Source organism: Cystobacter fuscus, assembly GCF_002305875.1.
GTDB lineage: Bacteria > Myxococcota > Myxococcia > Myxococcales > Myxococcaceae > Cystobacter > Cystobacter fuscus_A.
In genome coordinates this window covers 6,481,534-6,537,601 of record NZ_CP022098.1, presented here as the reverse complement: position 1 = coordinate 6,537,601, position 56,068 = coordinate 6,481,534, and the positions used below count along the sequence as shown (strand labels likewise).

Genomic DNA, 56,068 nt, shown 5'->3' with positions numbered 1-56,068 from the left:
CGAGACGCCCATGCAAATCCGCAACGCCCTCTCCACCGCCGCCACCGCCCGTACGGCCGCCGCCACGACCGTGACCGCGCCGCCCGCCGGCCTGGAGCTCGGCAACCGGGGCCCCCAGGTGAAGCAGTTGCAGGACGCGCTGGTGAAGCTCGGCTACATGACGAAGGCCCAGGTGGCCACCGGCCCCGGCATCTTCGGCGAGAAGACGAAGGCCGCGGTGACGAAGTTCCAGGCGGACCACAAGCTGCCCACCACCGGCTACTACGGGGACCTGACCCACGCGGCGCTCAAGAAGGCGCTCGGCTCGGACTCCAAGCCCCCCAAGCCCGGCACCTTCACCAAGCCGCCCGTCGTCAACGCGCCCTCGCCCAACTCCAACTCGCGCGGCGGGGCGGACATCGACACCATCGTCCTGCATCACACGGGCTCCAACAACGGGGCGGGGGACCTCGCCTGGATGCGCAATCCCCAGAGCCAGGTGTCCGCCCACTACATGCTCGACCGCGACGGGAAGATCTACCAACTGGTGGGCGACGAGAAGCGCGCCTGGCACGCGGGCAAGGGCGAGCTGCACGGGGTGCCCACCGACGTGAACGGCCGCTCCATCGGTATCGAGATCGTCAACGACGGCTCGGGCAAGACGCCCTTCACCGACGCCCAGTACAAGTCCCTCACCCAGCTCGTGGGCTACCTCAAGCAGGAGTACAAGGTGCCCGCCAACAACATCCTCGGGCACAAGGACGTGGCCGTGCCCAAGGGCCGCAAGAGCGATCCCGCCGAGAACTTCGACTGGAACCGCCTGCGCGCGGGCCTCTGACGCCCCGCTCAGCCCTCGGTCGACACGACGATGCGCCCGCGCACCTGACCGTCCATCAGGCGCCGGGCCGCGTCGATTACTCCGGACAGGGGCACCTCGAGCGCGCCGATCGCCTGGATCGTCTCCGGGCGCAGGTCGCGCGCCAGGCGCTCCCAGGCCTGTTGCCGCAGGGCGAGCGGCGCCATGACGCTGTCGATACCCAGCAGCGACACCCCCCGCAGGATGAAGGGCATCACCGTGGCGGGCAGGTCCGCCCCCTGCGCGAGCCCACAGGCCGCCACGGCGCCGCCATAACGCGTCTGCGCACAGGCATTGGCGAGCGTGTGGCTGCCGACGGAATCCACCACCGCGGCCCAGCGCTCCTTCTGCAGCGGCTTGCCGGGGGAGGACAGCTCGGCGCGGTCGATGATGCGGCTGGCGCCCAGCGCCTGGAGATAATCCCCCTCGGAGGCCTTGCCCGTGGCGGCCGTCACCTGGTGGCCGAGCTTCGAGAGCAGCGCGACCGCGACCGAGCCCACGCCCCCCGTCGCTCCCGTCACGAGCACCTCGCCGGCACCGGGCTTCAGGCCGTGGCGTTCGAGCGCGAGCACGCACAACATCGCGGTGTAGCCCGCCGTCCCGATGGCCATGGCCTGACGGGTGTCGAAGGCCTCGGGCAGGCGCACCAGCCACTCGCCCTTGAGCCGGGCACGCTGCGCGAGGCAACCCTTGTGCGTCTCGCCCACGCCGAAGCCGTTGAGTACGACCCGGTCGCCCACCTTCCACGCGGGATGGCGGCTCTCGGTCACCGTGCCCGCGCCGTCGATGCCCGCCACCATCGGCCAGGAGCGCACCACGGGCGAGCGGTTCGTGATGGCCAGTCCATCCTTGTAGTTGAGCGTCGAGTGGCGGATGGCGACGGTGACATCACCCTCGGGCAGGAAGTCCTCGTCCACCTCGCGGACGTGGGCGGTGAAGTCAGGGTTCTTCTCGAGCACCAGGGCCTTGAACATGGGGTTCTCCTCGGGGGTGGATGAGGTGGCGGAAGTCATCGATGGCGACGGTCAGGGGGAGGGGCGAGCGCGCGAGCCGGGCGCGCAGCACCGCGCCCTCCCAGGTGGACCAGAAGCCGCGCGCGAGCCGGTCCGCGTCCAGCGAGGGCTCGATCTCCCCACGCGCCCGTGCACGGCGCAGGGCGGCGGCGAGGATTGACTCCCAGGCGGCCAGCGAGGCGTCGAGCCGCACGCGGAAGTCCTCGTGCAGTCCCCCCAGCTCCTGTCCGAGCGCACCGATGAGGCAGCCGCGCCGCCAGTCGAAGCGGCGCATGCCCTCGGTGGACTCCTCGAGGAAGCTGGAGAGCTGGGCGGCGAAGGTCGCGTCCGAGGCCGCGCCGAAGCAGCGCTCGAGCCGCTTGAGGAAGAAGGCCTGGTAGCTGTCGAGCAGGGCGAAGCCGAAGGCGTCCTTACTGGAGAAGTAGTGGTAGAAGGAGCCCTTGGGCACCCCCACCGAGCGCAACACCGCGTCGATGCCGGTCGCCGCCCAGCCCTGTTCCAGCACCAGTCCCAGGCCCTCACGCACCAGACGCTCGCGTGTGTCCTCGCGCTGCCCACGCCGCTCGGTTCGCGAGCGGCTCTCGGGAGGTTTCGCCATGGGAAATGAATAGACCGGTCGTCTAGAGAATTCAAGACAACGTGCGCACCCCACCCGAGCGGTCGGGTGCGGGTCTTCGCTCAGGGAGGGGGAGGGCGGTTGCGGGCCGGGTGGGTGACGCCTCGCGCGTCAGGGGGACACAACCCGTGCCGGACGCGAGCGCCCCGGAGCGCCATGGCGGCGCATCCGGGGAGCCCGCGAGGGGGGTGCTCAGGGGATGAGGGGCGCGAGCGCGGGGGCGATGTACGTCTGCTTCGCCTGCTGCACCGTCGTCCAGTCGTCCTGGAGCAGGCCACCGGTGTCATCGGAGTTGGGATTGAGCGACCAGAAGGCGAAGCTCATTCCGTTGCCCGAGAGGTAGGCCGTGAGCGTCTGGATCCACTGACGATCCGAGTCGATGAGCAGCTTGGTGCCGAACTCGCCGAGCCACACCGGGGCGCGGTTCTCCTTCACGAGGAAGCCCCAGGTGGCGTCCCACACGCCCGGCAGGTTGGCCGGGTAGCCGGTGGAGCCCTTGTTCTGGAACCACGGCTGGCCGTAGACGCTCTCCGGGTAGTCGTGCGCCGAGTACACCACGCGCCCCGGCACGTTGAGCCGCACCGGGTAGTCGCGCGCGCCGCGCAGGTTGCCGCCCCACCAGTACCAGTTGTTCTGATAGATCTCGATGCCCTCCACGATGATGAGCAGATCCGGGTTCACGCCGAGGATGGCGTTGCCCGCGCGCTCGGCGGCGAGCCGCCAGTCGGTGTCGAGGTTGCCATCGCCCCAGGTGGCGCGGCCGTGCGGCTCGTTGTGCAGGTCCACGCCCACCACGGTGGGATTGCCCTTGTAGCGCTGGGCGAGCATCTTCCAGTCATCGATCCACGCCTGCTCCTCGGTGGCGCGGTTGGAGCGGTACCAGAGCTCCGACTGGCTGCTGGAGTCCGGGCGGTGCCGGTCGAGCACGATGCGCAACCCGCGCGCCCCGGCCGCCGCGATGATGCGATCCATCACCTGCAGGGACGTGAGCCCGGCGAGCTCCGGATTGAGCGCGTTGTTCATGCTGAGCGGATCCGGGGACACCCCGTCGCGCAGCATGGTGTTGCTGTAGGGCAGGCGCAGCGAGTTGTAGCCGAGCGACTTCACCTGATCGAGCAGGCTGCCCAGCGCGCGGCGATCCAGCCCGTAGGGCACGCGCGAGGGGCCCTCGAAGCCAAACCAGTTCACGCTGGTGAGGCGCACCACCTGACCCGTGGACGAGAGGATCTTCGCCCCCTCGGTGTGCAGGTAGCCCGCGGCGCCCGGCGGCGGCGTTCCGGCGTCCGTCCCCGCATCGGTTCCGGCATCGGTGCCCGCGTCGGTCCCGGCGTCCGAGCCCGCATCCGAACCGGCATCGGTGCCCGCATCGGTGCCGGCGTCGGTGCCCGGGGTCGTCCCGTACACGCCGTCCGAGGCGCACAGGGACAGCGTGGCCCCCGGCTGGAAGAGGGCCGAGCACGAGGTGGCCGTGCCCCCGGCGTTCACGGCGCGCAGGCGCACCTGCGTCCCCGCGAAGGACTGGCTGCCGGTCCAGACGTTGGCGTCCCAGGCGGCCTGGCTCAACGCCGTCCACGAGCCCCCGTTCACCGACACCTCCACCCGCGCCGGGGCGGGGGAGGCCGTGATCCGGGCCTCCATCCACCAGTCATTGCTCGACGTCTGGAGGAAGAAGGACACGGGGGCGGCGAGCCGCTGCTCCCACCCCGTGAGCGCCGACTCCTCCTCCGCGACGCCGCCTCCACACGCGGTGGTGAACAGCACCGCGCTCAGCAACATCCCCATTCTTTTCATTACATGACCTCCGGGTGTACGCGCTCGACGGCTTCCTGGGTGAGTCGGAAAGAAAAATGCCATCCAGGAAAAACACGAAAAGTCCCAGAACGTCAATGCGTATTCAAAACACCGAATGCCAGTCGCAAAATCCAAGAATCCGTCACAACCCGTCGGGCCCCCAAAGAGACTCCGTGACGAGTGTGTGACAATGGAGGATGATGGGCGAGTAGTTCATGAAGACAGGCCGCGATCGTTATTTGCCCGCTGCGAAGAAGCGTCGGCAGGCAATGGTTCGACGTCGAAGACATCCAACCCCGCCCCTGCGATTGTTCCTGCTCGGAGGGCGGCGAGGAGCGCGGCTTCATCAACGATGGGCCCGCGCGACGTGTTGATCAGGTAAGACTCACGCTTCATCGAAGCGAGTTCATTCGCTCCGACGAGACCTCGTGTTTCCTCGTGAAGGGTTAGGCGGATGTTGCGATCTTCTTCCGCGATATGGCGAACGGTTGCCATCATCAGCCCCCAGGCCAGCTCAGGAGTCGAGTTCATCATCACCGCCAGGCCGGAGGCAGGGGGCTGGATATTGGTTGAAATGACAGCGATGCCTGTCTCGCTTGCCGCGATCCTGTCCAGATTGGCGTAATCGTCCAGAACTGCGACTTCAAGCATGTTTGTCTCTCATTGGCAGGCTGCGTTCGTCGGACGCAGCCTTGGGTTGGAATTCAACTCTGTTGGGTCAGATGGATAAGAGACCGTCGGTTCCTTATTATTCGCTCCCATGGTTGCCAGTGTGAAAGCGAAGCGCCAGCGCAGGGAGCATGGAACGTCCCGCGAGGCGCCCCTGGGGAGGGCTGGAGGGCGGCGCGGCGCGCCAGCGGAGGCCGAGTTCCTGCGCGCGCGCAGCGAGGAGCAGCGGGAGGTCCGGCGCCGTGCCATCCTCGATACCGCGGCTGCGATGCTCGAGCAGATGCCGGTGGCCGAGGTGGGCCTCAACGAGCTCGCCCGGCGCGTGGGGCTCGCGAAGTCCAACGTGCTACTTCGAGTCGCGCGAGGCCGTGCTCCTCGAGCTGCTCGACCAGGCCTGGAAGGACTGGCTCGCGGCGCTGCCTGCCGGAGCTCGGCGAGCGGGCGCAGGAGGTGTGCAACCATGCCCTCCTGGCCACCACCGCCATCTGGACCCACTCCCGCGCGTCCAGGAGCGTGCTCGCCGCCTACGAGGTGGACCGGTCTCTGGAGGCGTTCCGCATCCAGTTCGCGCCGACGCTCCAGGCAATGCTGGTCACGCTCGTCACGGGCACGCTGGCCCGTGCGGCCCCGGCGTCAGGGGCGAGGAAGGTCTGAGGCCTCCAGCAAGATGGGAGCGAGCGATGGGGTGCAACTGATTGGAGCTCAGGGCTGCTTGTTCCCCAACAGCTCCTTGGCACGCGTGATGGCCGACATGGCGTTGGGCCAGCCGACGTAGAAGGCCAGGTGGGTGATGAGCTCGACGAACTCCTCCTGCGTCACGCCGTTCTCGAGGGCGCGCGGGAAGTGGAAGTTCATCTGCTCCGTCTTTCCGGTCGCCACGAGCGCCGCGCAGGTAATCAGGCTGCGGTCGCGCTTGGACAACTGCGGCCGCTCCCAGACGTCCCCGAACAGTACATCGTCGGTCAGCTCGACCAGCTTCGGTGCGAAGTCGCCGATGGCCTTCTGTGCGGCGGTGGTGGGCTTGGGGGTGCTCATGGTTCGTTCTCCTTTCAGGGCTGCGTTCCGTACTGCGCGTCGGTGACCTTCTCCATCCACTCGACCACCTTGCCGTCGAGCCCCTCCTGGATGGCTAGGTGGGTCATGGCGGTGGTCGGGGATGCGCCGTGCCAGTGCTTCTGACCGGGCGGAATCCTCACCACGTCGCCCGGACGAATCTCCTCGACGGCGCCGCCCCAGAGCTGCACGCGACCGGCGCCGGACGTCACGATGAGCGTCTGCCCGAGCGGGTGGGTGTGCCACGCCGTGCGGGCGCCAGGCTCGAACGTGACGGAGGCGCCCGAGGTGCGCGCGGGGGCGTTCGCCGTGAAGAGCGGGTCGACGCGCACGGTGCCCGTGAAGTTCTCGGCGGGACCCTTGGTGGAGGGTTGCGAGCCACTGCGCGTGATGCTCAGCGCCGGAGTCCCTCCGCGCGAGGCGACCGGGGAAACGCCCGCGTCGGGAGGTGCGCTTTTCGGGCTGGCCTGGGCAATGGCCATACCGAGCAGCGGGAGCGAGAAGAGTGTCGCGGCGAGGAGTTTCATTCCATTCTCCGGTGGGGTGATGGGTGGCTCACTGTTGAGGTACGCCCCGGTCCCGCCGAGGACTAGGCGCCATGGAGCAAACAGGCCTTGAAGCAGTGCTTCATAGTGAGGCGTCAGCTCCACCCCTCGAGGAACTCCCGCCACTGCCGGCCCGCGGCGCAGGTCACTTTCACAGGCGCCCGCCACGAAGCCGAGCGAGAGTTCGCCTCCATGGGCCACCACCAGGTTCAAGATGGAGGGGATACTCTTGCCGCGAAGCGCCTCCCGCAGATCGCTCCCGAGCTGCGGAAGCGCGCCGGCCAAGGCCCCCAGGATGGAACGGCGGGAGTGCGGCATGACGGTGAACCTCTCGTGAGGAGCTTCCATGGAAGTACGCCCCAGATCCTCGGATGACTATGTGCCAGGGAACCAATAGGCTCTTAAGCAGTGCTTCACAGTGAGCTTGAACTCCTGGGTATCACGAGGCGGAAACCCACAGGTGCTCCCGCGATGAATACGGCTCCCTTCCCGCAACTCCAAGTGTTCCTCGCCGTGGCGCGCCTGCGCAGCTTCAGCGGCGCGGCACGCGAGCTCGGCGTCTCCACCCCCGCGGTGAGCCAGTCGGTACGGCAGCTCGAGGAGCAGCTGCGCGTGGTGCTGCTCACCCGCACGACGCGCAGCGTGTCGCTCACGGAGGCGGGCAGGCGGCTCGTGGAGGGCGCGGGCCCCGCCCTGGGACAGGCGCTCGCCGCCCTCACCGAGGTCTCCGCTCGACCCGGAGAGACGGTGGGCCGGGTGCGACTGTCGGTGCCGCGGGCGGCGGTGCCCTACGTCATCACGCCGGTGGTCCCCACCTTCCGCGCGCGCCACCCGCGGGTGGAGGTGGAGGTCGTCATCGAGGACCGCTTCGTGGACATCGTGGCGGAGGGCTACGACGCGGGGGTGCGGCTGAGCGAGGCCATCGAGCGCGACATGGTGCAGGTGCGGCTCACCGACGCCTTCCGTTTCGTGGTGGTGGGAGCCCCGAGCTACCTCGAGCGCCACGGGACGCCCCAGCGCCCCGAGGATCTCCTGCGCCACGAGTGCCTCACCTTCCGCATGCGGACCACCGGCGCGCTCTATGCCTGGGAGCTGGAGCGGGGCCGCAGGAACTGGCGCGTGCCGGTGCGCGGGGGCGTCGTCACCAACGACAGCCAGCTGGCGGTGACCCTGGCGGAGCAGGGCCTGGGGCTGGCGTACGCCTCCGAGCCCGCGGTGAAGGAGCAGCTACGCGAGGGCCGGTTGCGGCGGGTACTCGAGTCCTATGCGCCCACGGTGCCCGGCTTCTTCCTCTATTTTCCCAGCCGTGCGCAGCGCTCCCCGGCACTGCGCCTCTTCGTGGACGCCGCCCGGGAGCTGGCCAGGCACGTGCTGTGAATCACATGCGCTCAAAGACGTGCATGCGTCCTGTTCAACTCCACCGCTCGAACCGGTACGCCAGTTCCGGGCTTCCTTCTCCCGTGTACGCGAGCTGAGCGACGAGCACCGCGAACGGCTCGGAGTAACGGGCCATCCGCAAGGGGCCCGCGTCCATGGGCTCGAACCCCACGTCGCGAATCAGCTCGGCGGCAATCCCTTTACTGCTCGAATCATCCCCGCAGTACACGAGGCTGGGTCTGGTGGTTCGTTGTCGGACCTCGAAGACACCAAAAAGCACTTCGCTCGGCACGTTGTTGAACGCCAGGACGACCCGGGCCCTGGGAACCTTCTTCGCGAGCTCCTCCGCACCCGAAGAGGTGTGGGCGACGACGAGGTCGGTGTTGCTCGCGTTCAATGGAAGCGAGCAGCTCACGATCACCTTGCCCGACAGGTCGCCTGCCCGGGCCAATACATCGTCCACCTGGGACCAGTGCACGGCCAGAAGGAGCGCGTCCGCGTCCCGCGCGGCCTCACGCGGTGTTCCTGCTCGCGCGTTCCCGCGGGCATCCCGCACGAGCGCTTTCAGCTTCTCCTGGCTGCGTGAGTAGCTGAACACGACCTCGTGGCCGGCACGCGCGAAGAGCGTCCCCAGCTTGCCCCCCATCAATCCCGAACCGAGAATGCCAACGCGCATGCGACGCTCCCTTGCCTGAGTCTCCGCGGCTCCGTCCCATCTGGCTCAGAGACCGGTCCTCTTCTCCAGGTGTTCGGGATAGCGAGCCCCATGCACGGTGATCTTCGAGGCGGCGCTCTCGATCTCACGGAGATCGTCAGGCGTCAGTTCCACGTGGGCGGCTCCGATGTTCTCCTCGAGGCGGTGCTGCTTCGTGGTGCCCGGAATGGGAACGATCCACGGCTTCTGGGCGAGGAGCCATGCCAGGGCAATCCGGGCAGGGGTCGCCTTCTTCCGTTCCGCGACCTTGCCGAGCAGCTCGACGAGGGACTGATTCGCCTTGAGCGCCTCCGGCGTGAAGCGGGGAAGGCTGTTGCGGAAGTCGCTCTTGTCGAAGCTGGTCTGCTCGTTCATCTTGCCCGTCAGGTAGCCCTTGCCCAGGGGGCTGAAGGGAACGAAGCCGATGCCGAGCTCCTCGAGGGTCGGCAGCACTTCCGCTTCGGGGCCTCTCGTCCACAGGGAGTATTCGCTCTGGAGCGCGGTGACCGGCTGGACCGCGTGCGCGCGACGGATCGTCTTTACTCCCGCTTCGGAAAGACCGAAGTGCTTCACCTTGCCTGCCTGGATCAGCTCCTTCACCGCGCCCGCGACCTCCTCGATCGGCACGTTCGGGTCGACGCGGTGCTGATAGAAGAGATCGATCCGGTCGGTCTTGAGCCGCTTGAGCGCCGCCTCGGCGACTTGCTTGATGTGCTCCGGCCGGCTGTTCATGCCGCTCTGCCCGCCATTGGCATCGAATTCGAAGCCGAACTTGGTGGCGATCACCACCTGGTCCCGGAAGGGGGCAAGGGCTTCGCCCACGAGCTCTTCGTTCTTGTAGGGGCCGTAGGCCTCGGCGGTGTCGAAGAAGGTGACGCCGCGCTCGAAGGCCGACCGGATCAGCTTGATGGCCTCCCGCGTGTCCGTTGCCGGGCCATAGCCAAAGCTCAGTCCCATGCAGCCGAGGCCGATGGCCGAAACCTCCAGGCCGCTGTTTCCAAGTCTGCGTTTCTGCATTGTGTTTTCTCCTTTCGAGTACCTTTTTGGGAAGAACGGGGCCGCGGCTATTTCAGGGTCGCGGCGTCGATCACGAACCGGTACCGGACGTCGGAGGCGAGCACGCGCTCGTAGGCCTCGTTGATCTTGCTGGCCGGGATGACCTCGATGTCGGCGCCGATGCGGTGCCTGGCGCAGAAGTTCAGCATCTCCTGGGTCTGGCGGATGCTGCCGTAGGTGAGGGTGCTCCCCTTGAGACAGAGCTGCTCCTCCCCCTTGCGGCAGTTCGCGCAGTCGCCGCAGGAGTCGACCAGACAGCCGACACCGACGCGGTCGCCGACGGCATGCCGGGTGACCTTGGAGCCGACCTGGGCGACGACTCCGGCGATCTCGTGGCCGGGGACGACGGGGTAGGTCGCCGCGCCCCACTCACTGCGAGCATGGTGGATGTCGGAGTGGCAGATGCCACAGAACTTGATCTCGATGAGGACGTCGTGCGGGCCGAGGTCACGACGCTGGATGGTGGTCGGACCGAGGGGCCTGGTCGCGGCCGTGGCCGCGTAGGCATTGACGGTGCGCATGTTTCTCCAGATGGATGTGGGGGAGGAGCCGTTGCGCCCCGTTGATGAAAAGAAGTACGCCCCAGAGCCTCGGATGACTACGCGTCAGGGAACCAATAGGCTCTTAAGCGGTGCTTAACAGTGGGGCCCGTACTCCTCTACAACCCCAGCCGAGCGCAGCGCTCCCCTGCGCGGACAGCCCTCCTCACCGCGTACATCCTGGACACAGCCTGGTAGCCGTCGTAAGTAAACAGGCGTTTACATGTCTGGGCCGAGAGCGTCGGCAGGAGGAGTGCAAATGCTCGAAACGAAGGCGCGCGCGGGCAAGCTGCGCGTGGGGATCATCAGCGCGAACTGGGGCGCCAGGACCCATCTGCCCGCCTGGCGGATGTTGAGCGACGACGTGGAGGTCACGGCGATCTGCACCTCGCGCCAGGAGACGGCCGAGGCGGCGGCCAGGGAACACGGCATCGCCCGGCCGTTCTGGAGCTACGAGGCGATGTGCGCCGATCCGGACATCGACGTGATCGACGCCGGCACCAGCCCCGTCCTGCGGGAGAAGCTGGTGACGGCGGCGTTGAACGGCGGCAAGCATGTCTTCAACCAGTTGCCGTTCGCACCGTCGCGGGAGGCCGCCGAGCGTCTGGTGAAGCTTCAGCGCGACAAGGGCGTCACCGGCGCCGTGGCGGCCAGCGTGGTGGGCCTGCCGCACCTGACGCTGATGAAGGAGATGATCGACGAGGGCTACCTCGGCGAGGTCTTTCAAGTGCACTGCCACTGGCAGATGAGCTACTTCCTGCCGGTCATCCCTTTCTTCCCCTATGTCTGGTTCGGCAAGGCTGGCCACGGGGTCAGCGTCACCCGCAATCACGGCTCGCACATGCTGCACGCCCTGTGGCACGTGTTCGGCCGGATCGAATCGGTGGTCGGCCGGATCGAGACCCAGCTGAAGACGTGGGAGCTCTCGCCGGGCGAGACCATGACGGTGGAGACCGACGACACGTGTCACGCACTCCTGCGCTTCGCCAACGGCGCGATGGGCACGATGGCCACGTCGTGGACGGCGGCGGACAGCCCGGGCTTCTGGATCGAGGCCTTCGGCAGCAAGGGGCGGCTGCGTCTGGAGGCGCTGCGCTATCCGAGCGTGGCGACGGCCAGGCTGTATGCCGCGAAGGCGGCCTTGGGCACGATGGCTCCCCAGGGCCAGGAGGTGCCGGTACCCGAGCGCCTGTTCACCGTTCGGGGCAAGGTGCTCGACCCGAGCGTGGGGAGCGACCCCTCGACGGGCGGGCAACTGCTGTCGATGGTGCGTCTGTTCGACGCTTTCGCGACGACGGTCCGCAACGGCGGTGAACCGCTCGCCAGCTTCAATCGGGCCCTCGAGGTGGAGCGGGTGATCGGCGCGCTCTACGAGTCGAACGTGCGCAAGGCGTGGGTCGAGCCCGCCGCAGGCTGAAGCCGCGGAGCGCCACTCAACCGGGGCGGGCTCGGTTCCGGGATTGCCCGTCGCCGACAGCCCCCCCCGAGTCGGCACTGGGAGCGAGCTGCTGCAAGTCCAGCTCCTCCAGGTCGAGTTCCTGCTCGACTCGCTGGAAGGCCGCATCGCCGATGGTGCCGTCCGCCCGCAGCGCGAGGAGCCGATGTCGCTCGGCCGAGGTGGCCCTGCGCGCGATGGCCGCCGCGTCGACGAACGCGCGGCCATCATTTTCGGCCGCCCCGTGAGGCTCGTTGCCATTGCCGGCCAACTCCGCTTCGGCGCGCCGGAGCATGAGCTCGTAGCGGCGACGCAGCAGCCCCGACAGCTCCTCGCCGGGCAGCTCGGCCGTGGTGGCCGAGAGCGCGGCGCGCAACGTCTCGACACGGGCGAGTCGCACCTCTCGCTCCACCGAGCCGTCGTCCTCGAGCTGGAGCATGTTGAGGAGTGGGCGCAGCGTCATGCCCTGGACGACGAGCGTTCCGAGCACGACAGAGAAGGCGGTGAACAGGACCAGGTCGCGGTAGGGAAACCCGGGCCCGTCGGACCCGCCGGTTGGAAGGGCAAGCGCCGCGGCAAGCGTCACGATCCCTCGCATGCCGCACCACCCGACGACCGCCGCGGCGCGCTTCGACAGGGCCACCGTGTCGTGAGGCCCCGCCGTGCCGTCCGGCGCTGGACGACACCGCCAGCGACTGAAGGCCGCGGCGCCCGACACCCAGGCGATGCGCGCGAGGATCGTCGCGACGCACACCGCGCCCGCGACGCCCGCGTACTCCACGAGCGTGCTCGAGTCGAGCCGGCCGAGGATCGCCTTGAGCTGGAACCCGACGAGGATGAAGGCGAGCACGTTCAACACGAACACGGCGAACTCCCAGACCGCGTACGAGGGGATCCGGAGGCGTGCCGGGGTGATGTCCGCGGCGCGGCGGGCGGTCGCCATCGCGAAGACGACCACGGTGAGGATGCCGGAGAGATGGAGCCGCTCGGCGAGCATCCAGACCGCGAACGTCCCACAGAACTGCACGACGACCGCGAGGGCGACGTCGTGTATCCGCGGGGTCACCAGGAGGATGACCCGCGACAGCACGAACCCGAGCACCACGCTGCCCACGGTGACGACGAGGAGCAAGGGAATGACGCCTGTCCCCGACAGCGTGCCCGCGAGCGTCGCGCTGACGGCGAGACGGTAGATCAAGAGCGCGCTCGCGTCGTTGAAGAGGCTCTCGCCCTCGAGGATGACGAGGAGTCGATGCGGCGGACGGAGCTGCTTGAGGACGGCGGTGGCGGCCGCCGCGTCAGGGGGCGCGACGATTGCGCCGAGCGCGACCGCGACGGCCCAGGGCATGCCGGGCACGAGCAGGCGGGCCACCCCCGCGACGACGACGATGGTGAGTGCGACGGCGCCAAGGGCGAGGCCGGCAACGGTCCGCCAGTTCGCCCGGAGGTCGCGCGGGGACGCATCGAAGGCGGCGTCCAGCAGCACCGGCGCGACGAAGAGCGTGAGCGCGAGTTCGGGATCCAGGACCAGTGTCGGCGTGCCGGGCACGAGCGCCAGGGCGGCGCCGGCGAGCGCCACCATCGCCGGGTAGGGAGTCCCGATGCGTTGGGACAGCGCGGTGAGGCCCGCACCGGCGAGCAACAACGCGATGATGATCTCGAAGACGTGCATGCATCCTGTTTAACCCAACCGCTGCGAGCTGGGGATACTTACCCGTGAGGACATGTTCTTCATCTTGACTCGAAAGGTCAAATCCAGTCTGCTGGGCGTCGGGCTGGGAGGGAGTCACGTGGCGGACGAGACGAGCGGGAAGGGTGGAGGGAGGGGGCCCTTCGAGCGGGGCGGTGCCTACGACGAAGTGGGTCCCGAGCTGGGCCGCCTTCACGACGCCTGGGATGTGGAGACGGGCAAGGCGGTGCTGCAACTGCTGCCCACCGAGCGCGTGGAGTGGCGGCCCGAGGGGCCCTGGCGGGTGAGCCTCTTGTGTGAGCCAGAGCCGGTCACGGTGACCGTGCGGGTGGAGGAAGCGCCCGCATCGATGCCCGTGGTGGAACTGGCGGACCTGCTCGTGCTCACGAGTGCCGCGGTAACCCGCGTGCAGGACAGTGACCGGCTCCGGGCCCACCTCGCCTCGGGCCAGCTCTCCTCACACCCCGCCGGAGGCCAACGCACGGGGCACGCTGTCGCGAGTTGGAAGGGGCTCATGCTCGGCCTGGGCGTGTGGCTGCTGGCGAGTCTTTCCGCGAGCCCGGCGCCCCATGGTCGGGAGTCGGCCACGGGGACCGCCTCACGCGAGGAGACTCCGTCCCCCGTCGACCTCGCGGCGGTGGAGCCGACGGTTCCCGCCTATCCCATGCCCAAGGAGCCCTTTCTCAATCAGGTGGTGGCTCCCTGCCCGCGCAAGAAGGTTGTCGTGGAGATCAACGGGGGGTGCTGGGTGGAGACCGCTCAAAAGCCTCCGTGCGACGACACGAATGAGGCCGAGTACCAGGGCAAGTGCTACATGCCGGTCTCCAAACCCAGGAGGCTGCCACAATCCGTCGAGCCGTGAACGAGGCCCCGGGCCATCCCCAAGACTCGAGCTAGACATCCTCGTCAGGCAGCAGCATGCGCAGCAACTCGTCGTCGGGCCCGAGCGGGCGCCAACCTGGCGGTGGTGGCGTGGCGAGAAGGGCCGCCATGACCTGCCTGGCACGCTCCTCATGGGTGACTGGAGTGAAGGCACTCCACGACCCCAGGGTAATGGCGACCTCTAAACGAGCTTCTTCGTCCAGCACGGCTGGCCAGCCGTTGGGGAGACCCTCCCAAAGCTCTCGCACGAGTTGCCCCCGTACCAGGCGGGTGAGTCGGTTGCTCCGCTCCGCTTCGGCGACCAACCCGCTGAAGACCTGCACTGCGTTGATGTCGTCTCCGCCAAGCTCCTGGGCCAGCTCTACCAGCGGGAGGGTAGGGCGCGCCTCGGCGAAGGCGGTGAGTGAATCGTAGCCGCGCTCGCGGACCCGCTCATACAGGCGGACCCTCCAGTTGCCCTCCCAGGAATGTCCCTCTTTCATCGCCCTCTCCAAGGAGTGAAGTTCACCGGAATATTATGGCGCCTCATCTCCCGAGCGACGAGCTTCAGGATCGCGTTCGGCGTCAGCATCCGGCCAGCGACGGTCTCGGCATCGCGCAGCGCCTTCATGATCATCTGGTTCCATTCACCGGGCCATGTGCGGCCGAGGCGCCAGTTCCCACCGCCGTGTATTGCTTGGTGGTGTGCCTGCTCCAGCTCAACGCAGAACTGGTTGATGTCCATTTCGCCGGTGAAGCCGCGCTGCTCGAACCAATCGCGGAACTCTTTCGGTAGGACATGGTGCTGCGGTGACTCGGCCATGCCAGCTCCGCCTTTGCCCGTCACCCGCATGCTCCGCACCTCGGGCCCGTCCCCGAGAGCCTCGCGCACGCCGCGCGGCAAATCGTCTTGCGCCTGTGCCATATCGCTTGGCCAGCGTGAATACGGACAGCGGCGCTGACGGCGGGAAGAGAGAGGACGCCCGCCTGCACGAGTCGGCGCATCATCTCCACCCACTCGGCGGAGACGACCATCCGCGTGCCCATCATTACACCGTCGCCTCCCATCACCAAGCCCACTCCAAGCGTAGCGGGAGTGGACGGCGGCAGTGAGGGCAACGATATTTTCATCGCTGATAACATCGTGACCATCTCAACGATCTGAGCCAATAAAATCACCTGCTCCCTGCGCCTCATCGCTGCGCGAAGAGTCTCCGTGGTCGAATTGAACTCGCCGGAGAGATGACCTATGAGCGCGGGGAGGTCTTTTGCTGCGGCCTGCACCTGCCCTGGCTCCAGGGAGGAGAGCGCCGTCATGGTGGGATCGAGCATCTTTTGTAAACGATCCATGTCCACGAACAGCGTCTCCACGCTGATGATGCCCTGCGCGAGCACCACGTCGACGAGATTGAGGAAGTCGAGCCATGCCGCGAGCAGGAGCGAACTCATCATGGTGGCTTCGATCCGTGGGCCGGCAAGGCGCAAGAGGGCGAGCTGCATGTCCGGGTCATCCACCTCGGAAGCAGCGTTGGCCAGCCGGGTGGCGGCAGCGAGTTCGACGTCAATCCACCGCAGTTGGCGTTCGCCATACTCGACGTAGCGGATGAACACGCCAGCGGCTCTGCCGGCGATGCCCCGCTCGCTGGCCTTGAGTCTGGATAACTCTCCGGAGATTCGTCGACTGGCGCCCGAGACGTCGAGAACGGCACCGCGAAATGCCAGATGGGTCGCGAGAGCGCCGCCGTCTCGGCCTGCCGCCGTCTTGGACTCCGGTGGGGCCCGGCGTTGATGGAGCCGCCGGGGTGTCTCGGGCTCAGGCGGAGAGGGGAGGGCCCGCGGAGGCCCAGCGCCTGGCTCTTGTGCGGACGCGACAGCCTCGCGTGGCGTGTAGCGCAGGTTCATCCCTTGGCCGGGCGGTGGTGTGAGCGACACACAGCCGGTGGACAGCAGGGCCAGTGCGAGAAGCAGGCCCGCCCACCGTGTCCATGGAGAGTCAGCACGCATTGTCTACCCCCAGACTCGCGGAAGCGAATGGAGCCTGCTTAGCTTAGTGGCTCTCCCGCACTTCACCTCTTGTCGGATTCGTCTTCAGTCGAGGAAGCGACGCCACCAGCGACGGGCCATGTCTGGAGGACAGTCGCGCCAGGAGACGTGCTCGGGGTGGGGGAAGAGCCAGGGCTTGAGCACGTGCGCCAGTTCGCGGTAGGCGGGCAACGTGTCGCCCCGGAGCAGGTCTCCCGCCTCGGGCTCCACGCCGAGCGCCACCACGGCCCGATTGCCCCCGAGTGGTTGCACGGAGGTGGAAGGGGAGTGCAGCCGGGAGCGGAGCGCCTCGGCCCCTCCCACCTGGGTCAGCACCTCCGGACCGAGGAAGTTGAGCCAGTGCACGCCGTCCACGCGCGAGCCCAGGTCGCGCTGGCCATGCGTCACGTCCAGTCCTGGGTAGCGCAATGCCTCCTCGTGGAGGTCCTTCATGGAGGGCCCCCAGAGATTGGGAGAGGAGAAGGCCAGTCCCGCGTGGCCCGACACATAGGGCAGCAGCGCGGCCAGCTCCATGATCTCCGCTCGCATCCGCTCGAGTCCGTGCGCTTCCAGGTGCTCGGTGGGCCAGGAGAAGCTCACCAGACTGACCTGGTCCTGGACGGGCGGGCGCCACGGCAGACGCGCCCAGTAGAAGAAGCCGTAACCGGTGACGCCGGTGGCTCCAATCGAGAGTTCCACCGTGCGGTCGAACTGCTCCTTCATCTTCTGCTTGAGGAAAGACTCCTCCGTCTGCTCATCCAGGAAGGCATCCCGAGGAGGTGGCGCCAGGGTGTCCCGGATGTCAGCCCAACCGTCCGCATCGAGCGGCATGGGCTCCTCTCCCAGGGAATACCCGGTGAAGGCGTCTGCCCCCAGGCCCGCGTTCCGCAAGTACACCTCGAGCGCATGACTGACGGGTGTTGCGAGTTCCCGATGCCCGAAGGGCAGGTGCAGCACGAGACGGAGCACTTCCCGCTGGAGGAGGCGTCCTCCGTTGTCGGGCGGGGCATGGCGACGAATCCGAGGAATGGGATGCTTCATCACCCTCTCCAATGGGATACTTTCTATTGCGTCTGGAGCTGCTTATCCCATTCATACAATTTCTCGAGCAGATCCGCAGTGCAAGCACCGGACACATGCTCGAAGGACACTGACGTCCCGGTGTTTCAGGCCGCGCGCGAAGGTGAGGGCACGGGGCATCTGTCATTGGCAGCCATCTCCAGCGCACGTGGACCGAGGCGTCCGCCACCATGGACCCATGATGGGAATGCACACCGGTTGGAAAAGCCCAAGAGCTTTGTCATCACCCGAATGCGCCCGTATCCGTTGCTGTCCCCACGATCGCGACCCTCCACGCGATGCACTCCCGGCAGGACGCACCGCGTCATCGCCTCCCCACGCCGCTGTCAGCGCGGCTTATGCCCCCGTTGCGCCCGAGAGCCCTCCCGGGCGCTGTTATGCAGGGGTCGCGAGCCGCCTCACGGCTACAGTGGGGGGCTTCCGCAGGCCCGGCGCCGTGAGGCGACGGCCTTCCGACCGTAGAACCGAGGACACGAAGCAATGGCGATGGACGAGGATTTTCGCAAAGCGGCGCTCGACTACCACCGGCTGCCCCGGCCCGGAAAGCTGGCCATCGAGCCGACCAAGCGCATGGCCACCCAGCGCGATCTCGCGCTGGCCTACTCCCCCGGCGTGGCGGCCGCGTGCGAGGCGATCGTCGCCGACCCCGACGCCGCGCGCGACCTGACGGCCCGAGGCAACCTCGTGGGCGTCATCACCAACGGCACCGCCGTGCTGGGCCTGGGCAGCATCGGTCCGCTCGCCGGCAAGCCCGTCATGGAGGGCAAGGCCGTCCTCTTCAAGAAGTTCGCCGGCATCGACGTCTTCGACATCGAGGTGGACACCACCGACCCCGAGCGCTTCGTGGACGTGGTCTCCGCGCTCGAGCCCACCTTCGGCGGCATCAACCTCGAGGACATCAAGGCCCCCGAGTGCTTCGTCATCGAGCGCGCCCTGCGCGCGCGCATGAAGATCCCCGTCTTCCATGACGATCAGCACGGCACCGCCATCGTGTGCGCGGCCGCCATCCGCAACGGGCTCGTGCTCCAGGGCAAGAAGCTCGAGGAGATCAAGCTCGTCACCTCCGGCGCGGGCGCCGCGGCGCTCGCGTGCGTGGATCTGCTCGTGGAGATGGGGCTGCCCGTCGCCAACGTCACCCTCACGGACATCAAGGGCGTGGTCCACGCGGACCGGGGCGACGAGATGGCGCCCAACATGGCCCGCTACGCACACAAGACCTCCGCGCGCACCCTGCCCGAGGTGCTCGGCGGGGCGGACGTGTTCCTGGGCCTGTCCGCGCCGCGCGTGCTCAAGGCCGAGTGGCTGCACCTGCTGGCGCCCAAGCCCATCATCCTCGCGCTCGCCAACCCCGAGCCGGAGATCCGCCCGGACGCCGCCATGGAGGCCCGCCCCGACGCCATCGTCGCCACGGGCCGCTCGGACTTCCCCAACCAGGTCAACAACGTCCTGTGCTTCCCCTTCGTCTTCCGCGGCGCGCTGGACGTGGGCGCCACGGAGATCAACGAGCCCATGAAGCGCGCGGCCGCCGAGGCCATCGCCGAGCTCGCCCGGGTGGAGGCCAACGAGGTGGTGGCCCAGGCCTACGGCGGCACGGCGCACGTCTTCGGGCCCAGGTACATCATCCCCAAGCCGTTCGACCCCCGGCTCATCCTGAAGATCGCCCCGGCGGTGGCCAAGGCCGCCATGGACTCGGGCGTGGCGCGCCGGCCCATCGCGGACTTCGAGGCCTACCAGCGCGAGCTGGAGCTGTTCGTCTACCGTTCGGGTCAGCTCATGCGGCCGGTGTTCGAGCTGGCCCGTCGCACGCCCCGCCGCGTGGCGTACGCGGAAGGGGAGGATGACCGGGTGCTGCGCGCGGTGCAGAGCGTGGTGGACGAGCAGCTCGCCGAGCCCGTGCTCATCGGCCGGCGCCGGGTCATCACCGAGCGCATCAAGGAGCTGGGGCTGCGGCTGGAGGTCGGCCGGGACGTGCGCGTGGTGGATCCGAGCGAGGACACCGACATCATCGAGCCGCTCATCAAGCGCTACCAGACGCTGGTGGATCGCCGGGGCGTGCCGCTCGACGCCGCCGCGCGCCGGGTGGTGCGCCGGCCCACGGTGGCCGCCTCCATGCTCCTGGAGTCGGGGCAGGTCGACGCCGCGTTGTGCGGCAGCCGGGATGACTGGGGACGGCACATGACGTACGTCATGCCCATCATCCCCAAGCGCCAGGACGTGGGTCGCATCTACGCGCTCTCGGCCCTCATCCTGCAGAACGGCGCGCTGTTCTTCTGCGACACCCACGTCAACATCGATCCCACCGCCGAGCAGGTCGCCGAGATGACGCTGCTGGCCGCCGACGCCGTGCGCCGCTTCGGCATCACCCCCAAGGCCGCACTGCTGTCGCACTCGAGCTTCGGCGCCGGCAACTCCCAGTCCGCCATCAAGATGCGCCAGGCGCTCAAGCTGGTGCGCCAGCGCGCCCCGGAGCTCGAGGTGGACGGCGAGATGCACGCCGACGCGGCGCTCAGCGAGACGCTGCGCCACCGGCTCGTGTCCCACAGTCCGCTGACGGGCTCGGCCAACCTGCTCGTCATGCCCACGCTGGACGCGGCCAACATCGCCATGACGCTCCTGTCCGCGGCCACCGAGGCGCTGCTGGTGGGACCGCTGCTGCTGGGCATCTCCAAGCCCATCCAGGTGCTCGTGCCGCGCGTGACGGCGCGTGGCATCGTCAACATGACGGCCCTGGCCGCGGCGCAGGCCCACGTGCTCGAGCAGGGCACTCCGCGCTGAGCGGGCGCCCACCCGGGTGGTGGACCGGACACCCCGGGTGGGCATTTGCTTTCGCCGGGGGTACCCGGCGCGTTAAGCGTAGGGCCATGACCCAAGCCACCGACTTCGTCATCGCCCCCGCCGAGCGTCCCAGCCTGCCCATCGAGGGCACTTCGGCCCGCTTCCCCGTCCGCCGCATCTACTGCGTGGGCCAGAACTACGGCGCCCACGCCCGGGAGATGGGCGGAGATCCGACGCGTGCGCCGCCGTTCTTCTTCTCCAAGCCGGCCGACGCGGTGCGCGTACCGGGTGAGCCCGTGCCCTATCCGTCCTCCACCGAGCGGCTCGATCACGAGATCGAGCTGGTGGTGGCGCTCAAGGGAGGTGGCATCAACGTCACGCCCGAGCAGGCGCTGGGCCTGGTGTACGGCTACGCGGTGGGGGTGGATCTCACCCGGAGGGACTTGCAGGCCGTGGCGAAGAAGGAGGGGCGCCCGTGGGACGCGGCCAAGGGCTTCGATGCCTCGGCGCCCATCGGCGTGCTGCGCCGGGCCGAGGGCGGGGGACTGCCCACGGGGCGCATCCATCTCGACGTCAATGGCCAGACGAAGCAGGACGGCCAGCTCGCGGACATGATCTGGAACGTGGCGGAGATCATCGCCAAGGCGTCGCAGTTGTGGCGGCTGGAGCCGGGAGATCTGATCTTCACCGGCACGCCCCACGGCGTGGGCCCCCTGTCGCGCGGAGACCGCGTGGAGGGCGGCATCGAGGGCGTGGGCACGGTGTCCTTCACCCTGAGCTGACGCGCCGCCCGCCCGCGCTCACTTCCTCGCGGGAGCCGGAGCCTTGGCGGGAGCCTCGGTCGGGGCCTTGGCTCCCCGCCGCAGGGCCGTGACGCTCTTCTGGACGGTGCGTTGGGCCTCGTCCAGCGCGGCCTTGGGTGTGGCGAGCTTGTGGAGCACGGCGTTCATGGCCGAGGTCGCCGGGGACCAGACCATGGTCATCTCCGGCAGGTTGGGCATGGGCAGGGCCGTCCGGGCCTGCTCGCGGATGGCGGCGAGCACGGGATCCGCGCCGATGGCCTTGTCCTCGTAGATGGGCGCGAAGGCGGGGTTCTGCCGGCCCTGGGTGGCCATGAGGCGTGCGCCCTCGGGGCCGGTGAGGTAGCGCACGAAGTCATAGGCGGCGTCCTTGTTCGCCGAGTGCGAGGAGATGCCCACGCCCTCCACCGTCATCCACGGCCGCAGCGGCTTGCCGCCCGCCTCGTCCACGGTGGGCAGCGGCGCCAGCCCGTAGTCGATGCCCTGGGCGATCTCCCCGACGAACCAGGGGCCGGAGAAGACGAGCGCCGCCTTGCCCTCGTTGAACAGGCTCGTGACGAGCGCGGTGGAGGGCTCGGCGGGCAACAGGCCTTCCTGGGACGTCCAGCGCAAGAGCAGCTCCAGGGACTTGACGTTCTCCGGTGAGTCCAGCCGCACCTGGGGGCCCGGGTCGAACACCCGCCCGCCAAAGGCATGCATCAAGGCCGCGTGGTAGTAGAAGTCCGTGTACGGATAGGCGAGGCACACGCTCGACTTGTCCGGCGTCTTCGCGCGCAACGCCTTGCACGCGGCGAGCATCTCGCCCGTGGTGCGCGGCGGGGTGGGCATGAGCTTCTTGTTGTAGAGGAGGGTGATGGCCTTGAAGTCCAGGGGCAGGGCGTAGACGGAGCCCCGGTAGGTCATCGCCTCGAGCGTGCCCGGCACGTAGCGCTCGCGCACGGCGGGCTCCAGGAAGAAGTCGAGCGGCTCGAGCAGCGCGCCGCCCTCCACCCAGCCGCCGAGCCTGTCCTGGGGGAAGACGAAGACGTCCGGGCCCACGCCGCGCGACAGGGTCGCGGAGATCTTGTCCGTGAAGGCATCCGAGGGGATGGCGAGCAGCTTCACCCGCGTGCCGGACTCGCCCTGGGCGGCGTTGTACGCGGCCACGACCTTCTCCAGGGCGGTGCGCTCGGCGGCGCGGTAGCCGTGCCACACCACCACCTCGGCGGCGCGGGCGCTCCCGCTCCACGAGGCGAGCAGCAGCGCAAGCAGCAGGCAAGGCAACGAACGGCTCTTCATGCGGGGGACTCCTTGGGGCGCGGCCGGGTGGCCGGGAGGAGGACCATCGCATGCCCCGACCGCCGGCTCACCCCTGGGGGGCGGGCGCGGACACCCGGGGCAGGGTGAAGCAGAAGGTGCTTCCCCGGCCCTGCTCGCTGCGTACGTCCATCGTGCCCCCCTGGGCCTTCACGAGTCCCCGGCTGATGGAGAGTCCGAGCCCCGTGCCCTTCTTGCCCGTGCCCTCGACGCGCCAGAAGCGCTCGAAGAGGTGGGGCAGCGCCTCGGCGGGAATGCCCGGACCGGTGTCATGCACCAGGAAGCGCACGGCGGACGCCTCGGGCACCACCTCCACCGTCACCGTGCCCCGCTCGGGAGTGAACTTGAGCGCGTTGCCCACCAGGTTGCTCAACACCTGGAAGAAGCGGTCCCGATCGCACCGCACCTGGCAGTGCTCCGGCGGCAGCCGCGTGCGCAGCTCGATGGAGGCCTCCACGGCCAGCGGCTCGAGCAGCAGCAGGCCCTCGCGCACCAGCTCCTCCACCTCGTGGGACTCCAGGTTCAGCTTCACCTGGTTCGCCTGGAGGCTCGCCATGTCGAGCAGATCCCGGATGAGCCGATCCATCCGCTCCACCGAGCGCTCGATGGTGTGGGTGTGCTTGCGCATCCGCTCGCCGGCCTCGTCCTCGGGAAGCAGCCGCCGCAGCAGCCGGGTGCTCATGCCGATGCTGCTCAGCGGGTTCTTCAAGTCATGACTCACCACGGCGAGGATGTCCTCGCGCTCGCGCACGGCGCGCTGGGCGTCGCGCTCGGCGTTCTCCGCCCGGGTGCGCTCGCGCTGCTGGGCGGTGGCCTCGTCGCGCGCGGCCTGCTCCCGGGCTTGCAGGCCGATGCGCTCCTCCTCGCCGCGCAGGCGCTGGGACTCGGCCCGGTCCAGCGCGAACGCGGCCGCCCACACCAGCACGGTGAAGATCATCACGTTGCCCGAGGCGATGAGCGCCAGGGCGAAGGGGAGGGGGAAGGCCGCGGAGCGGTAGGCCCAGAGCACCACGCCCACGATGAGGATGGGCAGCACGAACGCCGGCGGCAGCAGCCAGCGCGCGAGCGCTCCCCCCAGGCCCGGGCCGGAGACGACCCGCATGACGCCCCGGGTGGCGCGGGCCTCGAGGACGCCGAGCGCCAGCAGCAGGAAGCACGCCGTGGTGTGCACCGCCATCTGCGTATAGCGCGCGATGCCGGTGAATTCCTGCTGCCCGTAGAGGTAGCCCGCGAGGCCTACCAGGGAGATGACGCCCACGAGCGCGGCGAGGTACTGCGAGGGCCAGCCCACCACCCGCGTCTCCATCTCGAGACACAGCAGCGCCATCCCGAGCAGCAGGAAGCACAGGGTGGTGTTGGGGGCCATGCGTCCCGGGTAGCCGAGCTCCACGTGGCGCGCGGGGTCCACCACGAGCAGCTCGTCCAGGCCCAGGTTCACGTCCAGCACGTACTGCACGAGCGTCAGGGAGCTGATGAGGACCACGAGCACCGCGCTCGCCACCGAGGCGCGCCGCAGCGCGGGCGGGGGCCGCGTGAGGCCGGCGATCAGCAGGGCCGCTCCCGAGAGAATGAAGCACAGGGCCGTGTTGGCCTTCATGGTGGGCAGGCCCGGCCGCAGCCCCTTGAGCGAGGTCAGGTCGAACACCCACGCGGTGAGGACCACGAGCCCCACCGCCATCACCACCGCGCCATGAACACGAGACAACCGCCGCAGGAGTACGGAGACACGTTCAGCGATCTGCTCGCCCGCCATCCGCCCTCCTTATCGCGCCTCCCTGGCCTCCTTCCATGGCGACGAATGGCGGAAGCCTTGGAGTTCACTCTCCGGCTTCGGTCGCGACGCCTTCGGAGCCGTCGGAGCTCTTCGCGTTGAGCACGATGCGCTCACCGGGAGGGGCGCCCGGCATGACGAAGTCCCGCTCCTGGACGCTCTTGTCCGGGTTGATGACGCGCACGTGGTGCTCGCCCTCGAAGACGGGGTACTCGGCCAGGGGGGCCACGCCCAGGGATTGGCCATCCAGGAAGACCTTGGCCCCCGACTCGGCGAGGATGAGCACGGAGCCCAGGTTCACCCGCATGTTGAACTGGACCTTCTCCTGGGTGGCGCGCACGTCGATGCTGCGCGCGGTGCGCAGGCCCCGGTTCGCATCCACCAGGGAGATGAGGTGGCGGCCGGGCGTCATGGGCACCGTCTGGGGCGAGCGGCCCACCTGGCGGCCATCGACGTAGAGCATCACCTCGGGCGTGACGAAGATCTGCACGGGCGTGAGGGGCGCGGAGGAGCCCGCCTTGGCGGGAGGCGGGCTCGGTGCCACCGCCACGCCGGCGTCGGGCGGCGCCGCCGGCACCTCCTCGACGACCATCGTGTTGACGTCGGCCACGCCCGCGTCGGGGCCCAGGTACTCGGGCTCGTGCTGGATGTTCTTCCAGATGAAGCCCACGGCGCTCACGAACAAGAGCGTGCCCACGAAGGCGAGCCCTCCCACCGCGGCGCGCGAGCGCATGGCGGACGGAGGGGGAGGCGCCGCGTACACGGGCGCTCCTGGCGGCGGCGGCGCGGAGCCGGGCGTGCCTGGAGGCGGGGCCGCGTACACGGGCGTTCCCGGAGGTGGCGGCGCGTGGCCGGGCGTCCCCGGTGGCGGGGCCGCGGAGCCGGGTGCCACGGGGGCGGGAAGCGAGGGGGGGGTGTTCCGGGCCAGCTCGGCCAGGCCCTGCTCGATCAACGCCTTGCGGAAGCGCCGCGTCTCGTTGTCGTGGGGAATCTGCCGGATGAGGAACTCGGCGAGCGCGGTGGACGAGGGCAGCTCACCCACCAGGGCCTCCAGGGCCTCGCGGAAGGCGAGGGCCGTCGGGTAGCGCTCCTTGGCGCGCTTGGCCGTGGCGCGGCGGATGATCTCGTTGTAGGCGAGCGGCACGTCCTCCGGCAGCGGCGGCAGGGGCCTCGAGAGGATGGCCTTGTCCCGATCGATCGAGTCCTGGAAGGGTTTGCGCCCCGAGAGGCACTCGTGCAGCAGCAGGCCCAGGAGGAACACGTCGGTGGGAACGGACGAGGCCTCGCGGCCGCCGAGCAACTGCTCGGGCGCGCTGTACAGGCGGCGGTTGCGCACCCGGCGGCCATCCTTCTCGCGCGGCGCCACGCCGAGCGCGCCGTAGCCCGTCACCTTCACCTGGCCCTTGGCGGAGATCATCAGCGTCTCCGGACGCAGGTCGCCATGGACGTAGGGCGTGCCGTCGTCGTTGCCCGCCATGTGGGCGAAATGAACACCCGTGGCCGCCTCCATGGCGATGAGCGCGGCGAACAGGGGCGGCAGCCGCGGACAGCCCTCCAGCACGTGGCGCAGGGGCTCGCCGTCGGCGTACTCCGTCACCCGGGCCACGCGCCCGTCCAGGGTCACCAGGGCGTGCACCCGGAGGATGTTGGGGTGTTCGATGACGACGGCGCGCTCCGTTTCCTTGTGAAGTCGCGCCAATGCCGCGGCGTCCTGGGTGACCTCGGCAGGCGCCCAGATCAACACCACGGGTCTGGGGGGCTGGCCGTCCTCGAGGGAAAGGGCGAGATGGGGCCGATTGGCGCCTTCGCCAGGAAAGAGGGGGCCGAGCAACTGGTAGCGAACCTGGCTCATGGGTTCGACGTTTTACGGCTCTCTCACATCCTCCGCCAGACCATGGCGGGACGAAGCACACATTCCTGCCTGGTGGGCTACGGATCGAGCAGGGGCATGAGGGGCCCGATGTCCAGCGAATTCGTCCGTCCCGGACGGAAATCCAATAAGTCGTGGATTCCGGAAAAATTTCTTCACGAGGTTGGGAAACCGAGGTAAAAATCCACGTGTACTGAATTACTTCACTGAGTCTGTCTTTACCTACTTTCACGGGCAGTCCAAGGGGCCTGCAATGCGGGAGTGGGTCTGGGATGGTCCTCCGAGGAGTCCCGGATGCGTCACGAAAATGATGCGGAACGCGAGGCGAGTCGGCTCGGTCCGGTGTTCGTGTTTTCCGGGCAGGGATCGCAGTGGGTGGGAATGGGGAGGGAGCTGCTGGAGCGCTCGACGGTGTTCGAGATGGTGTTGAGCGCGTGTGACGCGCAGGTGCGCCGGCACCTGGGGTGGTCGCTGCTGGAGGCGGTGACGGAACGGGAGGCGTCGCTCGGGGACATCGAGGTGAGCTGTCCGGCCATCGTGGCGATGGAGCTGGCGCTGGCGGCGCTGTGGCGCTCGTGGGGAGTGGAGCCGGCGGCGGTGGTGGGGCACAGCATCGGCGAGGTGGCGGCGGCGCAGGTGGCCGGGGTGCTGTCGCTGGAGGACGCCATGCGCATCATCTGCCAGCAGGGGCGCACCATGGGGCGGCTGCGGGGCCGGGGGGCGATGGCGGTGGTGGGGCTGACGTGGGAGCAGGCGGCGGAAGCGCCGCCCGGGCTGGAGGGGCGGCTGTGGCGCGTCATCCACGCGAGCCCCGACTGGACGGTGGTGGCGGGGGAGCCGCTCGTGCTGGAGCAGGCGCTGGCGCATTGGCGGAGGCAGGGCGTGGTGGCGCGCTGGGTGGACTCGGAGGTGGCGGCGCACTGCCCCCAGGTGGAGCCCTTCGGCGAGGAGCTGCGCGAGCGGCTCGAGGGCCTGTGTCCCCGGACCGAGCGCCTGCCGCTCTTCTCCACGGTGACGGGGGGCGACGTGGCGGCGCGGCGGCTTGGCGCGGAGCACTGGGTGCGCAACCTCACCGAGCCGGTGTTGTTCCGCGAGGCCACGGGCGCGCTGATCGCGCGTGGGCACCACATGTTCCTGGAGATCAGCCCGCACCCGCTGGTGAAGCACTGGCTGGAGTCGTGCCTGGAGTACGCGGGGCGGGCCGGGACGGTGCTCGCGTCGATGCGGCGGGGACGCGAGGCCACCCAGCACATGCTGGAGACGTTGAGGCGCCTGTCCGGGCCCCGCCCGCGCGAGAGCCGGGCCGGCACCCGGTTCCGCGTGGTGGACTCGTCCGTGGAGGACGGCTGCTAGGCCGCCCCGGGTAGGTTCTGTTTCCCCTTGAAGGGGACGATCAGCCGCGGTGCCGCTCGGCCGAGCGGAAGAGGAGGGTGAGAGAGTAGTCGAGCAGCGCCTGGCGCGAAGTCATGGAGCGCCGAGCCCGAAGGAAGGGCAACCAGACGCGGTCGCCCACGAGCACCTGAGCCTCCTGGAGCTTCTGGCGCGGAATCCACTGGCCGCCGAGGTGGCGCACCAGCACTTCGCCCAGGTAGGCGCCAATGGCGGGCACCGCGTGAGCGTCGAGGGCTTGCCTTGGGCGGCTCTTGGGGAAGTCCTCGCGCCAGAAGTAGAAGTCGGCGTCGGTGAGGGACTCGGGCGTCGCCGCGAAGACGGAGGGCACCTCCGAGTGCAGCAGCGCCACCAGGTGCTCGGCGAGGGTGCGGTAATGCTCGCGGGCGCGCTCCGGATTCTCCACGTCCGGGGGCAGGGCGGAGTCGGCGGGGCGCCACTCCTCGGGCTCGGAGGGGCGCCACGCGTTGAGCTCGGCAATCCGGCGCTGGCGTTGGTGACTGGCGGCGCGGTCCACCACACGCGACAGGAGCGGAGCCAGGTCCGGGTGGAAGCGGGGCTGCACGGGGGCGAGCAGGGCACTGCGTTCCTGCAGGGAGCGCAAAAGGGTGTCGAAGTCGAGGTCCGGCCGGAGGTGCGCGTGGGCGCGGGCCTGGGCGAGCCGAGCCTCCTTGCTGGCGAAATCCGCCGCGGTGGGCCACGTCACCAGGAGCACGGAGCCATTGGGCAACTCCTCTACCCGGTGAGCTGGTGTCGACAGCATCCGCTCGCGGCCGACGGTTTCCACCAGCTTGGGACCGAAGACGTTGAGCCAGCACACCTCGTAAATTCTATCGAATCCGTCTCGGAACTCAGTCTCGTCGTCGCGGCCGAAATTGGGAGCGCCCGCCAATGCTCTGTCGTCGGTACTGTGGGCCATGGCATAGGTAACCGGGTAGCGAGAGGCCCAGGTGCGCACCAGTTCTACTAAGTGGTGACAGCGCTCTGCTTCCGCGAAGAAAGAGAGCGGATTCACTGTGAGCATGATGCCCAGTTCGGAAGCTCGCGGTGGGAGCCAGAGCCTGAGCCACATGTCCAACGCGGGCCACGCCGTCCGGTAGAGCCCGAGGTTCGTTCTGTTCCCATCGCGTTCCTCTTCCAGGGACTTCCAGACGGCGGCGCGGGCGTACTTGCGTTGCCGTTTGCCTTTGACGACGTCCGGCATCCATCCATCGGCGTACTCCTCGATCGCCTGAAGAAACGGCGCCAGCTCGTGCTCTAGTGTCGCTTGTGGACTGAAGGCACCGTCGAAGGTGAGCAGGAGGCGGTCCTCCGGCTTCAAATCGTGCATGCGCAGCACCTTCATTGGAACAACACCTCCACTCCCGGAACGACTTTCTTGGTTTCGTTCACGGCTGTCCTCAAGGCGTCTACAGCCGTGGGCTTGAGTTCGCCTCCCTCGTAGACGAGGCGGACTCGCTGGACGGGCACCTCGCCAGCCGCGCCGAAAAGACGTTGGAGGGAGTCGCGGCGGACGTCCAGCGTCTCTCCGTACTTCCGCAGCGCTTCTCTAGCGTCCTCAATCATCTGCGCTGCCACTGCTTTGCTGTCTAGTTCCGAGAAGTTGCGGCTCTTGAAGCTGAACGTCTCCACGCGACGTGGATGTCCGCCAGTGCCTGCCTCTTCGATGACGAGCACGTCCGCGTAGCGCAGGCCGGGGCCCGGCTTCCTCACGCCCACCTGCGTTTCGATGCGGGGCCGGTCGAAGTCCCCGAGGAAGCGGCGCTCGGCCCGAGGCTTCAATGCGTCCTCTCGCAGCAGCCTCACCATGTCGCGCTCGAAGGCCAGTCCCCGGGCAAACCACGCGCGCATCCGCTCGTAGGGCGCCCACTTGAGGGGGCCCTCGAGGGCTTCGCCCTTCTTCACCTCATTGAGGCGCTTCTCGTAGTAGTCGACGTACTCGCGCCAGCGTGGGTTGCCCCGGGCCTCGGACGGCGGGGCGTCGAGAGCCGGGCGGTGCTTCTCCAGCCTCCTCACGTCCATGGGCAGGCGTGGGCCCGTGGCCTCCAACTCCGCGGCCGCCAGCTTCGCCTCCACCATCGCCGGTGTGTGGCCGACGCCCTCATCCACCAGCGAGGCCAGGGTGCCCTGGCGCACCAGGGGGGAGCCCGAGGACCCGGGCCTGGCCCTGGACAAGAGGGGCCGCGCCCTGGTCACCTCTCCCCGGGCCTCGTACAGGGCCAGCGCGGCGTCCATTCCCCCCACGGCCACGAAGCGGCCCGCTTCACGTCTGGCTTGGATGTAGCGGGCCAGCTCTCGCAGTCCCTCCTCGCCCGCGCCCAGCCGTGTTTGCAGTTCCCTCGTCCTCTCCGCGAGGAGACTCACCCGCCCCCGCACCGACTCGAGTCCCCGCTGGAGTCCGGCTCCTGCTCCCCGGGCCTCGTAGACGGTGCGTACGCCCTTGCCCCCCACGTACAGGGTGGCCAGCAGCGCGACGGGCGTCAGCTCGCGCATGGCCTGCTCGTACTCGCCCCGTGAGAGAGAGGACAGCCCGTGGCCCGTCCCCGCCGCGAGGTAGTAGAAGCCCAGCGGCACGCCGAAGGTGGCATGGTCCACGCTGCCCAGCAGCACGTTGCCCGCCGAGTAGTGCTGCCTGGCCGCCTCCCACTCCACCTCGTCGAGGTCCTGCTGGTAGGACGGGGGGAGCTGGCCTCGTTGCCGGGCGTAGTGGGTGTACCAGACATTCTTCTGCTGCTCGTGGGTGAGCAGGTCCGTGACGGCGCGGCCCGCCCCCCGCAGCAAGTCTCCAGGCTGGAAGTCCCTGTCCGGACGGGCCGAGAGCTTCAGGCCGCGCGCCTCCAACTCGGCACACGCCCGGGGCATGCGCCCCAGCGTGGTCTCCAGCCGTTTGTCCCGGGCCAGCCAGAAGAGAAGCTCCCGCAGCTCCTCGTCATAGGCCGAGTCGAGGAGGTAGCGGACGAACACCTCGGCATGGGCGAGGCCATACCTGTCGGTGGCCTGCAGGAGGAAGGACAGCCGCTTGCGGTTGAGAAGGCCGGCGGCGTCCTCACGCACGGGCCCCAGCGAGCCGAGTCGCACGGCATCCCAGTCCGTGAGCGACTCCACCAGCCGAGGCATGTCCACGTGCTCCTGGAGCGCGACGTACTCCGCGGGCGAGCCGCACGTGAGGAAGGGGGCGAGGAGTGCAGTGCTGTCGTGGGCGGAGAAGTCGGGCCAACCCGTGGGCACGCTCCGTCCCCCACAGGAGACGTCCGCGGGCGCCTCGCCCGGGCTCCCCAGGTCAGCCTCCGCGCCCAGCGTGACGCAACCGGTGGAGAGCAGCACCACCCCCAGCAGTGCCGCCCACCCGTGCGCCCGGGCCTCAGCATGCATTGAGCACCTGCCACGTCATGACGCCCCCTGGCACAGGGCTCCTACTCTAGCAGGTAGCTTGATGGCCCTGAGCGATTCGCTTGAGGTGGCGGGGGAGCCGCGCGTGCTGGAGCAGGCGCTGGCGCATTGGCGTCTGTTCAGCCGCGGTGCCGCTCGGCCGAGCGGAAGAGGAGGGTGAGAGAGTAGTCGAGCAGCGCCTGGCGCGAAGTCATGGAGCGCTGAGCCCGAAGGAAGGGCAACCAGACGCGGTCGCCCACGAGCACCTGAGCCTCCTGGAGCTTCTGGCGCGGAATCCACTGGCCGCCGAGGTGGCGCACCAGCACTTCGCCCAGGTAGGCGCCAATGGCGGGCACCGCGTGAGCGTCGAGGGCTTGCCTTGGGCGGCTCTTGGGGAAGTCCTCGCGCCAGAAGTAGAAGTCGGCGTCGGTGAGGGACTCGGGCGTCGCCGCGAAGACGGAGGGCACCTCCGAGTGCAGCAGCGCCACCAGGTGCTCGGCGAGGGTGCGGTAATGCTCGCGGGCGCGCTCCACGTCCGCCACGTCCGGGGGCAGGGCGGAGTCGGCGGGGCGCCACTCCTCGGGCTCGGGGGGGTGCCACGCGTTGAGCTCGGCAATCCGGCGCTGGCGCTGGTGACTGGCGGCGCGGTCCACCACACGCGACAGGAGCGGGGCCAGGTCCGGGTGGAAGCGGGGCTGCACGGGGGCGAGCAGGGCACTGCGTTCCTGCAGGGAGCGCACAAGGGTGTCGAAGTCGAGGTCCGGCCGGAGGTGGGCGTGGGCACGGGCCTGGGCGAGCCGAGCCTCCTTGCTGGCGAAATCCGCCGCGGTGGGCCACGTCACCAGGAGCACGGAGCCATTGGGCAACTCCTCTACCCGGTGAGCTGGTGTCGACAGCATCCGCTCGCGGCCGACTGTCTCCACCAGCTTGGGACCAAAGACATTGAGCCAGCATACCTCGTAAATTCTATCGAATCCGTCTCGGTACTCAGTCTCGTCGTCGCGGCCGAAATTGGGAGCGCCCGCCAGTATCATGTCATCACTGCTGTAAGCCATGGCATGTGTGACGGGATAATGAGAGGCCCATGCGCGCACCATTTCAATGAAGTCATGGCAGCGTTCCGCCAACGCGAAGAAGGAGAGGGGCTTCACGTTGATGAAGATTCCTAGTTTGGGGGGCAGCGGTGGAAACCAGAGACTGAGCGACATGTCCAACGCGGGCCACCTGGTGCGATAGAGCCCGAGACCCGAGGTGTTCCCGTCGCGCCGCTCCTCAAGGGCCTTCCAGAAGGAAGGGCGAGAGTATTTTCGTTGCCGCTTGCCATTGACAACATCCGGCATCCACTCGTCGGCGTGCTCTTCAAGTGCCTGGAGAAAAGGCTCCAACTGTTTCTCCAGCGCCGCCTGCTGGTCGAAGACCGTGTCGAACTCGAGTCGGAGGCGGTCCTCCGGTTTCAGATCGTGCACGCTCAGCCGCTTCATTGAAACACCACCTCGACTCCCGGAACCACTGCCTTGATTTCGTTTACGGCTCTCTTCAACAGGTTTACATCCGTGGGCTTGAGGGCGCCCCCCTCGTAGATGAGGCGGACCCTCGGGACCTGCACCTCACTGCCCCCTGGTAAGAGGGACTGGAGGGAGCCTCTACGGATATCCAGCGTCTCGCCGTAATTCTGTAGGGCCTCGCTCGCGTCCGCCTTCATTTGCGCCTTCATTGCTTCTTCCTCTAGTAGCGCGAGATTTCGGCTCTTGAAGCTGAACGTCTCCACTCGTCGTGGCTGCCCGCCAACTCCCCCCTCTTCGATGACGAGCACATCCGCGTAGCGCAGGCCGGGGCCCGGCTTCCTCACGCCCACCTGCGTTTCGATGCGGGGCCGGTCGAAGTCCCCGAGGAAGCGGCGCTCGGCCCGAGGCTTCAATGCGTCCTCTCGCAGCAGCCTCACCATGTCGCGCTCGAAGGCCAGTCCCCGGGCAAACCACGCGCGCATCCGCTCGTAGGGCGCCCACTTGAGGGGGCCCTCGAGGGCTTCGCCCTTCTTCACCTCATTGAGGCGCTTCTCGTAGTAGTCGACGTACTCGCGCCAGCGTGGGTTGCCCCGGGCCTCGGACGGCGGGGCGTCGAGAGCCGGGCGGTGCTTCTCCAGCCTCCTCACGTCCATGGGCAGGCGTGGGCCCGTGGCCTCCAACTCCGCGGCCGCCAGCTTCGCCTCCACCATCGCCGGTGTGTGGCCGACGCCCTCATCCACCAGCGAGGCCAGGGTGCCCTGGCGCACCAGGGGGGAGCCCGAGGACCCGGGCCTGGCCCTGGACAAGAGGGGCCGCGCCCTGGTCACCTCTCCCCGGGCCTCGTACAGGGCCAGCGCGGCGTCCATTCCCCCCACGGCCACGAAGCGGCCCGCTTCACGTCTGGCTTGGATGTAGCGGGCCAGCTCTCGCAGTCCCTCCTCGCCCGCGCCCAGCCGTGTTTGCAGTTCCCTCGTCCTCTCCGCGAGGAGACTCACCCGCCCCCGCACCGACTCGAGTCCCCGCTGGAGTCCGGCTCCTGCTCCCCGGGCCTCGTAGACGGTGCGTACGCCCTTGCCCCCCACGTACAGGGTGGCCAGCAGCGCGACGGGCGTCAGCTCGCGCATGGCCTGCTCGTACTCGCCCCGTGAGAGAGAGGACAGCCCGTGGCCCGTCCCCGCCGCGAGGTAGTAGAAGCCCAGCGGCACGCCGAAGGTGGCATGGTCCACGCTGCCCAGCAGCACGTTGCCCGCCGAGTAGTGCTGCCTGGCCGCCTCCCACTCCACCTCGTCGAGGTCCTGCTGGTAGGACGGGGGGAGCTGGCCTCGTTGCCGGGCGTAGTGGGTGTACCAGACATTCTTCTGCTGCTCGTGGGTGAGCAGGTCCGTGACGGCGCGGCCCGCCCCCCGCAGCAAGTCTCCAGGCTGGAAGTCCCTGTCCGGACGGGCCGAGAGCTTCAGGCCGCGCGCCTCCAACTCGGCACGGGCCCGGGGCATGCGCCCCAGCGTGGTCTCCAGCCGTTTGTCCCGGGCCAGCCAGAAGAGAAGCTCCCGCAGCTCCTCGTCATAGGCCGAGTCGAGGAGGTAGCGGACGAACACCTCGGCATGGGCGAGGCCATACCTGTCGGTGGCCTGCAGGAGGAAGGACAGCCGCTTGCGGTTGAGAAGGCCGGCGGCGTCCTCACGCACGGGCCCCAGCGAGCCGAGTCGCACGGCATCCCAGTCCGTGAGCGACTCCACCAGCCGGGGCATGTCCACGTGCTCCTGGAGCGCGACGTACTCCGCGGGCGAGCCGCACGTGAGGAAGGGGGCGAGGAGTGCGGTGCTGTCGTGGGCGGAGAAGTCGGGCCAACCCGTGGGCACGCTCCGTCCCCCACAGGAGACGTCCGCGGGCGCCTCGCCCGGGCTCGCCAGGTCAGCCTCCGGGCCCAGCGTGACGCAACCGGTGGAGAGCAGCACCGCCCCCAGCAGTGCCGCCCACTTGAGCACCTGCGACGTCATGAAGCCCCCTGGCAGAGGGCTCCTACTCTAGCAGGTAGCTTGATGGCCCTGAGCGATTCGCTTGAGGTGGCGGGGGAGCCGCGCGTGCTGGAGCAGGCGCTGGCGCATTGGCGTCTGTTCAGCCGCGGTGCCGCTCGGCCGAGCGGAAGAGGAGGGTGAGAGAGTAGTCGAGCAGCGCCTGGCGCGAAGTCATGGAGCGCTGAGCCCGAAGGAAGGGCAACCAGACGCGGTCGCCCACGAGCACCTGAGCCTCCTGGAGCTTCTGGCGCGGAATCCACTGGCCGCCGAGGTGGCGCACCAGCACTTCGCCCAGGTAGGCGCCAATGGCGGGCACCGCGTGAGCGTCGAGGGCTTGCCTTGGGCGGCTCTTGGGGAAGTCCTCGCGCCAGAAGTAGAAGTCGGCGTCGGTGAGGGACTCGGGCGTCGCCGCGAAGACGGAGGGCACCTCCGAGTGCAGCAGCGCCACCAGGTGCTCGGCGAGGGTGCGGTAATGCTCGCGGGCGCGCTCCACGTCCGCCACGTCCGGGGGCAGGGCGGAGTTTGCGGTGCGCCACTCCTCGGGCTCGGGGGGGTGCCACGCGTTGAGCTCGGCAATCCGGCGCTGGCGCTGGTGACTGGCGGCGCGGTCCACCACACGCGACAGGAGCGGGGCCAGGTCCGGGTGGAAGCGGGGCTGCACGGGGGCGAGCAGGGCACTGCGCTCCTGCAGGGAGCGCAGAAGGGTGTCGAAGTCGAGGTCCGGCCGGAGGTGCGCGTGGGCGCGGGCCTGGGCGAGCCGAGCCTCCTTGCTGGCGAAATCCGCCGCGGTGGGCCACGTCACCAGGAGCACGGAGCCGTTGGGCAACTCCTCTACCCGGTGAGCTGGTGTGGACAGCATCCGCTCGCGGCCGACGGTTTCCACCAGCTTGGGACCAAAGACGTTGAGCCAGAAGACCTCGTAGATCTTGTCGAAACCATCCTTCCGAGAAGTCTTCTCGTCGCGTCCGAAACGGGGTGAGCCCGCCAGTTCCGTGTCATCGGCGCTGTGAGCCTTGGCATGACTGACCGGGTAGCGAGAGGCCCAGGCGCGCACCATCTCCACAACCTGGTGACAGCGCTCCTGCTCGGTAAAGAAAGAGAGAGGCTGCACGTTGACCGCAATGTCCAGCTTGGGAGGTCGGGGAGGTAGCCAGAGCCAGAGAGTCATGTCCAGCGCGGGCCACTCCGTGCGATAAAATCCCAAGCTCGTGAACACATCGTCACGCCCCTCTTGTAAACCCTTCCAGATTGCGGCGCGAGCGTACTTGCGTCGACGCTTGCCTTCTGCAACGTCCGGCATCCACCCATCGGCGTACTTTTCGAGCGCTTGGAGAAAGGGCTCCAGCTCTCCTTCCATTGAGGCCTGCTGGTCAAAGCCTCCGATGAAGGTGAGCCGAAGGAGATCCTCCGGCTTCAAGTCGTGCACGCTCAGTCGATTCATTGGAACAGCACCTCCACTCCCGGAACCGCTTCCTCGGCAGCGGTCACGACTGCATCCAGGTTGTCTACCTTCGTGGGCTTGAGTGCACCCCCCTCGTAGACGAGGCGAACCCGCTGAACGGGAACCTCGTCAGCCGAGCCGAAAGAACGTTGGAGGGAATCCCGGCGGATATCCAGATTCCCCCCGTACTTCTGCAGAGCTTCCTTCGCGTCCTCAATCACCAGACGTCTCAGTGCTCCTTCTTCCAGCAGCGTCAGATCGCGGCTCTTGAAGCTGAACGTCTCCACTCGTCGTGGCTGCCCGCCAACTCCCCCCTCTTCGATGACGAGCACATCCGCGTAGCGCAGGCCGGGGCCCGGCTTCCTCACGCCCACCTGCGTTTCGATGCGGGGCCGGTCGAAGTCCCCGAGGAAGCGGCGCTCGGTCCGAGGCTTCAATGCGTCCTCTCGCAGCCGCTTCACCATGTCGCGCTCGAAGGCCATCCCCCGGGCAAACCACGCGCGCATCTGCTCATAGGGCGCCCACTTGAGGGGACCCTCGGTGGCCGTGCCTTTCTTCACCTCATTGAGGCGCTTCTCGTAGTAGTCGACGTACTCGCGCCAGCGTGGGTTGCCCCGGGCCTCGGACGGTGGAGCGTCGAGAGCCGGGCGGTGCTTCTCCAGCACGCCCACGTTCTTGGGAAGGCGCGGGCCCGTGGCCTCCAGCTCCACCGCCGCCAGCTTCGCCTCCACCACGGCCGGTGTGTGGCCGACGCCCTCATCCACCAGCGAGGCCAGGGTGCCCTGGCGCACCAGGGGGGAGCCCGAGGACCCGGGCCTGGCCTTGGACAAGAGGGGCCGCGCCTTGGCCACTTCCCCCCGGGCCTCGTACAGGGCCAGCGCGGCGTCCATTCCCCCCACGGCCACGAAGCGGCCCGCTTCACGTCTGGCTTGGATGTAGCGGGCCAGCTCTCGCAGTCCCTCCTCGCCCGCGCCCAGCCGTGTTCGCAGTTCCCTCGTCCTCTCCGCGAGGAGACTCACTCGCCCCCGCACCGTCTCGAGTCCCCGCCGGAGTCCGGCTCCTCCTGCCCGGGCCTCGTAGACGGTGCGTACGCCCTTGCCCCCCACGTACAGGGTGGCCAGCAGCGCGACGGGCGTCAGCTCGCGCATGGCCTGCTCGTACTCGCCCCGTGAGAGAGAGGACAGCCCGTGGCCCGTCCCCGCCGCGAGGTAGTAGAAGCCCAGCGGCACGCCGAAGGTGGCATGGTCCACGCTGCCCAGCAGCACGTTGCCCGCCGAGTAGTGCTGCCTGGCCGCTTCCCATTCCACCTCGTCGAGGTCCTGCTGGTAGGACGGGGGGAGCTGGCCTCGTTGCCGGGCGTAGTGGGTGTACCAGGCATTCTTCTGCTGCTCGTGGGTGAGCAGGTCCGTGACGGCGCGGCCCGCCCCCCGCAGCAAGTCTCCAGGCTGGAAGTCCCTGTCCGGACGGGCCGAGAGCTTCAGGCCGCGCGCCTCCAACTCGGCACACGCCCGGGGCATGCGCCCCAGCGTGGTCTCCAGCCGTTTGTCCCGGGCCAGCCAGAAGAGAAGCTCCCGCAGCTCCTCGTCATAGGCCGAGTCGAGGAGGTAGCGGACGAACACCTCGGCATGGGCGAGGCCATACCTGTCGGTGGCCTGCAGGAGGAAGGACAGCCGCTTGCGGTTGAGAAGGCCGGCGGCGTCCTCACGCACGGGCCCCAGCGAGCCGAGTCGCACGGCATCCCAGTCCGTGAGCGACTCCACCAGCCGAGGCATGTCCACGTGTTCCTGGAGCGCGACGTACTCCGCGGGCGAGCCGCACGTGAGGAAGGGGGCGAGGAGTGCGGTGCTGTCGTGGGCGGAGAAGTCGGGCCAGCCCGCGGGCACGGCCTGCCCTCCGCAGGAGACGTCCGTGGGCACCTCGCCCGGGCTCGCCAGGTCAGCCTCCGGGCCCAGCGTGACGCAACCGGTGGAGAGCAGCACCGCCCCCAGCAGTGCCGCCCACTTGAGCACCTGCGACGTCATGAAGCCCCCTGGCAGAGGGCTCCTACTCTAGCAGGTAGCTTGATGGCCCTGAGCGATTCGCTTGAGGTGGCGGGGGAGCCGCGCGTGCTGGAGCAGGCGCTGGCGCATTGGCGTCTGTTCAGCCGCGGTGCCGCTCGGCCGAGCGGAAGAGGAGGGTGAGAGAGTAGTCGAGCAGCGCCTGGCGCGAAGTCATGGAGCGCCGAGCCCGAAGGAAGGGCAACCAGACGCGGTCGCCCACGAGCACCTGAGCCTCCTGGAGCTTCTGGCGCGGAATCCACTGGCCGCCGAGGTGGCGCACCAGCACTTCGCCCAGGTAGGCGCCAATGGCGGGCACCGCGTGAGCGTCGAGGGCTTGCCTTGGGCGGCTCTTGGGGAAGTCCTCGCGCCAGAAGTAGAAGTCGGCGTCGGTGAGGGACTCGGGCGTCGCCGCGAAGACGGAGGGCACCTCCGAGTGCAGCAGCGCCACCAGGTGCTCGGCGAGGGTGCGGTAATGCTCGCGGGCGCGCTCCACGTCCTCCACGTCCGGGGGCAGGGCGGAGTCGGCGGGGCGCCACTCCTCGGGCTCGGAGGGGCGCCACGCGTTGAGCTCGGCAATCCGGCGCTGGCGTTGGTGACTGGCGGCGCGGTCCACCACACGCGACAGGAGCGGAGCCAGGTCCGGGTGGAAGCGGGGCTCCACGGGGGCGAGCAGGGCACTGCGCTCCTGCAGGGAGCGCAAAAGGGTGTCGAAGTCGAGGTCCGGCCGGAGGTGGGCGTGGGCACGGGCCTGGGCGAGCCGAGCCTCCTTGCTGGCGAAATCCGCCGCGGTGGGCCACGTCACCAGGAGCACGGAGCCGTTGGGCAACTCCTCTACCCGGTGAGCTGGTGTCGACAGCATCCGTTCGCGGCCGACGGTTTCCACCAGCTTGGGACCAAAGACATTGAGCCAGCACACCTCGTAAATTCTATCGAATCCGTCTCGGTACTCAGTCTCGTCGTCGCGGCCGAAATTGGGAGCGCCCGCCAATGCTCTGTCGTCGGTACTGTGGGCCATGGCATAGGTAACCGGGTAGCGAGAGGCCCAGGTGCGCACCAGTTCCACTAAGTGGTGACAGCGCTCCACCTCCGAGAAGAAGGAGAGCGGCTGCACGTTGATGAGGATTCCCAGTTCGGGAGGCCGTGGTGGGAGCCAGAGTCCGAACGACATATCCAACGCGGGCCACTCCGTCCGGTAGAGCCCAATGGATGTCCTGGCCCCATCGCGCTTCTCTTCCAGCGACTTGCAAAGGGCGGCGCGGGCGTACTTGCGTTGCCTCCTGCCTTTGACGACGTCCGGCATCCACCCACCGGCATACTCCTCGAGCGCCTGGAAAAAGGGCTCCACCTCGCGCTCCGGCGCTGCCTGTGGACTGAACGCACCGTCGAAGATGAGCAGGAGGCTGTCCTCCGGCTTCATGCCGTGAGGCTCTAATACTTTCATTGAAACAGCACCTCCAATCCTGGAACGGCCCTCTTGGTTTCGCCCACGGCTCTCTTCAAGAAGTCTACCCTCATGGGCTTGAGATCGCCCCCCTCATAAACGAGGCGAACCCGCTGGACGGGCGCTGCACCGCCCTCGCGGAAGAAGGGCTGGAGGGAGTCCCGGCGGATATCCAACCTCTCTCCGTACTTCCGCAGAGCTTCCCTCGCGTCCTCAATCATCTGCGCCTTCAAATCTTCGTACTTCAACCCCGAGAGGTCGCGGCTCTTGAAGCTGAACGTCTCCACGCGCCGTGGATGCCCGCCAACTTCTCCCTCTTCGATGACGAGCACGTCCGCGTAGCGCAGGCCGGGGCCCGGCTTCCTCACGCCCACCTGCGTTTCAATGCGGGGCCGGTCGAAGTCCCCGAGGAAGCGGCGCTCGGTCCGAGGCTTCAATGCGTCCTCTCGCAGCCGCTTCACCATGTCGCGCTCGAAGGCCATCCCCCGGGCAAACCACGCGCGCATCTGCTCATAGGGCTCCCACTTGAGGGGACCCTCGGTGGCCGTGCCCTGCTTCACCTCATTGAGGCGTTTCTCGTAGTAGTCGACGTACTCGCGCCAGCGCGGATTGCCCCGGGCCTCGGGCGGCGGGGCGTCGAGAGCCGGGCGGTGCTTCTCCAGTACGCCCACGTTCTTGGGAAGGCGCGGGCCCGTGGCCTCCAGCTCCACCGCCGCCAGCTCTTGGGAAGGCGCGGGCCCGTGGCCTCCAGCTCCACCGCCGCCAGCTTCGCCTCCACCACGGCCGGTGTGTGGCCGACGCCCTCATCCACCAGCGAGGCCAGGGTGCCCTGGCGCACCAGGGGGGAGCCCGAGGACCCGGGCCTGGCCTTGGACAAGAGGGGCCGCGCCTTGGCCACTTCCCCCCGGGCCTCGTACAGGGCCAGCGCGGCGTCCATTCCCCCCACGGCCACGAAGCGGCCCGCTTCACGTCTGGCTTGGATGTAGCGGGCCAGCTCTCGCAGTCCCTCCTCGCCCGCGCCCAGCCGTGTTTGCAGTTCCCTCGTCCTCTCCGCGAGGAGACTCACTCGCCCCCGCACCGTCTCGAGTCCCCGCCGGAGTCCGGCTCCTCCTGCCCGGGCCTCGTAGACGGTGCGTACGCCCTTGCCCCCCACGTACAGGGTGGCCAGCAGCGCGACGGGCGTCAGCTCGCGCACGGCCTGCTCGTACTCGCCCCGTGAGAGAGAGGACAGCCCGTGGCCCGTCCCCGCCGCGAGGTAGTAGAAGCCCAGCGGCACGCCGAAGGTGGCATGGTCCACGCTGCCCAGCAGCACGTTGCCCGCCGAGTAGTGCTGCCTGGCCGCTTCCCATTCCACCTCGTCGAGGTCCTGCTGGTAGGACGGGGGGAGCTGGCCTCGTTGCCGGGCGTAGTGGGTGTACCAGGCATTCTTCTGCTGCTCGTGGGTGAGCAGGTCCGTGACGGCGCGGCCCGCCCCCCGCAGCAAGTCTCCAGGCTGGAAGTCCCTGTCCGGACGGGCCGAGAGCTTCAGGCCGCGCGCCTCCAACTCGGCACACGCCCGGGGCATGCGCCCCAGCGTGGTCTCCAGCCGTTTGTCCCGGGCCAGCCAGAAGAGAAGCTCCCGCAGCTCCTCGTCATAGGCCGAGTCGAGGAGGTAGCGGACGAACACCTCGGCATGGGCGAGGCCATACCTGTCGGTGGCCTGCAGGAGGAAGGACAGCCGCTTGCGGTTGAGAAGGCCGGCGGCGTCCTCACGCACGGGCCCCAGCGAGCCGAGTCGCACGGCATCCCAGTCCGTGAGCGACTCCACCAGCCGAGGCATGTCCACGTGCTCCTGGAGCGCGACGTACTCCGCGGGCGAGCCGCACGTGAGGAAGGGGGCGAGCAGTGCGGTGCTGTCGTGGGAGGAGAAGTCGGGCCAACCCGTGGGCACGGCCTGCCCTCCGCAGGAGACGTCCGCGGGCGCCTCGCCCGGGCTCCCCAGGTCAGCCTCCGGGCCCAGCGTGACGCAACCGGTGCAGAGCAGCACCACCCCCAGCAGTGCCGCCCACCCGTGCGCCCGGGCCTCAGCATGCATTGAGCACCTGCCACGTCATGACGCCCCCTGGCACAGGGCTCCTACTCTAGCAGGCGAGCAGAAAAGTCAGGACGGGCAGGACAACTCCGGGCATGCGAAACACGCCCGCTCAGGCGAACAGTTGTGTCAGGAGCTCGCGCCGGGGCGACACCGTGTGTCGCCAGGGCAGCCGGGTGAGGCGCGGACGCTTCCGGGGTTGGATCGCCTCGTGGACGGACAGGCCCCCGGGGCCGCCCAGCAGCAGGCCCAACGCCGCGGCCATGAGCGACAGGTTGTACTCGTAGCCACCCTCTTGGATGTCGAAGCCGTTGGGGCCATGCACCTTGGCGATGGCCACCGCCTGCGTCACCAGCACGGACACGGCCGCCACGCGCGTGCCGATGCCCAGCAGCGACAGCACCCCGGCGGCCACCTCGGTCCACCCCGTCAGGAGCGCCCAGGTGCGGCCGGGTTTGATCCCCAGCTTCTCGAAGACCTGCGACGTCTGCTCCAGGCCCTGGGGCTGGAGCTTGGTGATGCCGTGGTAGAGCATCGCCGAGCCCAATGTGGCCCGCAGGGGAAGTGCCGAGTGGTGGGCCAGTTGCCCTTGCAGCAGTGCTGTCGTGGTCGCCGTCATCCTGCCCTCCGGAGTCGTGGTGGAGTCGTGGTCCGGGTAGCGTCCGCATCCCCCCGCGCCGTGGCAACGGGGCCCGGGCGGGGGAGCGAGCGGAGGGCAGGCACGGGGCTCGCCTACCCCGGGGTGAACCAGAGCACGGACAGCGGGGGCAGGGTCAGCACCGCCGAGGCGTCCTGGCCGTCCCAGCCCTGGGGCTCGGTGTGGATGCGACCCTTGTTGCCCATGCCGGAGCCGCCGTACTCACCGGCGTCCGTGTTGAGCAGCTCCACGTAGCTGCCGTGCCGCGGGAAGCCCACGCGGTAGTTCTCCTGGGGCATGGGCGACAGGTTGGCGATGCACACCACGTGGCCTCCCGGCTGGCGCGAGCGCCGCACGAAGGCGAGCACGTTGGCCGCGGCCGAGTCGGGTTGGATCCACTGGAAGCCGAGCGGCTCGCTGTCCGCGTCGTACAGGGCGGGGTGCGAGCGGTAGAGCCGGTTGATATCCGCCACCATGGACTGGATGCCGGCATGGCCCGGGCTCTCCAGCAGGTGCCAGTCCAGGCTCTTGTCGTTGTTCCACTCGTTCGGCTGGCCGAACTCGCCGCCCATGAAGAGCAGCTTCTTGCCCGGGTGTGCCCACATCCACGCGAGCAGGGAGCGCAGGTTGGCGCGCTTCTGCCAGTCGTCTCCCGGCATCTTCCCGTAGAGCGAGCCCTTGCCGTGCACCACCTCGTCATGGCTCAGCGGCAGCATGAAGTGCTCGCTGAAGGCATACAGGAGGCCGAAGGTGAGCTGGTTGTGGTGGTGCTGGCGGTAGATGGGATCCTTGCTGAAGTACATCAGCGTGTCGTGCATCCAGCCCATGTTCCACTTGAAGTGGAAGCCGAGGCCCCCCTCCTGCGTGGGCTGGCTCACCTTGGGCCACGCCGTGGACTCCTCGGCGATCACCACCGCGCCGGGGAACTTCGCGCGCACGCGATCATTGAGCTCGCGCATGAAGGAGATGGCCTCCTCGTTCTCGCGGCCTCCCCAGCGGTTGGGAATCCACTCGCCCGCCTTGCGGCTGTAGTCGAGGTAGAGCATGGAGGCGACGGCGTCCACGCGCAGACCATCGATGTGGTACTCCTCGAGCCAGAAGAGCGCGTTGGCGATGAGGAAGTTCTTCACCTCGTTGCGGCCGAAGTTGAAGACGTAGGTGCCCCAGTCCGGCTGCGAGCCCTGGCGGGGGTCGGCGTGCTCGTAGAGGGCGGTGCCGTCGAACTGGCCGAGCGCGTGGGAGTCCCGGGGGAAGTGGCCGGGCACCCAGTCGAGGAGGACGCCGATGCCGTTGTCGTGCAGGTGGTTGACGAGGAAGCGGAAGTCATCCGGGTGGCCGAAGCGGGCGGTGGGCGCGTAGTAGTTGCCCACCTGGTAGCCCCAGGAGCCGCCGAAGGGATGCTCCGCCACGGGCATCAGCTCCACGTGGGTGAAGCCCATCTTCTTCACGTAGTCGGTGAGCGCGGTGGCCATCTCCCGGTAGGTGAGGGAGCGGTCGCCGTCCTCCATCACGCGCCGCCACGAGGCCAGATGCACCTCGTAGACGGCCCAGGGCTCGCGCTGCACGTCCTTGTGGGCGCGCGCCTCCATCCACCGCGAGTCCGTCCACTGGTACTGATCCAGGTTGTGCACCACGGAGGCCGTGGCGGGAGGCACCTCGGTGCGGAAGGCGAACGGGTCCGCCTTGAGGATGCGGTGGCCGCCGTGGCCGGTGCGGATCTCGAACTTGTAGCGCGTGCCCTCGCCGACCTCGGGGACGAACAGCTCCCAGATGCCCGAGGAGCCCATGCGCCGCATGAGGTGCAGCCGCCCGTCCCAGCTGTTGAAGTCACCCACCACGGACACGCTCGAGGCCGTGGGCGCCCACACCGAGAAGGCCACGCCGTGGATGCCATTGTGGTGCACGGGATGGGCCCCCATGCGCTTCCACAGCTGCTCGTGGCGGCCCTCGCCCGCGTAGTACAGGTCCTGATCGCCCAGCGTGGGCAGGAAGCTGTAGGGGTCGCGCAGGGTGAACGTCTTGTGGCCCGGGTACTCCACCTCCACCTGGTAGTTGAAGGCGTCCGTCTTGCCGTTGACGCGCGCCTCGAACACCCCATCCACCCGCTTCGTCATGGGAACGCGTCCGCCGAACTCCGGCAGGACGTGGATCGCCACCGCGTCCGGGCGGTACGTGCGGACCACCACCCCGTCTCCATCCGGGTGGATGCCCAGCACACGGTGGGGCTCGGGATGCCGCAACTCCACGATCTGTTGCAGCTCGGCGTCCACCTGTTGCCGCTCGTTTGGCTTCTTCACTTGCGGACCTCCATCCTCATCAGGGCCTGGACGGGGATACGCACCCAGTCCGGCCGGTTCTGTAGCTCGTAGCGCACTTCGTAGAGCATCTTCTCCAGCTCGAAGGCCCCCAGCATCGCGGTGAAGCTCGCCTCGCTCTGCGGCAGGAAGGCCGCCCCGGCGGTGGCCGCGCGGTAGCCCTCCAGGAAGGCCTGGCGCGCGGGGGCGAGTCGCTCTCCCTCGGGCTGACCCTCCAGCCGCACCGTGGCCTCGGCGTAGTCGAAGGAGCGCAGCATGCCCGCCACGTCCCGCAGCGCCGAGTACTTCTCGCGCCGCTGGGCGAAGCTGCGGCCCGGCTCGCCCTCGAAGTCGAACAGGAGCCAGTCGCCTCCCGAGCGCAGCACCTGGCCCAGGTGCAGGTCGCCATGGATGCGGATCTTCTGCCCCGAGGGCGGCACGTGCGCGAGCTGCCGGGCGTGGCCGATGAGATCCTCGCGGCGGTTCTCCAGCTCGGGCGAGTGGCGCGCCGCCTGGCTGAGCGTCACGCCCATCTCCCCCACGATGGAGGCGCTCCAGCGCTGCACGTCCTCGGCGAGCAGGGGCTCGGGGGCGAACGCCGGATCATCCGTGCTGGAGGCGAGCGCGTGGTGCAATTGACCCAGGCGCTCGCCGAGCACGCGCAGGTCCGCGAGGAACGTGTCCGACAGGCGCGCGCCCTGGCGGAAGCAGTCCAGGGTGTAGCGCCAGCCGTCGGTGACGTCGGGGATGAAGCGGTGCACCACGGCGAGCGTGGCGCCCGCGGGCCCCTCGGACTGCAACGCGCCGAGCAGGGTGGGCGTGGCGCGGAAGGACGTCCGGGTCGCCAGGAAGCGGCCCACCTCGTACTCGGGGTTGATGCCGGCCTCGAGCTTGCGGATGACCTTGAGGATGAGCTGCTCGCCCACCACCACCGAGGTGTTGCTCTGCTCCACCTGCAGCCGGCGCACGGGCAGGGGAGAGGGCAGGGCGATGAGCCCCTCGGGCGTGTCGAGCCACTCGCCCACCAGCTTGCCGGAGGCGCTGGGCAGCTCGCGCTTCTCGCGGATGAGCTGGAAGAGGGCGCGCAGCACCTCCACGTCCTCGAAGGCGTCCTTCACGCCCTCGTCGGAGGGGAGCACGGGCAGCAGGTAGCGCTCGGGCGAGCCCAGCTCGTAGACGACCTCCACCACCGCCAGGGTGAAGGCGCGACCGCCGGGCAGCGGCACGGTGGCGTTGTCCACGGTGGACACGGACTTGATGGGCCAGGCCTTGCCCGCGAACCAGCGCTGGCCGCGCAGGTAGTCCGGGAGCTTCGTCAGATCGATCGGTGCCGTCATGGCATTCCCCTCCCGGGAGCGAGCTTCTCGAGGCGGAACCACAGGAACATGTAGGGACCCAGGGTGAGCTGATAGGGCAGGTGGGAGATCATGGGGAAGGGCGTCTCGCCCATGAGCTCCACGGGGACCTGTCCTTCCCAGTCGCGCAGGTCCAACACGGCGGGCTGCGCGAAGCGCGACAGGTTGCAGACGATGAGGATGGCCTGCCCCTCGTACTCGCGCATGAACGCGAGCACCTTGCGGTTGTCCGGATTGAGCCAGCGCAGCTGCCCCATGGCGAAGGCGGGGTAGCGCTGGCGCACGCGGATGAGGCGCTTGACCCAGCTGAGCAGCGACGAGCGCGTGCGCTCCTGGGCCTCCACGTTGATGCTCTGATAGCCATACACCGGGTCGCCGATGACGGGGGCGAACAGGCGCGCGCCATCGGCCCGCGAGAAGCCCGCGTTGCGATCGCTCGTCCACTGCATGGGGGTGCGCACGCCGTTGCGATCACCCAGGTAGATGTTGTCCCCCATGCCGATCTCGTCCCCGTAGTACATGACGGGGGTGCCGGGCAGGGTGAACAGGAGGCTGTGCATCAGCTCGATGCGTCGCCGCCCGTTGTCCATGAGCGGCGCGAGCCGCCGCCGGATGCCCAGGTTGATGCGCATGCGTGGGTCGGTGGCGTACTCCCGGTACATGTAGTCCCGGTCCTCGTCCGTCACCATCTCCAGCGTGAGCTCGTCGTGGTTGCGCAGGAAGATGGCCCACTGACAGTTCTCGGGGATGTCCGGCGTCTGCTGGAGGATCTCCACGATGGGCGTGCGGTCCTCGCGGCGCACCGCCATGAACAGGCGGGGCATCACGGGGAAGTGGAAGCCCATGTGGAACTCGTCGCCCTCGCCGAAGTAGACGCGCACGTCGGCGGGCCACTGGTTGGCCTCGGCCAGCAGCATCTTGTCCGGGTACTCCGAGTCGATCGCCTTGCGCAGCCGCTTGAGGAAGGCGTGCGTCTCCGGGAGGTTCTCGCAGTTGGTGCCCTCGCGCTCGAACAGGTAGGGCACGGCGTCGCAGCGGAAGCCGTCCACGCCCATGTTCAGCCAGAAGCGCATGACGTCCAGCATGGCCTCCTGGACCTCGGGGTTGTCGTAGTTGAGGTCCGGCTGGTGGCTGAAGAAGCGGTGCCAGAAGTACTGCTTGGCCACCGGATCCCACGTCCAGTTGGAGCGCTCGGTGTCCAGGAAGATGATGCGCGCGCCCTTGTACTTGTCGTCCGTGTCGCTCCAGACGTAGTAGTCGCGCTTGGGGCTCTTCGGATCGCGCCGGGCTTCCTGGAACCAGGCGTGCTGGTCGCTCGTGTGGTTGACGACGAGCTCGCTGATGATGCGGATGTCGCGCTTGTGCGCCTCGTCGATGAGGCGCTGGAAGTCCGCGAGCGTGCCGTAGTCCGGGTGCACCGCGTAGAAGTCCGCGATGTCGTAGCCGTCATCCCTCAGGGGCGAGGGATAGTGCGGCAGGAGCCACAGGCAGGTGACGCCCAGGTCCTGCAGGTAGGGCAGCTTCTCGATGAGCCCGGGGATGTCCCCGTGTCCGTCGCCATTGGAGTCATGGAAGGCGCGGATGTGGAGCTCGTAGATGACGGCTTTCTTAAACCAGAGCGGGTCCGTCTGGGTCATGGGTGGGGGCCTTGGCCTTATTCGTAGTAGTCGAACGCGTGCTCACTGCGACGGAAGCGGTAGACGGCCCAGATCGACGCGGGCTGCTCGGGCGTGAGTCGCACGTGCGCCGTGGGTCCTTGCCACAAGCCGCGCGTATCCGTCATCAACTCATGCACCTGGAAGGTCTCGTCGGGGGCAATCCCCAGCTCCTCCAGGGGCACGTGCAGCACGGATTCCTGCGCGTTGTAGGGATCGAAGCTCACCGCCACCAGCACCTGGCTCGTGCCGTCCGGGGTGCGCTTGAGGTACGCCATCACCTGGTCGTTCTCCGAGCGGAAGAAGCGCAGGTTGTCGTAGAGCTGGAAGGCGCGGTGGCGCTGGCGGATGCCGTTGAGCCGGGCGATGTAGTCGCGGATGTTGCCGGGCTGATCCGGATCCCAGACCTTGAGCTGGTACTTCTCCGAGTCGAGGTACTCCTCCTTGCCCGGCGCCACGGGGGTGCCGTCACAGAACTCGTAGCCACAGTACATGCCCCAGACGCTGGAGAGCGTGGCGGCCATGGCGGCGCGCAGCCGGAAGCCCGGGGGACCGCTGCGCTGGAGGAACTCGGGGAGGATGTCCGGCGTGTTGGGCCAGAGGTTGCCGCGCATGTAGTCGGACACGGGCGGGCTCGTGATCTCCTCGAGGTACTCCTCCATCTCCTGCTTGAAGTTGCGCCAGGTGAAGTAGGTGTACGACTGCTGGAAGCCGAGCCTGGCCAGGGCCTTCATCACCTTGGGGCGGGTGAACGCCTCGGCGAGGAAGACGACGTCGGGGCGCTCGGTCTGCACCTCGCGGATCATCCACGCCCAGAACTGCAGGGGCTTGGTGTGCGGGTTGTCCACGCGGAAGATGCGCACGCCCAGGTTCACCCAGTGCATGACGACGGACTTGAGCTCGGGCCACAGCGTGTCGCGCGCGGGGCCGAGCCAGTCGAAGTTGACGATGTCCTCGTAGCGCTTGGGCGGGTTCTCCGCCGTCTTGATGGTGCCGTCGGGCCGGTGGAGGAACCACTCGGGGTGTTCCTTCACGTAGGGGTGGTCCGGCGAGCACTGGTAGGCCAGATCCATGGCGATCTCGATGCCGTGGGCGTTGGCCTCCTTCACGAAGCGCGCGAAGTCCTCGAGCGTGCCGAGCTGGGGGTGGATGGCCTTGTGGCCGCCCTCGGGGCCGCCGATGGCCCAGGGGCTGCCCACGTCCTCGGGGCCCGCGGTGAGGCTGTTGTTCTTGCCCTTGCGCGCCTTGAGGCCGATGGGGTGCACCGGCGGCAGGTAGATGACGTCGAAGCCCAGGTCGCGCACGTAGGGCAGCCACTTCTCCGCGTCCTTGAACGAGCCGTGGGTGCGCCCGTCGCGCACCGCCGAGCGCGGGAAGAACTCGTACCAGGAGCCGTAGCGGGCCTTCTCCCGGTCCACGAAGACCTCGAGCACCCGGTCATAGCGCGTGGACACCGAGCGGTCCGCGTACGCCGAGGCCGTCTGGAGCAGGGTGGGGTCCATGGCCGCGGCGATGGTGCGGTGGTTCATCCCCGCGTCGAAGAGCTTCGCCGCCTCGAGGAAGCGCTGGGCGTGCTCGGGACTGCCGGCCTTCTCGGCGCGCTCGGCGTGGCCGCGCAGCATCGCGGCGCCCTCGAGCAGCTCGCTCTTCACGTCGCGGCCGGCGTCCACCTTGCGCTTGAGCTCGGACACCCAGGTCGCGAAGAAGTCCGGCCAGGCCTCCACCGTGTACTCGTAGCGGCCGTTGCTCGGCAGCGGCAGCGAGGCCTCCCACAAGTCATTGCCCCTGGCCACCATGGGCACCTCGGCCCACTGCGTCGCCTGGGGCTTGGGCGCGGATTGCCTCCAGCGCACCACCGCCACCAGGACATCGTGTCCCTCCTTGAAGATGTCCGCTTGCACGACGAGGGACTCGCCCTCGACCCGCTTCACCGCCCAGCGGCCCGCGTCCAGCTGCGGCCGCACATTCTCGATGACCGTGCTTCCGATTCTCTCGCTCATAGATGGAGGCGGCCCCTTATAGGTCTCCGCGTCGTGATGCCGACGCCGTCTTTCACCATGGGTTGATGATGGACGCTCCAGGCGTCCGGCCCGTTTGCTGGTGAACGTTAGGAACGGCCTCGCGGGGTGCCCACCCGCGCGCGTCACTTCGTTCGCGCCCCACGCCCCGCCGCGTGGGCGGGCAGCCGAGCCCGCGGGACTTGCTGGCGAAGGAGGGCAGGACAGGGGGCTCGCCCCACGCGAGGGACATGACCTCGAAGATGACCTCGCGCGCTAGACTTGACAGGTCAGGCGGGCGGGAGCACCATGCGCGTGTCGTTCAGGAGGGGGGACGGGGAAGGAGTTCGGTGACGAAGCTCGGGGGCCTCGCGACTCCACGTCCGTCCAGGAGAAGAAAGGGGGTGATACGAGCCGCGTCCTCGACATGCCCTCCGGGGAGAAGGAGAGAGGGGAGGGGAGGACCGCGGCGGGTCGCGCTTCGGCGAGGAAAAGACGAAGCGGGCGACTACGGCTGGGGCTGTGCCGGCGGGGACTTGTGCTTGTAGAAGAGGACCAGCGTGTAGCAGTGGAACTCGTTGTCGCTGGACTGGCAGACGACCCGGTCGACGATCTCCAGATCCGAGTTGCTCTTGAGCCAGCGGGTCACGTTCTCGCCCAGCTCCTCTCGCTCCTTGGCCTTCGTCGCGGAGAACACCTTCACGCCCGTGAACATCGCCTTCCACTCCTTGCGCTGTGATTTTGTACTGAGTGTACGGAAGGTTACCGCGCGCTCTCCATAGGTGTCAAAAAAGCTTACCTCTGGGCTTACCTGTGGTGATCGCGACCCCCGGGGGTTCCCCCTTGGAAGGGCATGCCTAGATTGCAGGAGTCGGTGGTCGTAGCGCCCGGGGGAAGGGCCTTCGGGCGTGTTGGGGATGGGCGAAGGGGGCAAATCATGGACGTGAAGACCAAGAAGGACCTGGCGGTCGACTTCATCAACGAGATCCGCACGATGGATCCCGCCGCGCTCAACGCGCTGATCGTCAAGGAAGCAGGAGAGGATCTGGCCCAGTTCTTCTTGAACTACAGCGCCAACCTCATCTCCAAGGATCCCTCGCGAGTGCTGGAGAACACCTCGTCGCTGATGCTGATGGGCTACCTCATCCGCACCCACGAGGAGCGCAACACCCAGGTGAAGCAGTCGGGCATCCAGGGCTACGCGTTCGCCTGAATCGGTCGGGGCGGGGTGCGCCGAGGCTCGACAGCTCCCACGGGAGCCTGTTAGGGAGCGGCGCCCATGCTCATCGATTTGCACGCGCATTCCTACCTGTCCAAGGACTGTGACCTGGACCCGCGCGCGGTCCTGGATCGCGCCGCGATGTTCGGCCTGGATGGAGTGGCCTTCACGGAGACCAACACCCAGGACGGATGCGACGAGCTGTTCGAGATCGGAGCCAAGGCCCGGGTGAAGGTCTTCGTCGGCCTGGAGCTCATCACCGACCGTGGGCAGTACCTGTGCTTCTTCCCGAAGCCGGAGAACGCCCCCGAGCCGGTGCAGCTGTGGGGCAGCAACCGCGAGAAGCCGTGGAGCGCCGCCGAGTGCCTGCCCAAGGTGCGCTCGCTCGGCGCGGCCATCGTCGCGGCGCGGCCGTATGATCGGGACTCGAACCACCCGGCCATGGACTACGTGCGCTCGCTGAGCGGGCTGGTGTGCGCGGTGGAGGGGTACAACGCCCGCGTGAAGCAGACGGCGAACGACCTGGCGGTGGAAGCCGCCGAGGCACTCAAGGTGCCCTGCACGGGTGGCAGTGACGCGCGCGCCACGGTGGACGAGGTGGGCTACGGCGCCACCTTCTTCAAGACGCCCATCCAGACACAGGAGCAGCTCGTGGCGGCCCTGCTGGCGGGCGACTTCCATCCCGTCATGGCCGGCGAGCTGCCCCGGCTCACGCGTCCCGGCGAGGCCCAGGCGGCCCGTGCTTCCGGCAAGCATCAGCGCCGCGGGGGCGGTGGGGGTGGACGCCGCCGCCGGTAGTCACCACCTCCCTTCGAGCTTTCGACTCGAGGAGGGGTGTTCATGAAGCCGTGGAAGAACGCGTGGTTTTCGGTCGCGGTGCTGCTCGCCGCCTGCTCCCACTCCCCGCGGAACCCGGATGGCACTCCGGACGGCGACCCGGGCCCCGCGCTTCCCGCCCCCGATACGAGCCACGACGTGAAGAACTACAGCCGGGTCATCGGCTGGCCGGAGGGCAGGACGCCCGTGGCTCCGGAAGGGTTCGTGGTGACGAAGTACGCCGACGGCCTGCGCAATCCCCGCTGGCTCTACGTCCTGCCCAACGGCGACGTGTTGGTGGCCGAGGCCAACACCGAGCCCAGGAGCCAGGGCGCGCTCCGGGAGGCCCAGCGCTCCGGCAAGGCCGGTTCCCAGCAGATGGGCGACAGTGCCAACCGCATCACGCTCCTGCGGGACACCGACGGCGATGGGGCTCCGGACGTGCGGGAAGTCTTCCTGCAGGGGCTGAAGCAGCCGCTGGGCATGTTGCTGCTCGGGGAGCGGTTCTACGTCGCCAACACGGACGGGCTCTGGCGCTACCCGTACGAGCCGGGGCGGACCTCCATCGTGGGCGCGGGCCAGAAGCTGCTGGAGCTGCCCGCCGGGGGCTACAACAACCACTGGACGCGCAACCTGCTGGCCAACGCGGACGGCTCGAAGCTCTACGTGTCGGTGGGCTCCGCCAGCAATGTCGCCGAGCACGGCATCGAGGAGGAGCGGCGCCGCGCGAACATCCTGGAGGTGAACCCGGACGGCAGCGGCGAGCGCATCTACGCGAGCGGCCTGCGCAACCCCGTGGGCATGGGGTGGGCCCCCGGGACGAACACGCTGTGGACCGTGGTCAACGAGCGGGATTACCTCGGGGATGAGCTGGTGCCGGACTACCTGACGGGAGTCAAGGAAGGGGGCTTCTACGGCTGGCCCTACGCCTACTTCGGCATCCACGAGGATCCCCGGCTGGCCGGACAGCGGCCGGACCTGGTGAGCCAGACGCTGGTGCCGGACGTGGCGCTGGGCGCGCACACCGCGTCGCTGGGGCTCGCCTTCTACACGGGCAGCGCCTTCCCCGAGAAGTACCGGGGTGGGGCGTTCATCGGGCAGCACGGCTCGTGGAATCGCTCGGAGCTGTCCGGCTACAAGGTCGTCTTCGTGCCCTTCGAGGACGGTCGCCCGAGCGGAGAGCCCGAGGACTTCCTGACGGGCTTCATCGCCAACCCCAAGACGTCCGAGGTGTATGGCCGGCCGGTGGGGCTCGCGGTGCTGCCCGACGGGGCCTTGCTGGTGGCGGATGATGCGAGCAACACCGTCTGGCGTGTCGCGCCCCGCCGCTGAAGCCCGCTCGCGCCGCCCCCGGAGGTGACGGCGCGAACGGACGGGGGAGCCGGGCCTACTTCGCCGCGTCCGGCTTCCCCTCTTCGACGCGGGACACGACGCCGTCGGCGAGGAACACCCGCCGCTTGCCACCGGGGTAGATCCACTCCTGGTTCACCCGCTGGCCCTCCATCGTGCGGCGGATGCTCTCGGGAGGACCCCAGGACATCTCCACCGCCGCCTCGGGCATGTTCTCCAGCACCCGCTTCTGCTTGATGGCGTCCTGGAAGCGCGCCGGGAGCTTGGCCAGGCGCGGCTCCTGCGGTGGCAGGTGGCGATCCAGCTCCGCCAGCAGATCCTCCTTCTTGTCGAGCCCCGGCCGGAGCACGAGGATGACGGGCGAGCCGGGCGCGCCTTCCACGTCCAGGTAGACCCAGGGCTGGGTGCGGGGCGAGTACAGCACCCGCTCCGCCATGGTCCAGGACGTGGGGAACTCCACCTGGGTCACCCGCACCGGGGTGCCGGCGGGCACCAGGGCCTGCACCGGGCCGGGGTTGATGGGTTTGCCCTGGGTGTCGTTGAGCAGACGCACCTCCTCGGGAGGGTAGGGCGTCAGCAGCCGCTTGGAGGCGTCCCCGAAGAAGGGGGTGATGTAGCTGGAGGTCTTCAGGTGGCGCACCGCCGCCGGGCCCGTGGTCAGGTCATGCTGGAGCGCCGTGCGGTCCTCCGCGCTGAGCTTGGTCTGGCTCACGCAGGCCGTGGCGAGCACGGGGAGGAGCAGGGACAGAGCGAGGCGTCGTGTCATGGAAGGGGCCTCGCGTCAGAAGGAGAAGGCGAAGGCCCGGGTGGTGACCCGGGGAGCCTCGCGGCCACCCGTGACGTCCGCCACGAGCACCGCGCGCTTGCGCGTCTCCTCGACGATGCGGCCACCGCCCGCCTTCTGGTAGGCGTCGATGCCCTGGATGATGTGCGAGGCGAGCAGGCCCAGGCCGCCCAGGCCCCAGAACCAGGGCACCACGAGCGCGCTCAGCACGCTGCCCACCACGATGAGGGCCACGTCGATGACCAGGAACAGGATGAAGCCGCTGGTGTCACCGGCGATGAGGTGACCCGTGCCGAAGCCGATGAGCAGACCCAGCACGAGCGCGAGCACGGGCTCGGTGCCGCTGCTCACCGCGCCACCGGTGTCCAGGGGCAGCAGGGGGCCGTCCGCCAGCGCCAGCCGATGGGCGTCCGTGAGACGCAGGGCAGGCGTCTGGGAAGGCTTGAAGGTGGCCGCCAGCTCCACTCCCTCCAGCAGCCGGGCATGACGGCCCTCGGCGCTCTGGGCGAAGGAGATGGAGGGATCCGCGGCGGACTCCGCGGGGGTGACGGCCAACAGGGAAGCAACCAACAGTGAGACGAGCATGAAGAGCGACCTCGGTGGGACTACGGTGAGGACGCCCTCCTTACCTCAATGGCCGGAACTCAACGATGCATTGTCGTCCGGTCGTGAGCGCTGCTCTCCACAACCCTTCAGCGGTGGACAGATGGGTCCGCGGCCGTCGGGATCCGGCACCAGCAGGAAACGGCCCAGACCACGGGCATCGGTCAACTCGGGATGGCCACAGAGCACGCAGCGGCGGGGTGGACGCTTGGAGGGGGGGAAGGGCACGAGATCCAGTGTCCCCCCGCTCCCGCGGGCTCGCGACTTTTCCGCCCCTCAGCTGCTCTTGGCCGCCACGGGCGCGCTGGACGCGCCGCTGGAGCCCGAGGACGACGAGCCGCCCGACGACGTGCTCGAGGAGGAGGACGCGCTGTCGCTCGAGGACGAGCTGCTCGACGAGGACGAGCTGCTCGACGAGGACGAGCTGCTGCTGCTGCTCGACGACGAGCCGCCGTCCTTCTTGGTGGAGCCGTAGAGGTCGGCGTACCAGCCACCGCCCTTGAGGACGAAGCTGGAGCGGCTGACGACGCGGCTGAGCGTGCTCTGGGCGCCACAGGCCCTGCAGGACTCGGGCGTCGGGTCACTGACCTTCTGCAGCACGTCGATCGTCTTTCCGCAGGAACTGCAGGCGTATTCGTAGATGGGCATGGACGGGCCTCTTTCTAGGTCGTGGAGGGTGGGGTGGAATCCGGCGTCCGCTTGCGCAGGGCCTCGGCCACGCCCAGGCGCTCGAGTGCGCGGAGCACCAGCTCGGACGGGGCCCCATGCTTGCGTCCCACCGCTTCGGCGAGCGCGGCGAGCGACGGGGCCTCCGGGAGATCATCACGCACCAGGAGCTCCAGCTCCCGGCGCAGCATGTCCGTGAAACGCTTCTTGATGCCCAGGTCGAGCAGGTACTTGTCGCGCCCGAGCAGATCCAGCTTCTGGGTGAGGTTGCGCGCGGTGAGGGCCTCGCGGCGGAACCGCTCGCGCACCTCCTCGACCTCCTTGGCGATGCCGCCGCGGTTCTCCACGAGCTTGAGCTCGGAGGGGCTCAACCCCAGCGCCCAGCCCACCCGGCCCGAGGCGCCCCGGTGCTCGGTGAAGGCGGACAGCAGGGACGTCTGCTCGCGGCGCTTGAGGGCCTCCAACAGCCCGTGCGCCTTGAGCGCGCCCTCCACCTCCTCCAACGTCAGATCGCCGCGCGCGCCGTTGTACTGCTGCTCCAGGTTGCGCAGCAGGGCGAAGCGGTGCTCGCTCGCCTCCACCAGCGCCTCCAGCGCGTCCTTGCCCGTGGGGCGCAACAGCTCCTGGTAGCTCGTCTTGGGAGCCTCCAGGCGGGTGAAGCGGCCGCGGGGCTTGGGCAGATCCCTCTTGAGGAAGCTGGGGGCCTCGTGCTCGTCGGCCTCGGGGGGAAGGGACTCGGCGGCCGGGCGCTTGCGCGGAGCGATGCGCGACTGGACCGTCTCCCCGGCGGAGGCGGGGGCCACCTCGGGCCGGGCGGGCACGGGCGCCGGCACGGGACGCGAGGGGGGGAGGGCGAACGTGGGGACATCCGGGGCGGGAGGCGCGGGGGGCCGCTTCTCCTCGTGCACCCGGGCCAGCTCGCGCACCACGTCGTAGTAGCCGCAGCCCTGCCGCGTCGCGGCGAGCTCGGGGGCGGTGCCCTGGAGGACATCGATCACGGCGAAGGGCCCGAGGGGCGTGGCCCCGGGCTCGGCGTCCGTCAAGGTACGGACGCGGAAGTCGTCCGACTCGGCCAGCAAGGCGAGTGCCTCGCGGACCTCGGTGGGGGTTGCAGGCGAATGGGCTCGCCGGCAGTAGTCGGAGACGGCCACCGCCACGGGGGTGGGCACGTCATCGGGTTGCCGTTGTCTCTGCCAGGGACGGTTCATGAAAATCGCGGAAAAATGCTCGTTTACGAGGCCGGGTGCCTCTATCTTCGCTGGCGGACGGGTGTCAATGAATCCGGCGGACGCCAATCTAAACAGTCCGTGGATGTTGCAAGTCGGTACTACACCTGAGCAGAAGGGAGTGCATCCCGCACAGGCGGGTGCACACCTTGTGACCCATGAGGGCCGCGTGGTGGCTCGGGAGGCAGGCGAGCTTTGAACCGGAATATGGACGAGGTGCTTCAGCACTACATGGCGCAGCACGGGCTGAAAAGCACCCGTCAGCGCAGCCTCATCATCGACACCTTCTTCTCGGTGGGGGGTCACCTGTCCGTCGAGGAGCTGTGGAACAAGGTCCGGGAGCAGGACATCAAGGTGTCCGTGGCCACGGTCTACCGGACGATGAAGCTTCTCGGGGAGTGTGGGTTG

The 56,068-nt window shown here is 68.7% G+C and carries 47 protein-coding genes and 2 pseudogenes (1 of these 49 cut by a window edge); 13 read left to right on the top strand and 36 right to left on the bottom strand.

The window, feature by feature from the left end; translation table 11 throughout:
• The first annotated feature begins 10 nt into the window (after positions 1–10).
• A complete protein-coding gene (locus CYFUS_RS26665; RefSeq protein ID WP_095987792.1) occupies positions 11–817 on the top strand; it encodes an N-acetylmuramoyl-L-alanine amidase in 807 nt (268 codons plus the stop codon).
• Between the two features lie 8 nt (positions 818–825).
• Here CYFUS_RS26665 and CYFUS_RS26660 read toward each other — a convergent pair whose 3' ends face one another.
• From CYFUS_RS26660 to CYFUS_RS26645, 4 genes are all read right to left on the bottom strand, one after another.
• Entirely contained in the window at positions 826–1,809 is a 984-nt protein-coding gene (locus CYFUS_RS26660; RefSeq protein ID WP_095987791.1) for an MDR family oxidoreductase, read from the bottom strand.
• Entirely contained in the window at positions 1,775–2,446 is a 672-nt protein-coding gene (locus CYFUS_RS26655) for a TetR/AcrR family transcriptional regulator (protein ID WP_095987790.1), read from the bottom strand. The genes CYFUS_RS26660 and CYFUS_RS26655 overlap by 35 nt, the downstream gene beginning before the upstream one ends.
• Positions 2,447–2,656: 210 nt before the next feature.
• Positions 2,657–4,255 (bottom strand): glycoside hydrolase family 5 protein, encoded by a 1,599-nt coding sequence (locus CYFUS_RS26650; RefSeq protein ID WP_157758665.1) that lies wholly within the window; start codon positions 4,253–4,255, stop codon positions 2,657–2,659.
• A gap of 213 nt (positions 4,256–4,468) precedes the next feature.
• The gene (locus tag CYFUS_RS26645) at positions 4,469–4,906 is read right to left on the bottom strand and encodes an NAD(P)-dependent oxidoreductase (protein WP_095987788.1); all 438 of its coding nucleotides are present in this window, start codon (positions 4,904–4,906) and stop codon (positions 4,469–4,471) included.
• 12 nt (positions 4,907–4,918) lie between these two features.
• On the opposite strand from CYFUS_RS26645, the gene CYFUS_RS54030 reads away from it, so the two are divergent.
• Positions 4,919–5,578: a hypothetical protein gene (locus CYFUS_RS54030; RefSeq protein WP_269770155.1), complete on the top strand. Its 660-nt coding sequence runs from the start codon at positions 4,919–4,921 to the stop codon at positions 5,576–5,578.
• 48 nt (positions 5,579–5,626) lie between these two features.
• Here the strand turns inward: CYFUS_RS54030 and CYFUS_RS26635 are convergent, their stop codons facing one another.
• The gene (locus CYFUS_RS26635; RefSeq protein ID WP_095987787.1) at positions 5,627–5,959 is read right to left on the bottom strand and encodes a carboxymuconolactone decarboxylase family protein; all 333 of its coding nucleotides are present in this window, start codon (positions 5,957–5,959) and stop codon (positions 5,627–5,629) included.
• A gap of 14 nt (positions 5,960–5,973) precedes the next feature.
• Positions 5,974–6,504 (bottom strand): cupin domain-containing protein, encoded by a 531-nt coding sequence (locus CYFUS_RS26630; RefSeq protein ID WP_232536816.1) that lies wholly within the window; start codon positions 6,502–6,504, stop codon positions 5,974–5,976.
• Between the two features lie 489 nt (positions 6,505–6,993).
• Here CYFUS_RS26630 and CYFUS_RS26625 point away from each other — a divergent pair, with 489 nt between their 5' ends.
• Positions 6,994–7,899 carry a LysR family transcriptional regulator gene (locus CYFUS_RS26625; protein ID WP_095987786.1) on the top strand — a complete coding sequence of 302 codons (906 nt, stop codon included), beginning with the start codon at positions 6,994–6,996 and terminating at the stop codon, positions 7,897–7,899.
• Positions 7,900–7,933: 34 nt separating this feature from the next.
• On the opposite strand, the pseudogene CYFUS_RS26620 reads toward CYFUS_RS26625, so the two are convergent.
• The 3 genes and pseudogenes from CYFUS_RS26620 to CYFUS_RS26610 all read right to left on the bottom strand — a co-directional run.
• A pseudogene (locus tag CYFUS_RS26620) lies at positions 7,934–8,584 on the bottom strand (NADPH-dependent F420 reductase); the annotation flags it as partial.
• 36 nt (positions 8,585–8,620) lie between these two features.
• Positions 8,621–9,610: an aldo/keto reductase gene (locus CYFUS_RS26615; RefSeq protein WP_095987784.1), complete on the bottom strand. Its 990-nt coding sequence runs from the start codon at positions 9,608–9,610 to the stop codon at positions 8,621–8,623.
• Between the two features lie 47 nt (positions 9,611–9,657).
• Complete coding sequence (locus tag CYFUS_RS26610) at positions 9,658–10,170, bottom strand: alcohol dehydrogenase catalytic domain-containing protein (RefSeq protein WP_095987783.1); 513 nt, start codon at positions 10,168–10,170, stop codon at positions 9,658–9,660.
• 277 nt (positions 10,171–10,447) lie between these two features.
• Between CYFUS_RS26610 and CYFUS_RS26605 the strand changes: the two genes are divergently transcribed.
• Positions 10,448–11,605, top strand: coding sequence for a Gfo/Idh/MocA family protein (locus CYFUS_RS26605; RefSeq protein ID WP_198316080.1), 1,158 nt, complete (start codon positions 10,448–10,450; stop codon positions 11,603–11,605).
• 16 nt (positions 11,606–11,621) lie between these two features.
• Here the strand turns inward: CYFUS_RS26605 and CYFUS_RS26600 are convergent, their stop codons facing one another.
• Positions 11,622–13,295, bottom strand: a complete 1,674-nt coding sequence (locus CYFUS_RS26600) for a Na+/H+ antiporter (protein ID WP_232536815.1) — start codon at positions 13,293–13,295, stop codon at positions 11,622–11,624.
• 118 nt (positions 13,296–13,413) lie between these two features.
• Between CYFUS_RS26600 and CYFUS_RS26595 the strand changes: the two genes are divergently transcribed.
• Entirely contained in the window at positions 13,414–14,175 is a 762-nt protein-coding gene (locus tag CYFUS_RS26595) for a hypothetical protein (protein WP_095992242.1), read from the top strand.
• 31 nt (positions 14,176–14,206) lie between these two features.
• Here the strand turns inward: CYFUS_RS26595 and CYFUS_RS26590 are convergent, their stop codons facing one another.
• The 4 genes from CYFUS_RS26590 to CYFUS_RS26580 form a co-directional block, all read right to left on the bottom strand.
• Positions 14,207–14,677, bottom strand: coding sequence for an NUDIX hydrolase (locus CYFUS_RS26590; RefSeq protein ID WP_095987781.1), 471 nt, complete (start codon positions 14,675–14,677; stop codon positions 14,207–14,209).
• Positions 14,674–15,099 carry a DUF2380 domain-containing protein gene (locus CYFUS_RS54370; RefSeq protein ID WP_332468291.1) on the bottom strand — a complete coding sequence of 142 codons (426 nt, stop codon included), beginning with the start codon at positions 15,097–15,099 and terminating at the stop codon, positions 14,674–14,676. The genes CYFUS_RS26590 and CYFUS_RS54370 overlap by 4 nt, the downstream gene beginning before the upstream one ends.
• The gene (locus CYFUS_RS54365) at positions 15,018–15,785 is read right to left on the bottom strand and encodes a hypothetical protein (protein WP_332468290.1); all 768 of its coding nucleotides are present in this window, start codon (positions 15,783–15,785) and stop codon (positions 15,018–15,020) included. The genes CYFUS_RS54370 and CYFUS_RS54365 overlap by 82 nt, the downstream gene beginning before the upstream one ends.
• Before the next feature lie 477 nt (positions 15,786–16,262).
• Positions 16,263–17,237 (bottom strand): type VI immunity family protein, encoded by a 975-nt coding sequence (locus CYFUS_RS26580; protein WP_232536814.1) that lies wholly within the window; start codon positions 17,235–17,237, stop codon positions 16,263–16,265.
• Between the two features lie 519 nt (positions 17,238–17,756).
• Between CYFUS_RS26580 and CYFUS_RS26575 the strand changes: the two genes are divergently transcribed.
• Together CYFUS_RS26575 and CYFUS_RS26570 are read left to right on the top strand one after the other, a co-directional pair.
• Positions 17,757–20,051, top strand: coding sequence for an NADP-dependent malic enzyme (locus tag CYFUS_RS26575; protein WP_269770154.1), 2,295 nt, complete (start codon positions 17,757–17,759; stop codon positions 20,049–20,051).
• Between the two features lie 86 nt (positions 20,052–20,137).
• Entirely contained in the window at positions 20,138–20,833 is a 696-nt protein-coding gene (locus CYFUS_RS26570) for a fumarylacetoacetate hydrolase family protein (protein ID WP_095987779.1), read from the top strand.
• Between the two features lie 18 nt (positions 20,834–20,851).
• Here the strand turns inward: CYFUS_RS26570 and CYFUS_RS26565 are convergent, their stop codons facing one another.
• The 3 genes from CYFUS_RS26565 to CYFUS_RS26555 all read right to left on the bottom strand — a co-directional run bounded on the left by CYFUS_RS26565 (position 20,852) and on the right by CYFUS_RS26555 (position 25,770).
• Positions 20,852–22,129, bottom strand: coding sequence for a sugar ABC transporter substrate-binding protein (locus CYFUS_RS26565; protein WP_095987778.1), 1,278 nt, complete (start codon positions 22,127–22,129; stop codon positions 20,852–20,854).
• A gap of 67 nt (positions 22,130–22,196) precedes the next feature.
• Positions 22,197–23,900, bottom strand: a complete 1,704-nt coding sequence (locus tag CYFUS_RS26560; protein ID WP_095987777.1) for a sensor histidine kinase — start codon at positions 23,898–23,900, stop codon at positions 22,197–22,199.
• Between the two features lie 64 nt (positions 23,901–23,964).
• Complete coding sequence (locus CYFUS_RS26555; RefSeq protein ID WP_095987776.1) at positions 23,965–25,770, bottom strand: serine/threonine protein kinase; 1,806 nt, start codon at positions 25,768–25,770, stop codon at positions 23,965–23,967.
• Between the two features lie 312 nt (positions 25,771–26,082).
• Between CYFUS_RS26555 and CYFUS_RS26550 the strand changes: the two genes are divergently transcribed.
• Positions 26,083–27,141 (top strand): acyltransferase domain-containing protein, encoded by a 1,059-nt coding sequence (locus CYFUS_RS26550; protein WP_095987775.1) that lies wholly within the window; start codon positions 26,083–26,085, stop codon positions 27,139–27,141.
• 40 nt (positions 27,142–27,181) lie between these two features.
• On the opposite strand, the gene CYFUS_RS26545 is transcribed toward CYFUS_RS26550, so the two are convergent.
• From CYFUS_RS26545 to CYFUS_RS26480, 15 genes are all read right to left on the bottom strand, one after another.
• Positions 27,182–28,522 carry a hypothetical protein gene (locus CYFUS_RS26545; protein ID WP_095987774.1) on the bottom strand — a complete coding sequence of 447 codons (1,341 nt, stop codon included), beginning with the start codon at positions 28,520–28,522 and terminating at the stop codon, positions 27,182–27,184.
• Positions 28,519–30,294: a hypothetical protein gene (locus CYFUS_RS26540; RefSeq protein ID WP_157758664.1), complete on the bottom strand. Its 1,776-nt coding sequence runs from the start codon at positions 30,292–30,294 to the stop codon at positions 28,519–28,521. Before CYFUS_RS26540 ends, CYFUS_RS26545 begins: the two co-directional genes overlap by 4 nt.
• A gap of 392 nt (positions 30,295–30,686) precedes the next feature.
• Positions 30,687–32,027: a hypothetical protein gene (locus CYFUS_RS26535; RefSeq protein WP_095987772.1), complete on the bottom strand. Its 1,341-nt coding sequence runs from the start codon at positions 32,025–32,027 to the stop codon at positions 30,687–30,689.
• The gene (locus CYFUS_RS26530) at positions 32,024–34,048 is read right to left on the bottom strand and encodes a hypothetical protein (protein ID WP_095987771.1); all 2,025 of its coding nucleotides are present in this window, start codon (positions 34,046–34,048) and stop codon (positions 32,024–32,026) included. The genes CYFUS_RS26535 and CYFUS_RS26530 overlap by 4 nt, the downstream gene beginning before the upstream one ends.
• Before the next feature lie 118 nt (positions 34,049–34,166).
• Positions 34,167–35,507 (bottom strand): hypothetical protein, encoded by a 1,341-nt coding sequence (locus CYFUS_RS26525; protein WP_095987770.1) that lies wholly within the window; start codon positions 35,505–35,507, stop codon positions 34,167–34,169.
• Positions 35,504–37,528 (bottom strand): hypothetical protein, encoded by a 2,025-nt coding sequence (locus CYFUS_RS26520; protein WP_095987769.1) that lies wholly within the window; start codon positions 37,526–37,528, stop codon positions 35,504–35,506. Before CYFUS_RS26520 ends, CYFUS_RS26525 begins: the two co-directional genes overlap by 4 nt.
• 118 nt (positions 37,529–37,646) lie before the next feature.
• Positions 37,647–38,987 (bottom strand): hypothetical protein, encoded by a 1,341-nt coding sequence (locus tag CYFUS_RS26515; RefSeq protein WP_095987768.1) that lies wholly within the window; start codon positions 38,985–38,987, stop codon positions 37,647–37,649.
• A complete protein-coding gene (locus CYFUS_RS52970; protein ID WP_232536813.1) occupies positions 38,984–39,469 on the bottom strand; it encodes a hypothetical protein in 486 nt (161 codons plus the stop codon). The genes CYFUS_RS26515 and CYFUS_RS52970 overlap by 4 nt, the downstream gene beginning before the upstream one ends.
• A 74-nt stretch (positions 39,470–39,543) precedes the next feature.
• Positions 39,544–41,061: an HNH endonuclease gene (locus CYFUS_RS52965; protein ID WP_232536812.1), complete on the bottom strand. Its 1,518-nt coding sequence runs from the start codon at positions 41,059–41,061 to the stop codon at positions 39,544–39,546.
• A gap of 109 nt (positions 41,062–41,170) precedes the next feature.
• Positions 41,171–41,677, bottom strand: coding sequence for a DoxX family protein (locus tag CYFUS_RS26505; protein ID WP_095987767.1), 507 nt, complete (start codon positions 41,675–41,677; stop codon positions 41,171–41,173).
• A gap of 113 nt (positions 41,678–41,790) precedes the next feature.
• Complete coding sequence (gene glgB / locus CYFUS_RS26500; RefSeq protein WP_095987766.1) at positions 41,791–43,992, bottom strand: 1,4-alpha-glucan branching protein GlgB; 2,202 nt, start codon at positions 43,990–43,992, stop codon at positions 41,791–41,793.
• On the bottom strand, positions 43,989–45,326 hold the full coding sequence (locus CYFUS_RS26495) for a phosphotransferase (protein ID WP_095987765.1): 1,338 nt from the start codon (positions 45,324–45,326) through the stop codon (positions 43,989–43,991). Before CYFUS_RS26495 ends, glgB begins: the two co-directional genes overlap by 4 nt.
• A complete protein-coding gene (treS, locus tag CYFUS_RS26490; protein ID WP_095987764.1) occupies positions 45,323–46,981 on the bottom strand; it encodes a maltose alpha-D-glucosyltransferase in 1,659 nt (552 codons plus the stop codon). The genes CYFUS_RS26495 and treS overlap by 4 nt, the downstream gene beginning before the upstream one ends.
• 17 nt (positions 46,982–46,998) lie before the next feature.
• Positions 46,999–48,999: an alpha-1,4-glucan--maltose-1-phosphate maltosyltransferase gene (locus CYFUS_RS26485; protein ID WP_095987763.1), complete on the bottom strand. Its 2,001-nt coding sequence runs from the start codon at positions 48,997–48,999 to the stop codon at positions 46,999–47,001.
• 505 nt (positions 49,000–49,504) lie between these two features.
• The gene (locus CYFUS_RS26480; protein WP_095987762.1) at positions 49,505–49,711 is read right to left on the bottom strand and encodes a hypothetical protein; all 207 of its coding nucleotides are present in this window, start codon (positions 49,709–49,711) and stop codon (positions 49,505–49,507) included.
• Positions 49,712–49,933: 222 nt separating this feature from the next.
• Between CYFUS_RS26480 and CYFUS_RS26475 the strand changes: the two genes are divergently transcribed.
• From CYFUS_RS26475 to CYFUS_RS26465, 3 genes are all read left to right on the top strand, one after another.
• Entirely contained in the window at positions 49,934–50,209 is a 276-nt protein-coding gene (locus tag CYFUS_RS26475) for a hypothetical protein (protein ID WP_002620895.1), read from the top strand.
• 66 nt (positions 50,210–50,275) lie between these two features.
• Positions 50,276–51,013, top strand: a complete 738-nt coding sequence (locus CYFUS_RS26470) for a PHP-associated domain-containing protein (RefSeq protein WP_095987761.1) — start codon at positions 50,276–50,278, stop codon at positions 51,011–51,013.
• 42 nt (positions 51,014–51,055) lie between these two features.
• Complete coding sequence (locus CYFUS_RS26465) at positions 51,056–52,363, top strand: PQQ-dependent sugar dehydrogenase (protein ID WP_095987760.1); 1,308 nt, start codon at positions 51,056–51,058, stop codon at positions 52,361–52,363.
• Between the two features lie 55 nt (positions 52,364–52,418).
• Here the strand turns inward: CYFUS_RS26465 and CYFUS_RS26460 are convergent, their stop codons facing one another.
• Both CYFUS_RS26460 and CYFUS_RS26455 read right to left on the bottom strand, forming a co-directional pair.
• Complete coding sequence (locus tag CYFUS_RS26460; protein ID WP_095987759.1) at positions 52,419–53,147, bottom strand: hypothetical protein; 729 nt, start codon at positions 53,145–53,147, stop codon at positions 52,419–52,421.
• A gap of 15 nt (positions 53,148–53,162) precedes the next feature.
• Positions 53,163–53,750 carry a hypothetical protein gene (locus CYFUS_RS26455; RefSeq protein ID WP_095987758.1) on the bottom strand — a complete coding sequence of 196 codons (588 nt, stop codon included), beginning with the start codon at positions 53,748–53,750 and terminating at the stop codon, positions 53,163–53,165.
• A 304-nt stretch (positions 53,751–54,054) separates the two neighbouring features.
• Between CYFUS_RS26455 and CYFUS_RS54360 the strand changes: the two genes are divergently transcribed.
• On the top strand, positions 54,055–54,243 hold the full coding sequence (locus tag CYFUS_RS54360; protein ID WP_332468453.1) for a hypothetical protein: 189 nt from the start codon (positions 54,055–54,057) through the stop codon (positions 54,241–54,243).
• 26 nt (positions 54,244–54,269) lie between these two features.
• Here the strand turns inward: CYFUS_RS54360 and CYFUS_RS54355 are convergent.
• Together CYFUS_RS54355 and CYFUS_RS26440 are read right to left on the bottom strand one after the other, a co-directional pair.
• A pseudogene (locus CYFUS_RS54355) lies at positions 54,270–54,416 on the bottom strand (FmdB family zinc ribbon protein); the annotation flags it as partial.
• A 14-nt stretch (positions 54,417–54,430) separates the two neighbouring features.
• Positions 54,431–55,642, bottom strand: a complete 1,212-nt coding sequence (locus tag CYFUS_RS26440) for a hypothetical protein (RefSeq protein WP_198316078.1) — start codon at positions 55,640–55,642, stop codon at positions 54,431–54,433.
• 225 nt (positions 55,643–55,867) lie between these two features.
• On the opposite strand from CYFUS_RS26440, the gene CYFUS_RS26435 reads away from it, so the two are divergent.
• Positions 55,868–56,068, top strand: the 5' portion of a protein-coding gene (locus CYFUS_RS26435) for a Fur family transcriptional regulator (RefSeq protein WP_198316076.1). The gene runs 243 nt beyond the window's last position; 201 of the gene's 444 nt are visible here — the first part of the coding sequence; the start codon lies at positions 55,868–55,870; its stop codon lies beyond the right edge, outside the window.

Excerpts from the sequence above, each read along its gene's own strand:
- CYFUS_RS26525 (WP_095987770.1), bottom strand. The coding sequence starts at position 35,507 with ATGAATCGACTGAGCGTGCACGACTTGAAGCCGGAGGATCTCCTTCGG.
- CYFUS_RS26540 (WP_157758664.1), bottom strand. The coding sequence starts at position 30,294 with ATGCCTCGGCTGGTGGAGTCGCTCACGGACTGGGATGCCGTGCGACTC.
- CYFUS_RS26625 (WP_095987786.1), top strand. The coding sequence starts at position 6,994 with ATGAATACGGCTCCCTTCCCGCAACTCCAAGTGTTCCTCGCCGTGGCG.
- CYFUS_RS26480 (WP_095987762.1), bottom strand. The coding sequence starts at position 49,711 with ATGTTCACGGGCGTGAAGGTGTTCTCCGCGACGAAGGCCAAGGAGCGA.
- CYFUS_RS26515 (WP_095987768.1), bottom strand. The coding sequence starts at position 38,987 with ATGAAAGTATTAGAGCCTCACGGCATGAAGCCGGAGGACAGCCTCCTG.
- CYFUS_RS26560 (WP_095987777.1), bottom strand. The coding sequence starts at position 23,900 with ATGGCGGGCGAGCAGATCGCTGAACGTGTCTCCGTACTCCTGCGGCGG.
- CYFUS_RS26650 (WP_157758665.1), bottom strand. The coding sequence starts at position 4,255 with ATGAAAAGAATGGGGATGTTGCTGAGCGCGGTGCTGTTCACCACCGCG.
- CYFUS_RS26590 (WP_095987781.1), bottom strand. The coding sequence starts at position 14,677 with ATGAAAGAGGGACATTCCTGGGAGGGCAACTGGAGGGTCCGCCTGTAT.
- CYFUS_RS26470 (WP_095987761.1), top strand. The coding sequence starts at position 50,276 with ATGCTCATCGATTTGCACGCGCATTCCTACCTGTCCAAGGACTGTGAC.
- CYFUS_RS26570 (WP_095987779.1), top strand. The coding sequence starts at position 20,138 with ATGACCCAAGCCACCGACTTCGTCATCGCCCCCGCCGAGCGTCCCAGC.
- CYFUS_RS26455 (WP_095987758.1), bottom strand. The coding sequence starts at position 53,750 with ATGCTCGTCTCACTGTTGGTTGCTTCCCTGTTGGCCGTCACCCCCGCG.
- CYFUS_RS26645 (WP_095987788.1), bottom strand. The coding sequence starts at position 4,906 with ATGCTTGAAGTCGCAGTTCTGGACGATTACGCCAATCTGGACAGGATC.
- CYFUS_RS26530 (WP_095987771.1), bottom strand. The coding sequence starts at position 34,048 with ATGACGTCGCAGGTGCTCAAGTGGGCGGCACTGCTGGGGGCGGTGCTG.
- CYFUS_RS26440 (WP_198316078.1), bottom strand. The coding sequence starts at position 55,642 with ATGAACCGTCCCTGGCAGAGACAACGGCAACCCGATGACGTGCCCACC.
- CYFUS_RS26565 (WP_095987778.1), bottom strand. The coding sequence starts at position 22,129 with ATGAAGAGCCGTTCGTTGCCTTGCCTGCTGCTTGCGCTGCTGCTCGCC.
- CYFUS_RS26600 (WP_232536815.1), bottom strand. The coding sequence starts at position 13,295 with ATGCACGTCTTCGAGATCATCATCGCGTTGTTGCTCGCCGGTGCGGGC.
- CYFUS_RS26485 (WP_095987763.1), bottom strand. The coding sequence starts at position 48,999 with ATGAGCGAGAGAATCGGAAGCACGGTCATCGAGAATGTGCGGCCGCAG.
- CYFUS_RS26655 (WP_095987790.1), bottom strand. The coding sequence starts at position 2,446 with ATGGCGAAACCTCCCGAGAGCCGCTCGCGAACCGAGCGGCGTGGGCAG.
- CYFUS_RS26660 (WP_095987791.1), bottom strand. The coding sequence starts at position 1,809 with ATGTTCAAGGCCCTGGTGCTCGAGAAGAACCCTGACTTCACCGCCCAC.
- CYFUS_RS26580 (WP_232536814.1), bottom strand. The coding sequence starts at position 17,237 with ATGAAGCATCCCATTCCTCGGATTCGTCGCCATGCCCCGCCCGACAAC.
- CYFUS_RS26535 (WP_095987772.1), bottom strand. The coding sequence starts at position 32,027 with ATGAAGCGGCTGAGCGTGCACGATCTGAAACCGGAGGACCGCCTCCGA.
- CYFUS_RS26545 (WP_095987774.1), bottom strand. The coding sequence starts at position 28,522 with ATGAAGGTGCTGCGCATGCACGATTTGAAGCCGGAGGACCGCCTCCTG.
- CYFUS_RS52970 (WP_232536813.1), bottom strand. The coding sequence starts at position 39,469 with ATGGCCTTCGAGCGCGACATGGTGAAGCGGCTGCGAGAGGACGCATTG.
- CYFUS_RS26465 (WP_095987760.1), top strand. The coding sequence starts at position 51,056 with ATGAAGCCGTGGAAGAACGCGTGGTTTTCGGTCGCGGTGCTGCTCGCC.
- CYFUS_RS26575 (WP_269770154.1), top strand. The coding sequence starts at position 17,757 with ATGGCGATGGACGAGGATTTTCGCAAAGCGGCGCTCGACTACCACCGG.
- CYFUS_RS26555 (WP_095987776.1), bottom strand. The coding sequence starts at position 25,770 with ATGAGCCAGGTTCGCTACCAGTTGCTCGGCCCCCTCTTTCCTGGCGAA.
- CYFUS_RS52965 (WP_232536812.1), bottom strand. The coding sequence starts at position 41,061 with ATGCATGCTGAGGCCCGGGCGCACGGGTGGGCGGCACTGCTGGGGGTG.
- CYFUS_RS26460 (WP_095987759.1), bottom strand. The coding sequence starts at position 53,147 with ATGACACGACGCCTCGCTCTGTCCCTGCTCCTCCCCGTGCTCGCCACG.
- CYFUS_RS54370 (WP_332468291.1), bottom strand. The coding sequence starts at position 15,099 with ATGGCACAGGCGCAAGACGATTTGCCGCGCGGCGTGCGCGAGGCTCTC.
- CYFUS_RS26505 (WP_095987767.1), bottom strand. The coding sequence starts at position 41,677 with ATGACGGCGACCACGACAGCACTGCTGCAAGGGCAACTGGCCCACCAC.
- CYFUS_RS26630 (WP_232536816.1), bottom strand. The coding sequence starts at position 6,504 with ATGAAACTCCTCGCCGCGACACTCTTCTCGCTCCCGCTGCTCGGTATG.
- CYFUS_RS26665 (WP_095987792.1), top strand. The coding sequence starts at position 11 with ATGCAAATCCGCAACGCCCTCTCCACCGCCGCCACCGCCCGTACGGCC.
- CYFUS_RS26610 (WP_095987783.1), bottom strand. The coding sequence starts at position 10,170 with ATGCGCACCGTCAATGCCTACGCGGCCACGGCCGCGACCAGGCCCCTC.
- CYFUS_RS26615 (WP_095987784.1), bottom strand. The coding sequence starts at position 9,610 with ATGCAGAAACGCAGACTTGGAAACAGCGGCCTGGAGGTTTCGGCCATC.
- CYFUS_RS26520 (WP_095987769.1), bottom strand. The coding sequence starts at position 37,528 with ATGACGTCGCAGGTGCTCAAGTGGGCGGCACTGCTGGGGGCGGTGCTG.
- CYFUS_RS26605 (WP_198316080.1), top strand. The coding sequence starts at position 10,448 with ATGCTCGAAACGAAGGCGCGCGCGGGCAAGCTGCGCGTGGGGATCATC.
- CYFUS_RS26475 (WP_002620895.1), top strand. The coding sequence starts at position 49,934 with ATGGACGTGAAGACCAAGAAGGACCTGGCGGTCGACTTCATCAACGAG.
- CYFUS_RS26495 (WP_095987765.1), bottom strand. The coding sequence starts at position 45,326 with ATGACGGCACCGATCGATCTGACGAAGCTCCCGGACTACCTGCGCGGC.
- treS (WP_095987764.1), bottom strand. The coding sequence starts at position 46,981 with ATGACCCAGACGGACCCGCTCTGGTTTAAGAAAGCCGTCATCTACGAG.
- CYFUS_RS26635 (WP_095987787.1), bottom strand. The coding sequence starts at position 5,959 with ATGAGCACCCCCAAGCCCACCACCGCCGCACAGAAGGCCATCGGCGAC.
- CYFUS_RS26550 (WP_095987775.1), top strand. The coding sequence starts at position 26,083 with ATGCGTCACGAAAATGATGCGGAACGCGAGGCGAGTCGGCTCGGTCCG.